The organism is Parashewanella sp. 2210YD4-3 (genome assembly GCF_056591735.1).
This window is the reverse complement of sequence record NZ_JBWQOG010000005.1, coordinates 115,343-173,013: the sequence shown is the minus strand read 5'-3', so window position 1 is coordinate 173,013 and position 57,671 is coordinate 115,343. Positions and strand designations below refer to the sequence as shown.

54 protein-coding genes and 1 pseudogene (2 of these 55 running past the window's edge) are annotated in these 57,671 nt (G+C 39.6%); 35 read left to right on the top strand and 20 right to left on the bottom strand.

The features are described 5' to 3' along the window. A protein-coding gene (locus AC1EU0_RS09680; RefSeq protein ID WP_480302190.1) for an SGNH/GDSL hydrolase family protein crosses the window boundary here: on the top strand, positions 1-1,064 show its 3' portion. The gene continues 178 nt to the left of window position 1, outside the view; only the last 1,064 of its 1,242 coding nucleotides appear in the window; its start codon lies off the left edge, out of view; the stop codon is at positions 1,062-1,064. A 159-nt stretch (positions 1,065-1,223) separates the two neighbouring features. Here the strand turns inward: AC1EU0_RS09680 and AC1EU0_RS09675 are convergent, their stop codons facing one another. From AC1EU0_RS09675 to AC1EU0_RS09665, 3 genes are all read right to left on the bottom strand, one after another. Further along, positions 1,224-2,174, bottom strand: coding sequence for a hypothetical protein (locus AC1EU0_RS09675; protein WP_480302189.1), 951 nt, complete (start codon positions 2,172-2,174; stop codon positions 1,224-1,226). Between the two features lie 89 nt (positions 2,175-2,263). Beyond that, complete coding sequence (locus AC1EU0_RS09670; RefSeq protein WP_480302188.1) at positions 2,264-2,812, bottom strand: DUF1415 domain-containing protein; 549 nt, start codon at positions 2,810-2,812, stop codon at positions 2,264-2,266. After that, positions 2,809-3,672: a DUF2797 domain-containing protein gene (locus AC1EU0_RS09665; protein ID WP_480302187.1), complete on the bottom strand. Its 864-nt coding sequence runs from the start codon at positions 3,670-3,672 to the stop codon at positions 2,809-2,811. Before AC1EU0_RS09665 ends, AC1EU0_RS09670 begins: the two co-directional genes overlap by 4 nt. Before the next feature lie 123 nt (positions 3,673-3,795). On the opposite strand from AC1EU0_RS09665, the gene AC1EU0_RS09660 reads away from it, so the two are divergent. From AC1EU0_RS09660 to phoU, 7 genes are all read left to right on the top strand, one after another. Further along, entirely contained in the window at positions 3,796-4,683 is an 888-nt protein-coding gene (locus AC1EU0_RS09660; RefSeq protein WP_480302186.1) for a DMT family transporter, read from the top strand. Continuing rightward, positions 4,676-5,269, top strand: coding sequence for an HAD-IB family hydrolase (locus AC1EU0_RS09655; protein ID WP_480302185.1), 594 nt, complete (start codon positions 4,676-4,678; stop codon positions 5,267-5,269). Before AC1EU0_RS09660 ends, AC1EU0_RS09655 begins: the two co-directional genes overlap by 8 nt. After that, on the top strand, positions 5,269-5,868 hold the full coding sequence (locus AC1EU0_RS09650; RefSeq protein ID WP_480302184.1) for a LysE family translocator: 600 nt from the start codon (positions 5,269-5,271) through the stop codon (positions 5,866-5,868). Before AC1EU0_RS09655 ends, AC1EU0_RS09650 begins: the two co-directional genes overlap by 1 nt. A 241-nt stretch (positions 5,869-6,109) precedes the next feature. Beyond that, a complete protein-coding gene (locus tag AC1EU0_RS09645; protein ID WP_480302183.1) occupies positions 6,110-8,362 on the top strand; it encodes an ABC transporter permease subunit in 2,253 nt (750 codons plus the stop codon). A gap of 68 nt (positions 8,363-8,430) precedes the next feature. Further along, positions 8,431-10,083, top strand: a complete 1,653-nt coding sequence (pstA, locus tag AC1EU0_RS09640) for a phosphate ABC transporter permease PstA (RefSeq protein ID WP_480302182.1) — start codon at positions 8,431-8,433, stop codon at positions 10,081-10,083. Positions 10,084-10,242: 159 nt separating this feature from the next. Next, positions 10,243-11,067 carry a phosphate ABC transporter ATP-binding protein PstB gene (gene pstB, locus AC1EU0_RS09635; RefSeq protein ID WP_480302181.1) on the top strand — a complete coding sequence of 275 codons (825 nt, stop codon included), beginning with the start codon at positions 10,243-10,245 and terminating at the stop codon, positions 11,065-11,067. 30 nt (positions 11,068-11,097) lie between these two features. Continuing rightward, entirely contained in the window at positions 11,098-11,808 is a 711-nt protein-coding gene (phoU, locus tag AC1EU0_RS09630; protein ID WP_480302180.1) for a phosphate signaling complex protein PhoU, read from the top strand. A gap of 43 nt (positions 11,809-11,851) precedes the next feature. Here phoU and AC1EU0_RS09625 read toward each other — a convergent pair whose 3' ends face one another. From AC1EU0_RS09625 to AC1EU0_RS09615, 3 genes are all read right to left on the bottom strand, one after another. Next, on the bottom strand, positions 11,852-12,091 hold the full coding sequence (locus AC1EU0_RS09625; protein ID WP_480302179.1) for a hypothetical protein: 240 nt from the start codon (positions 12,089-12,091) through the stop codon (positions 11,852-11,854). A 116-nt stretch (positions 12,092-12,207) separates the two neighbouring features. Further along, positions 12,208-13,476 carry an IS4 family transposase gene (locus tag AC1EU0_RS09620; RefSeq protein WP_480302178.1) on the bottom strand — a complete coding sequence of 423 codons (1,269 nt, stop codon included), beginning with the start codon at positions 13,474-13,476 and terminating at the stop codon, positions 12,208-12,210. 42 nt (positions 13,477-13,518) lie between these two features. After that, complete coding sequence (locus AC1EU0_RS09615) at positions 13,519-13,980, bottom strand: hypothetical protein (RefSeq protein WP_480302177.1); 462 nt, start codon at positions 13,978-13,980, stop codon at positions 13,519-13,521. Between the two features lie 220 nt (positions 13,981-14,200). On the opposite strand from AC1EU0_RS09615, the gene ydiJ reads away from it, so the two are divergent. The 4 genes from ydiJ (at position 14,201) to AC1EU0_RS09595 (ending at position 19,650) form a co-directional block, all read left to right on the top strand. Next, complete coding sequence (ydiJ, locus tag AC1EU0_RS09610; protein WP_480302176.1) at positions 14,201-17,206, top strand: D-2-hydroxyglutarate dehydrogenase YdiJ; 3,006 nt, start codon at positions 14,201-14,203, stop codon at positions 17,204-17,206. A 4-nt stretch (positions 17,207-17,210) separates the two neighbouring features. Beyond that, complete coding sequence (locus AC1EU0_RS09605; protein WP_480302175.1) at positions 17,211-17,642, top strand: DUF1285 domain-containing protein; 432 nt, start codon at positions 17,211-17,213, stop codon at positions 17,640-17,642. A 65-nt stretch (positions 17,643-17,707) separates the two neighbouring features. Continuing rightward, the gene (locus AC1EU0_RS09600; RefSeq protein ID WP_480302174.1) at positions 17,708-18,124 is read left to right on the top strand and encodes a MarR family winged helix-turn-helix transcriptional regulator; all 417 of its coding nucleotides are present in this window, start codon (positions 17,708-17,710) and stop codon (positions 18,122-18,124) included. 137 nt (positions 18,125-18,261) lie between these two features. Next, a complete protein-coding gene (locus AC1EU0_RS09595) occupies positions 18,262-19,650 on the top strand; it encodes a tryptophanase (protein ID WP_480302173.1) in 1,389 nt (462 codons plus the stop codon). Here the strand turns inward: AC1EU0_RS09595 and AC1EU0_RS09590 are convergent. Beyond that, the gene (locus AC1EU0_RS09590; protein WP_480302172.1) at positions 19,640-19,981 is read right to left on the bottom strand and encodes a hypothetical protein; all 342 of its coding nucleotides are present in this window, start codon (positions 19,979-19,981) and stop codon (positions 19,640-19,642) included. The two genes, AC1EU0_RS09595 and AC1EU0_RS09590, sit on opposite strands and share 11 nt — an antisense overlap. A 368-nt stretch (positions 19,982-20,349) precedes the next feature. Then, positions 20,350-21,387: a Glu/Leu/Phe/Val dehydrogenase dimerization domain-containing protein gene (locus tag AC1EU0_RS09585; RefSeq protein WP_480302171.1), complete on the bottom strand. Its 1,038-nt coding sequence runs from the start codon at positions 21,385-21,387 to the stop codon at positions 20,350-20,352. A 262-nt stretch (positions 21,388-21,649) separates the two neighbouring features. Between AC1EU0_RS09585 and AC1EU0_RS09580 the strand changes: the two genes are divergently transcribed. Next, positions 21,650-22,144 carry a DUF4826 family protein gene (locus AC1EU0_RS09580; RefSeq protein WP_480302170.1) on the top strand — a complete coding sequence of 165 codons (495 nt, stop codon included), beginning with the start codon at positions 21,650-21,652 and terminating at the stop codon, positions 22,142-22,144. Positions 22,145-22,190: 46 nt separating this feature from the next. Here the strand turns inward: AC1EU0_RS09580 and AC1EU0_RS09575 are convergent, their stop codons facing one another. Beyond that, positions 22,191-23,318, bottom strand: a complete 1,128-nt coding sequence (locus tag AC1EU0_RS09575) for a JmjC domain-containing protein (protein WP_480302169.1) — start codon at positions 23,316-23,318, stop codon at positions 22,191-22,193. 179 nt (positions 23,319-23,497) lie between these two features. Here AC1EU0_RS09575 and AC1EU0_RS09570 point away from each other — a divergent pair, with 179 nt between their 5' ends. The 3 genes from AC1EU0_RS09570 (at position 23,498) to AC1EU0_RS09560 (ending at position 26,298) form a co-directional block, all read left to right on the top strand. After that, positions 23,498-23,833, top strand: coding sequence for a hypothetical protein (locus AC1EU0_RS09570; RefSeq protein ID WP_480302168.1), 336 nt, complete (start codon positions 23,498-23,500; stop codon positions 23,831-23,833). A 108-nt stretch (positions 23,834-23,941) separates the two neighbouring features. Next, positions 23,942-25,678, top strand: a complete 1,737-nt coding sequence (locus tag AC1EU0_RS09565; protein WP_480302167.1) for a hypothetical protein — start codon at positions 23,942-23,944, stop codon at positions 25,676-25,678. Between the two features lie 83 nt (positions 25,679-25,761). Next, positions 25,762-26,298 (top strand): hypothetical protein, encoded by a 537-nt coding sequence (locus AC1EU0_RS09560; protein ID WP_480302166.1) that lies wholly within the window; start codon positions 25,762-25,764, stop codon positions 26,296-26,298. A gap of 10 nt (positions 26,299-26,308) precedes the next feature. Here the strand turns inward: AC1EU0_RS09560 and purB are convergent, their stop codons facing one another. From purB to AC1EU0_RS09535, 5 genes are all read right to left on the bottom strand, one after another. After that, complete coding sequence (purB, locus tag AC1EU0_RS09555) at positions 26,309-27,676, bottom strand: adenylosuccinate lyase (RefSeq protein WP_480302165.1); 1,368 nt, start codon at positions 27,674-27,676, stop codon at positions 26,309-26,311. Between the two features lie 102 nt (positions 27,677-27,778). After that, complete coding sequence (gene hflD, locus AC1EU0_RS09550; RefSeq protein ID WP_480302164.1) at positions 27,779-28,393, bottom strand: high frequency lysogenization protein HflD; 615 nt, start codon at positions 28,391-28,393, stop codon at positions 27,779-27,781. 3 nt (positions 28,394-28,396) lie between these two features. Beyond that, positions 28,397-29,512 carry a tRNA 2-thiouridine(34) synthase MnmA gene (gene mnmA, locus AC1EU0_RS09545; RefSeq protein WP_480302163.1) on the bottom strand — a complete coding sequence of 372 codons (1,116 nt, stop codon included), beginning with the start codon at positions 29,510-29,512 and terminating at the stop codon, positions 28,397-28,399. A gap of 93 nt (positions 29,513-29,605) precedes the next feature. Beyond that, positions 29,606-30,076 (bottom strand): NUDIX hydrolase, encoded by a 471-nt coding sequence (locus AC1EU0_RS09540; protein ID WP_480302162.1) that lies wholly within the window; start codon positions 30,074-30,076, stop codon positions 29,606-29,608. Between the two features lie 15 nt (positions 30,077-30,091). Next, positions 30,092-30,754 carry an rRNA large subunit pseudouridine synthase E gene (locus tag AC1EU0_RS09535; RefSeq protein ID WP_480302161.1) on the bottom strand — a complete coding sequence of 221 codons (663 nt, stop codon included), beginning with the start codon at positions 30,752-30,754 and terminating at the stop codon, positions 30,092-30,094. 174 nt (positions 30,755-30,928) lie between these two features. Here AC1EU0_RS09535 and AC1EU0_RS09530 point away from each other — a divergent pair, with 174 nt between their 5' ends. Further along, positions 30,929-33,151: an NADP-dependent isocitrate dehydrogenase gene (locus AC1EU0_RS09530; protein WP_480302160.1), complete on the top strand. Its 2,223-nt coding sequence runs from the start codon at positions 30,929-30,931 to the stop codon at positions 33,149-33,151. A gap of 112 nt (positions 33,152-33,263) precedes the next feature. Here AC1EU0_RS09530 and cspD read toward each other — a convergent pair whose 3' ends face one another. After that, on the bottom strand, positions 33,264-33,470 hold the full coding sequence (cspD, locus tag AC1EU0_RS09525) for a cold shock domain-containing protein CspD (RefSeq protein WP_121838606.1): 207 nt from the start codon (positions 33,468-33,470) through the stop codon (positions 33,264-33,266). Between the two features lie 198 nt (positions 33,471-33,668). On the opposite strand from cspD, the gene clpS reads away from it, so the two are divergent. Both clpS and clpA read left to right on the top strand, forming a co-directional pair. After that, a complete protein-coding gene (gene clpS, locus AC1EU0_RS09520; protein WP_121838607.1) occupies positions 33,669-33,977 on the top strand; it encodes an ATP-dependent Clp protease adapter ClpS in 309 nt (102 codons plus the stop codon). 45 nt (positions 33,978-34,022) lie between these two features. Beyond that, a complete protein-coding gene (gene clpA, locus AC1EU0_RS09515; protein ID WP_480302159.1) occupies positions 34,023-36,284 on the top strand; it encodes an ATP-dependent Clp protease ATP-binding subunit ClpA in 2,262 nt (753 codons plus the stop codon). Positions 36,285-36,359: 75 nt separating this feature from the next. On the opposite strand, the gene infA is transcribed toward clpA, so the two are convergent. From infA to aat, 3 genes are all read right to left on the bottom strand, one after another. Continuing rightward, positions 36,360-36,578, bottom strand: a complete 219-nt coding sequence (infA, locus tag AC1EU0_RS09510) for a translation initiation factor IF-1 (protein WP_006081934.1) — start codon at positions 36,576-36,578, stop codon at positions 36,360-36,362. A gap of 104 nt (positions 36,579-36,682) precedes the next feature. Beyond that, positions 36,683-37,414, bottom strand: coding sequence for an arginyltransferase (locus tag AC1EU0_RS09505; protein ID WP_480302158.1), 732 nt, complete (start codon positions 37,412-37,414; stop codon positions 36,683-36,685). Between the two features lie 3 nt (positions 37,415-37,417). Next, positions 37,418-38,122, bottom strand: a complete 705-nt coding sequence (gene aat / locus AC1EU0_RS09500) for a leucyl/phenylalanyl-tRNA--protein transferase (RefSeq protein ID WP_480302157.1) — start codon at positions 38,120-38,122, stop codon at positions 37,418-37,420. A gap of 52 nt (positions 38,123-38,174) precedes the next feature. Between aat and AC1EU0_RS09495 the strand changes: the two genes are divergently transcribed. Continuing rightward, positions 38,175-38,642, top strand: a complete 468-nt coding sequence (locus AC1EU0_RS09495; protein ID WP_480302156.1) for an outer membrane lipoprotein — start codon at positions 38,175-38,177, stop codon at positions 38,640-38,642. 277 nt (positions 38,643-38,919) lie between these two features. Here AC1EU0_RS09495 and AC1EU0_RS09490 read toward each other — a convergent pair whose 3' ends face one another. Continuing rightward, on the bottom strand, positions 38,920-39,282 hold the full coding sequence (locus tag AC1EU0_RS09490; protein ID WP_480302155.1) for a hypothetical protein: 363 nt from the start codon (positions 39,280-39,282) through the stop codon (positions 38,920-38,922). Positions 39,283-39,453: 171 nt separating this feature from the next. Here AC1EU0_RS09490 and AC1EU0_RS09485 point away from each other — a divergent pair, with 171 nt between their 5' ends. Together AC1EU0_RS09485 and AC1EU0_RS09480 are read left to right on the top strand one after the other, a co-directional pair. Further along, on the top strand, positions 39,454-40,206 hold the full coding sequence (locus tag AC1EU0_RS09485) for a Nif3-like dinuclear metal center hexameric protein (protein WP_480302317.1): 753 nt from the start codon (positions 39,454-39,456) through the stop codon (positions 40,204-40,206). 107 nt (positions 40,207-40,313) lie between these two features. After that, the gene (locus tag AC1EU0_RS09480; RefSeq protein ID WP_480302154.1) at positions 40,314-41,414 is read left to right on the top strand and encodes an opioid growth factor receptor-related protein; all 1,101 of its coding nucleotides are present in this window, start codon (positions 40,314-40,316) and stop codon (positions 41,412-41,414) included. A gap of 29 nt (positions 41,415-41,443) precedes the next feature. On the opposite strand, the gene metG is transcribed toward AC1EU0_RS09480, so the two are convergent. Then, a complete protein-coding gene (gene metG, locus AC1EU0_RS09475; protein WP_480302153.1) occupies positions 41,444-43,480 on the bottom strand; it encodes a methionine--tRNA ligase in 2,037 nt (678 codons plus the stop codon). Positions 43,481-44,026: 546 nt separating this feature from the next. On the opposite strand from metG, the pseudogene apbC reads away from it, so the two are divergent. The 13 genes and pseudogenes from apbC to AC1EU0_RS09410 all read left to right on the top strand — a co-directional run. Then, positions 44,027-44,821, top strand: a pseudogene (gene apbC / locus AC1EU0_RS09470) (iron-sulfur cluster carrier protein ApbC); the annotation flags it as partial. Between the two features lie 9 nt (positions 44,822-44,830). Beyond that, positions 44,831-45,472 (top strand): uridine kinase, encoded by a 642-nt coding sequence (gene udk, locus AC1EU0_RS09465; RefSeq protein ID WP_480302152.1) that lies wholly within the window; start codon positions 44,831-44,833, stop codon positions 45,470-45,472. 66 nt (positions 45,473-45,538) lie between these two features. Next, positions 45,539-46,120, top strand: coding sequence for a dCTP deaminase (dcd, locus tag AC1EU0_RS09460; RefSeq protein WP_480302151.1), 582 nt, complete (start codon positions 45,539-45,541; stop codon positions 46,118-46,120). Positions 46,121-46,122: 2 nt separating this feature from the next. Next, on the top strand, positions 46,123-46,971 hold the full coding sequence (pabC, locus tag AC1EU0_RS09455; RefSeq protein WP_480302150.1) for an aminodeoxychorismate lyase: 849 nt from the start codon (positions 46,123-46,125) through the stop codon (positions 46,969-46,971). Beyond that, entirely contained in the window at positions 46,968-47,966 is a 999-nt protein-coding gene (gene mltG / locus AC1EU0_RS09450; RefSeq protein WP_480302149.1) for an endolytic transglycosylase MltG, read from the top strand. Before pabC ends, mltG begins: the two co-directional genes overlap by 4 nt. Beyond that, positions 47,963-48,598 carry a dTMP kinase gene (tmk, locus tag AC1EU0_RS09445; RefSeq protein WP_480302148.1) on the top strand — a complete coding sequence of 212 codons (636 nt, stop codon included), beginning with the start codon at positions 47,963-47,965 and terminating at the stop codon, positions 48,596-48,598. The genes mltG and tmk overlap by 4 nt, the downstream gene beginning before the upstream one ends. Next, positions 48,586-49,512 carry a DNA polymerase III subunit delta' gene (gene holB / locus AC1EU0_RS09440; RefSeq protein WP_480302147.1) on the top strand — a complete coding sequence of 309 codons (927 nt, stop codon included), beginning with the start codon at positions 48,586-48,588 and terminating at the stop codon, positions 49,510-49,512. Before tmk ends, holB begins: the two co-directional genes overlap by 13 nt. Before the next feature lie 29 nt (positions 49,513-49,541). Then, positions 49,542-50,447: a class I SAM-dependent methyltransferase gene (locus AC1EU0_RS09435; RefSeq protein WP_480302146.1), complete on the top strand. Its 906-nt coding sequence runs from the start codon at positions 49,542-49,544 to the stop codon at positions 50,445-50,447. Between the two features lie 709 nt (positions 50,448-51,156). Then, the gene (locus tag AC1EU0_RS09430) at positions 51,157-52,584 is read left to right on the top strand and encodes a tetratricopeptide repeat protein (protein ID WP_480302145.1); all 1,428 of its coding nucleotides are present in this window, start codon (positions 51,157-51,159) and stop codon (positions 52,582-52,584) included. Continuing rightward, positions 52,581-54,743 carry a type I secretion system permease/ATPase gene (locus AC1EU0_RS09425; RefSeq protein WP_480302144.1) on the top strand — a complete coding sequence of 721 codons (2,163 nt, stop codon included), beginning with the start codon at positions 52,581-52,583 and terminating at the stop codon, positions 54,741-54,743. The genes AC1EU0_RS09430 and AC1EU0_RS09425 overlap by 4 nt, the downstream gene beginning before the upstream one ends. After that, complete coding sequence (locus AC1EU0_RS09420; RefSeq protein WP_480302143.1) at positions 54,743-56,182, top strand: HlyD family type I secretion periplasmic adaptor subunit; 1,440 nt, start codon at positions 54,743-54,745, stop codon at positions 56,180-56,182. Before AC1EU0_RS09425 ends, AC1EU0_RS09420 begins: the two co-directional genes overlap by 1 nt. Next, positions 56,183-57,166, top strand: a complete 984-nt coding sequence (locus tag AC1EU0_RS09415; RefSeq protein ID WP_480302142.1) for an AraC family transcriptional regulator — start codon at positions 56,183-56,185, stop codon at positions 57,164-57,166. It begins immediately after the preceding gene. A 115-nt stretch (positions 57,167-57,281) separates the two neighbouring features. Continuing rightward, positions 57,282-57,671, top strand: partial view of a hypothetical protein gene (locus tag AC1EU0_RS09410; protein WP_480302141.1) — the start only. It continues 7,518 nt past the right edge of the window; the window shows 390 of its 7,908 coding nt (coding positions 1-390); it begins with the start codon at positions 57,282-57,284; the stop codon falls past the right edge of the window.

Here is a 57,671-nt window from a genome sequence, read left to right as displayed (position 1 = left end):
ATGGAGAAACTGGAGATGCAGGGATAGATCATATTCAACCTTGGGTTAGAGCTTGGCTGTCAGATCGTATTCCGGGTTATGGTTGGTTCTGTAGCTGGAAGCTTATTCCTTGTCGCACTGTTGAACGAGGGATTTTAAGTGCGGCAATCAGTATTTTAACCGTTTCTAAAGCTGTGCCTGTTCTTCCTGCTAAGCATTATGACAATGGCCGATGGAGTAATGGCCTAGTTTGGCCGGAATACTTGTCAAAACGAATGGGAATACCTACGAGTAACAAGCAAAGATATATCAATGTTTCTCATGCCGGTGGTTGGACGCTATGTCTAACAGATAAAATTATCGGTATTGGGGATTTATTCGGCGATTTAACCAAAGTTGCCAAGGACATGATCAATGGCAGTCTGATTCCACCCTGCTTAGATCTACTTGCTAAGGGAGTGCATTATAAATATGGAGATTACAGGCCAAATGACTTGGCGGTAGTGTTCTTTGGAGGGAATGATTATCTTAATCTTTATCAAGATCCACAACGTGTTGTAAATGTTCAGGCTGAGGTTATTGAACAAGAAATTGCACATGGTGCTAGAAATGTTGCATGGTTGAATATGCCAGATATTTCCTTAACACCTCGCTACAAAACAGGCGGTGCTAAAGATAAAGCTGCAGAAACAAAGCGCTTGATTGATTTAAATAACCAACTTCAGGAAGACAAATATAGAGAGTTAAAAAGGAAGTATGAAAATAAAGGCGTCAAGCTTGTCTTAGTGGATGCTAACGCCATTTTTAAGGGCATTATGGATAATGCTAGCAGCTATGGCTTTAAGGATATTCGTGATCCTTGCTCAAGGATCCCGACACCAGGAATTGATGATACTAATTTAGAAGAAACCAACCCGAGTTTGCGTGCCGCAAATGAAATGGCAACACCTAACGGGCAGATATGCCAACACCCTGAGCAATATATGTTCTGGGATAGTGTGCATCCAACCACAATAACTCACAAAATTATTGCTGACAAAGCTTGTGATATTTTGAAGGAAAATGGGTTTTATTGTAATGGTTGAGTGATCATTAATATTTTTAAGTGGCACTTTAAAATCAGGTGCCGCTTTTAATTGTCTGCTTTATGTCCTTCTAGTCTTTAGTTTCATGCCTCAAATATGTATACGCTGAGAAGTATTGAAGTGCTTCGTCTTGAAGTAACATTAATATACGTATGAAACTTAGGATGGGAAAGTAACTCTGATATCTTCACTATTAGGGGCAACTTGATAAGTGATTTTTACTTCATCTCTTGGAATATCAACCCAGCCTGAGCCAATTTTTAATCCTCTCTGAGGTTTGTTTTTTGTCATTAGTTGTGGGGTTGATGTCAAATAGCATTGATATCCAGTTACTGTAATTTCTCTGTAGCCATGACTTGTCAACTGCTTTGCCACTTCAAGTGCAAACGGTTTACAAAATGGTGTGACAAAAAATTTTCTCCAACGCCAATGACGGCTGCTGTCTCTTGAATACTCAAGTTCAGAAGTCTCCAAGGTGTTTGGAGTGCAATAATCAGCTGAGCCATCGCTTGTTATGTGCCAATTGTTTACTTTCGTTAATCCATGGCAGTCTAATTGAGCAACTAATCTATCTGGTGTGATAAAGGATGAATCATTATATCCACCAACCCATCGTTGCCCAGCGCTACCATTCACCGCTGCAATATAGAGAGTTGAGATATTTTGTAAGTTATCTTCTACTTGTTTTAGGGGGTAGAAAGGGGAGTGCCGGATAATAAAATCAGCAGCATAATCAAAAGCTTCTGTTCTCTGATTATTCTGACTTAAATCAAATTGCTTGTGATTTATTGCTACTAATTGTTGCTCAGGATCAAATTTAGTTTCCCATGAATTCTTAAATCTCTGTATTTGAACATCATCGTCAAACAATACTGGAATTAGAGGTTCATTGTTTAAAAATCGTGAAAGTTGTTCGTTAATAATAGGTACATGATGGATATAACAATCTTGACTTAGAATGCCTGGCATTATCAATACGTCATATTTTTTCTGACTGGTTGATTCTAAAAAATGCTCCTTAAGAGTGGCCGCAGGTATAGCGGCCGAATCACTAAAGTTTAGTGTCAGTTTATTTCCATCAAAAGAACAATGCTGAATAGCTGTTGACACGGAATCAGGCCTTAACTTTTGCTACAAAACTAATCGGAATATAGCAATAATTAGCTGTTTTTCTTCTGACTTCGAGTCATAAGTGCTAACTATATTTTGCAAGATTTTAGTAGCTGAACAAAAAAGTCAGTCCCTTTGCGTTCAGCAAAAGCCATATTTCGCTCAGGAATTGACTCAGGCTCGTTATAATTCTCTAGCGCCTTTTCAATACTCGCTTCTCTGATTATGTGCAATGTCGGATAAGGTGAACGATTCGTGAAGTTAGTTGGCGAATCGAAATCTTCACCTTCAAAGCAATACTCAGGATGAAAGCTCGCTATTTGGTAAGTTCCTTCATAACCTAAATCTTCAATTAAATCTTCGGTTAAGTAAACGGCTTCAAGATAACGATTAAAATCACCAAAACCATTGGCTAAAATCACCAAGCTTGTTTCCGCTTCAGGGTGTTTATCAAGATATTGATACTCTTCAACGAGTTTATCAGCCAGTTTTGCAATTTTAGTTTCATCAATGACTAAATAACGAATCGTGTCGCGCTCAACTTCTTGACGAGCAAAAGGGCAGATATTGAATTTCATGATCACCCGTTTGACCCAATTGTCAGTGTGAGCGATTAATTCTTTATGAAAGTCGATCATACTAAACTCAATTGCTCAGATTCAGATTGTTGCTCAGAAGCCGCAACAGAAACTTCAACCTCGTAAGACGTGAACTTTCTGATATTGATGACTCCAGTATTGAATATCAAATATTGCCCTTTGATGCCGTTTAATGTGCCTGAAACTTCTGGGGTTTTATCAAAGTTATGAGATTTTACTTTAGTGGGAAACTCTGTAACTGGGAAATGAATGGGTTGCGTATTTTCATTTAAGCGCTCAATTTCATATTCGCCATTTTCCATACAAAGTTCATGTAATCGGTTTTCGATTTGTGGGATCAATTCGTCTGCACGGACATTCAAGTCTTGATCTTCAGCATTACCTTTTAGCATGGCTTGCCAATGAGTTTTATCGTTCACTAGTTTGGCTAATTCAACTTCAATTAAGCCAGAAAGTTGTCGAGTCGACACTTTGAAAATAGGTAAGCCTTGGGTGGCACCTTGGTCAATCCAGCGAGTTGGAATTTGGCTATGACGTGTAATGCCTACTTTTAGCCCTGACGTATTAGAAAGGTATACATAGTGCGGTACGAAACAGTGAGTTTGTGCCCAATCAGGTTCGCGACAGGTGCCCTGATCAAAATGACAGGTTTCAGGTTTCATGATACATAAGTCGCAACTGGCGAGTTTTTGAGTACAAACAAAGCAGTGACCTTGGGAATAACTTTTTTTAGTTCGCTTACCACAATTACTACAAAGAATTTTTCCTGTGTGGGTAAGTGTCAGTTTTTGTCCAATCACTGGATTCAAGTGGAGTTGGTTATCTCCAACTCTTAGATGATATTGAACGGTATTCTCTTCATTTAGAGATACCGCCATTTTTGATAAGGTTCCAAACATTGCTTTTTGCTCTTATAGATATTTTAAGAGGATTATATCAGAGGCTTGAATCAATACAGCTTGTAAATTGTATACAATTGGGTAACATTTCTGCTTTCCGAATTTCTTTATAGGTATATCTGGGTGGCTAATCTTCTTTTATTACTTACGGCAGCCTTATGGGGCTTTGGTTTCATTGCTCAAGTTTTAGGCATGGAACACTTAGAGCCTTTTGCATTTAATGGCTATCGATTTATGGTTGGGGCATTGAGCCTGTTACCTTTAATTTATTATTTTCATAAAAAGAAAAAATTGGATGTAGGTGACAAAAAGTCCTTATTCCTTGGTGCCAGCTTAATGGGGCTGTTACTGTTTGCTGGTGCATCACTGCAACAAGTTGGATTGCTTTATACTACAGCAGCTAATGCTGGATTTATCACAGGGCTTTATATTGTAATTGTGCCGATTCTAGGGTTGGCGCTTAAACATAAGACTGGACTCAATACTTGGTTAGGGTGTGGAATAGCACTAATAGGGTTGTACTTTTTAAGTGTGAAAGAGGGGCTCAGTATTGGCTATGGTGATACTCTACAGCTGGTGGGAGCCTTTTTTTGGGCACTGCATATTCTCGTGATTGATCACTTTACCAAGAAAAATTCGGCCTTAGCGTTATCAGTTATACAGTTTTCGATTTGTGGAGTACTTAGTCTGTTAGTTTCTTTGTTTATTGAAACGACAAGTGTTGAAAATATAATTTCAGCATCAGGTGCATTACTTTATGGTGGTTTAGTCTCAGTCGGGATTGCTTATACCCTACAAATTGTTGCTCAAAAGAAAGCGCATCCAGCGCATGCTTCAATTATTTTAAGTTTAGAAGCAGTTTTCGCCGCTTTAGGTGGAATGTGGCTATTAGATCAAATGCTGACTGAGAAAGAATTATTTGGTTGTGGCTTGATGTTGGCGGGAATGATCATTTCTCAAGTATCAATTCGAAGTTTATTGCAGCCTAGGGTTCAAAAAAATCATGCCTAATATAGCGTTATTTGACTTTGATGGCACCATTACCGATAAAGATATGTTTTCTCCATTTTTAACCTTTGCTGCAAGCAAAAAGAGGAAAATTATCGGTAATATTGTCATCTTACCTTTCTATTTACTCTATAAAGCAGGAATAATACCGACTTATATAATGCGTCCTATCGCGAGTTTTGTTGCTTTTAGCTATAGAAATCAGCATGAGCTAGAACACTTTGGTGTTGATTATGCCAAGCAGGTAATTCCTGACTGTGTGATGAAACGAGCAAAGGAACAACTGGATTGGCATAAAGCAAATGGCGATGTCATTGTGGTGGTTTCAGCCTCATTGGACCTCTATCTAAAGCCTTGGTGTAAAGCGAATGGATTTCAACTACTTTGCAGTGAGCTGAGCATGAATAATAATCAGTGTTCTGGCCTCTACATAAATGGTGATTGTAGTGGAAATCAAAAGGCAATCAGAGTGAATCAAGCGTTTAAGCTAGCTGATTTTGATCGTATTTATGCCTATGGTGATACACAAGAGGATAGAGAGTTGTTAAGTTTGGCTGACGAAGCTTATTTGAACTGGAAGAAGCTGTAATGGAACATTTGTTGGCCATTATTTTGTTTGCTGTTTCAACGTCGGTAACACCGGGGCCTAATAACTTAATGATCATGACCTCAGCCATGAATTATGGAATTAAACGCAGCTTACCGCATTTCTTGGGTATTTGTGTTGGCTTTCCTATCATGGTTATTGGAGTAGGGTTAGGGTTTGATGCACTGTTTAAACTCTTTCCAATACTGCATGATATTATTAAAATTTTAGGTATTCTGTATTTACTTTATCTTGCTTGGAAAATTGCCAACACACCAACGAGCAAGTTAGAAGTTGAGTCAGCAAAACCACTTTCTTTTATTCAAGCGGCAATATTTCAATGGCTTAATCCTAAAGCATTGATCATGGCTACAGGCGCTATAGCCACTTATAGTAGTGTATCGACGAATTTATTGCTCCAAGTTTGCATCATTGCACTAGTCTTTTTCGCATCTGCGTTCCCTTGCGTTGGAGTGTGGTTAGTAGCTGGTGCAAAACTAAAGCGGTTTTTAACGAATGAAAAACAACAAAAACGATTTAATCAAAGCATGGCTGTCTTACTAGTCATTTCTATCATCCCCGTATTTTTTGAATATTTGTAGCTGAAAAATAATTTTTATTTATGTGTGAATTGAAAATGTACAATATTGTTCCTATACGCATTTATTGAATATTCTCTAGTTCAGATGCTAGTTACTCTCAATACATCACAATAAATACAATGGATACAGTACGTTTGTAATATATCTGTCATCTTTAAGTCATAAAATTCCCACGGTGAAAAAAGGACAAGTGAATTCGAGATTTTCTCGGTTCACTCAGAAATAAAAATAGAGGTTCTTAATGGAAAGTCAGGTCACTCCACCTGATTCTAATTCGCTGTTATTACACGGCGGTACGAGTCGACGAACAATCAAAGATAAAGCAACAAAAATCGGTGTATCTATTGGCGGTACCATGGTTTTTGTTGCTCTGTTACTTATCTTTTTCTATCTGCTGTATGTGATCAAACCTGTGTTTGATAGCGCTACCATGACTCAAGTGAATACCATCGATGAAATAAGTGATAAAGGCACAAGTTTGATGGTGGGTAGCGATGAGCAAAATGAAGTCGTTTATCGTGTTACCCAAGCTGGTGACGTGCAGTTTTATGATGCAGCTTCTGGCAAGCAAGTTTTAGATTTTAAGCCAAGCTTACCAGCCGGAGTATCGGTAGTAAGTAGTAGTCGCTCAATGCCTGATCAACAAATGTTTGCTTTAGGCTTAAGCAACGGTGAAGCGTTATTACTTTCCATTAAATTTGGCGTTTCATACCCAAATAATGTTCGCACTATTACACCTGAAGTTTCTTATCCAGCTGGCGAAGCGCCACTTGTAGTGAGTGAGTCCGGTGAACCAATTGAGCATATTGCGTTTGCTTATAACTCAAGCAAAATTTCAATTTTATTTCAAAATGCAGAAAAGCAGTTTGTTTTGAAACGCTTCGAAGGTGAAGAAAACATGATCACCGAAGAAGTGGAGTGGGTTGCAGAAGAAGCAAAATTAGAAGATACACCAAGACATATCTCTAAAGCACTCATTACACCTTATCAACGTCAGCTAATGTTGATGTCTGACGATAAGGTGTTTATTTACAATATTCGCTACATGGACGAAACCAGTTTATTTCAAGTTATCAACTTAGAACGAGCTAATAACCATGTTACCGATATTCAACTTTTATCTGGTGCAAGTTCAATCATGGTGTCGTATGACTCTGGTGATGTTGAACAGTATTTTCAAGTTGCGAGTGAAAAAGGGCGTTTATATCAGCGCATCCGCAGCTTCGATAACATTCCACCAGTATCGAGTATGACGACTGAATTTTTCCGTAAAAGCTTTGTCGTTGGCAGCCCTGATGGAAACTTAACGCTTTTGTATACCACCAGTCACCGTGAATTACTGAGCGAATCATTCAATATTGGTAAAACTCAAACTATGGGTTTCAACCCTCGCTCAGACGGTTTAGTTGTAGAAGCAGGTGGTAAGTTACATGTATTCAAAGTGAATAACCCTCATCCAGAAGTGTCTTGGAGCGCACTGTGGGACAAAGTCTGGTACGAAGGTTATCCTGAACCAAAATTTGTTTGGCAATCAACGTCTGGATCAGATGATTTTGAAGCTAAATTAAGTTTGATGCCTCTTGCTTTTGGAACCATGAAAGCGGCGTTCTATGCCATGTTGTTTGCAGTACCAATTGCGATTGCGGGTGCTATTTATACTGCCTATTTCATGTCTTCAAAAATTCGTGGAGTGGTGAAACCAACCATTGAGATTATGGAAGCACTACCAACGGTAATTCTTGGTTTCTTAGCGGGTCTTTGGTTAGCACCTTTGTTTGAAGAAAACCTACCGGGGATTGTCATATTACTGGTGTTGCTCCCAACCTCAGTGCTGGTATCTGCATTTGGTTGGAGCAAATTACCACAAAAATGGAAAAACCGTTTACCAGAAACCTATCAAGAATTAATGCTCATCCCTGTGATCTGTTTTGTAGGTTGGTTCTCATTTGCGATCAGTCCATCAATTGAGATTGCACTTTTTGGTGGTGACATGCGTTCATACATCACTAATGATTTAGGCATTCCTTTCGACCAACGTAATGCCATGGTTGTCGGTATCGCAATGGGCTTTGCGGTTATTCCTACTATTTTCTCGATTGCAGAAGATGCGATTTTCTCAGTACCTCGTCACTTATCAAACGGTAGTTTGGCGCTTGGTGCAACCCAATGGCAAACCTTAACGCGTGTTGTATTGCTGACGGCAAGTCCAGGTATCTTCTCAGCAGTAATGATGGGCTTAGGCCGTGCTGTTGGTGAAACCATGATTGTACTTATGGCAACAGGTAATACTGCAATTATGGACTGGAGTGTCTTTGAGGGTATGCGTACTTTGGCTGCCAATATTGCTGTTGAGATGCCTGAGTCGGCGATTGGTAGTTCTCACTATCGAGTGTTGTTCCTCGCTGCATTTGTTCTGTTCGTATTTACTTTCTTCTTCAACACCATTGCAGAAGTCGTTAGACAGCGTTTACGCGATAAATATAGCTCGCTATAAGAATCAAAAGGACAAAATAACAATGCGATTTTATATGAATTTTCGAAAGAGCTTGAGAGGTTCGCGTAATGGGTAAGTGGTTTAAATCTGGCTCTCCTTGGATTTGGATGACTGGTGGAGCCGTCAGCTTAAGCTTGATTGCGGTATTAGGATTATTGCTGATGATCGCATGGCGTGGTCTGAGCTTTTTCTGGGTGGGTGATGTATATCAGTGGGAGCTTAAAGATCAGCACGGCAAAGAATCTACTTTGATTGGTGAGGTTTATGACCGCGAAGACGTCCCAACGGAGCGTTTAGAGTCGGCAGGGCATAAATTCTCTACCCACCCAGGCGAAACGGTAACTCGTTACCTAATCAAAACCGGTAACCGTGAACGTGTTAGTTTAGATTTCCGCTGGGTTTTAGAAACAGACATCATCAGCCGTTCAAAGCCAAAAGATATCGTGGTACTTGAGCGTACTAAAAACGGTAATTTCTATGGTTTTCCTGTTGCTGTTGTTGAAGACGGTAAAGAAATAAAAAACGGTGACTTACGCAGTAAATTAGATCAATTGATTGATCGTGCAGTTGAATTATCCGATGAAGCTCATGCGTTGCAAAAAGGTGAAATTGGTCGCATCAACTATGATCTTGAAAACTTACGTCTCAAAAGCCGTAAGTATGAACTACAAGGGAAGTTAACCGATGCAAGAAAGCAAGAAATTGCGGATGCACGTAAAAAACTTAACTTAGAGTACCAAGAGCTTGAAAAGACCTTTTTCAGCCTTCGCACAAAAGCAAGCAGAGACGCTTTATTAGTGCGTGATATGACTGGTGAAGTGTTACGTTTACCAATGAACACCATTTTAGATGCGACTTACGTCAATGACATGGGCTTCTTTGCCAAGTTGGGTCATTGGTTTGTTGGTGTGGGCAAATTCATTTCAAGTGACCCTCGTGAAGCCAACACTGAAGGTGGTGTATTCCCAGCGATTTTCGGTACCGTATTTATGGTACTGCTAATGGCGGTTATCGTGACACCATTTGGGGTGATCGCTGCAATCTATCTACATGAATATGCGAAAAAAGGGCCAATTACTCGCATGATCCGCATTGCGGTCATTAACTTAGCGGGTGTTCCATCCATTGTTTACGGGGTATTTGGTTTAGGTTTCTTCGTTTACATGGTCGGTGGCTCAATTGACCAACTGTTCTACCCTGAAGCATTACCATCACCGACATTTGGTTCACCGGGTGTGATTTGGTCAGCACTGACCTTAGCTATTTTAACGCTACCAGTCGTGATTGTTTCGACTGAAGAAGGATTAAGCCGAATTCCTAGCTCTGTTCGCCAAGGCAGTTTAGCGCTTGGTGCCACCAAAGCAGAAACTCTGTGGCGCATTGTTATCCCTATGGCAAGCCCTGCGATTATGACAGGTCTTATTTTAGCGGTAGCTCGTGCAGCAGGTGAAGTTGCACCACTGATGCTAGTTGGGGTGGTAAAATTAGCACCAACGTTACCTCTTGATATGAACTTCCCGTTTGTTCACTTAGATCGCAAATTCATGCACCTAGGTTTCCATATTTATGATGTTGGTTTCCAAAGCCCGAACGTTGAAGCAGCACGACCTTTGGTATACGCAACGTCATTTTTGCTTGTAAGCGTTATCGTTGCTCTTAACTTAACGGCGATTAGTGTTCGTAACCACTTGCGTGAAAAATATCGTTCACTTGAGCACTAAGTAAGCTTCGTCATTGCCGCGAAGCCGGTAATCTAGCGTTTTTTAAGTCGCTGGATGCCAGATAGCAACATTCGGGCATGACGGGAATAAAATTTTACGATGGCTGACAATGATGTCAGCCACGAATAACAGATTTACCTGATGTGATTAGGAAAGAATATGATTTCAATTGACCCAAATAAGACCAAAACGGATGCAGACAAATTAGATTTAGCTAACTTACCTGACTCTGAAACTGCGCTTGAAATTCGTGGTTTGAATTTGAGTTATGGTGACAAGCAGGCTCTATTTGATATCGGTATGAAAATCCCGAAAAAACAAGTGACCGCTTTCATTGGACCAAGTGGTTGCGGTAAATCCACTTTGTTACGTTGTATTAATCGCATGAACGATTTAGTTGATTCTTGTAATATTGATGGTGAAATACTATTGCACGGTCAAAATATTTACGACAAAGCGGTTGATGTGGCAGCGTTACGTCGAAATGTTGGTATGGTATTCCAGCGTCCAAACCCATTCCCTAAGTCGATTTATGAAAACGTAGTTTACGGCTTACGTCTGCAAGGTGAAAATAATCGCCGTGTGCTTGATGAAGCCTGTGAGCGTTCATTACGTGGTGCTGCAATTTGGGATGAAGTGAAAGATCGCCTACATGATAACGCTTTTGGTCTATCGGGTGGTCAGCAACAACGTTTGGTTATTGCACGAGCGATCGCGATTGAGCCTGAAGTTTTACTGCTTGATGAGCCAACATCGGCACTTGATCCAATTTCCACATTGACTATTGAAGAACTGATCACTGAGCTAAAATCTAAGTATACGGTAGTGATTGTAACCCATAACATGCAACAGGCGGCGCGTGTATCAGACCAAACCGCATTTATGTACATGGGTGAACTGATTGAGTATGCTGATACCAATACTATATTTACTACGCCACAAAAGAAGAAAACCGAAGACTACATTACTGGTCGCTACGGTTAATACTGGATACGGATAAAAGAGAGATTCAAAATGGAAAACATTAGCTTAAACAAGCATATATCTGGTCAGTTCAATGCTGAACTAGGTGATATCCGTAACCGCGTATTAGCCATGGGAGGTTTAGTAGAACGTCAGCTAGAACAAGCGCTTGATGCACTAGCAACACTCGATGCAGAGCTTGCCTCTAAAGTCATCGAAGGTGACCATAAAGTCAACGGCATGGAAGTGTCTATTGATGAAGAATGCACTCGCATCATCGCAAAACGTCAGCCAGCGGCTAGTGACTTGCGTTTGATTATTGCAATTTCAAAAACCATTGCCGATCTTGAACGTATCGGTGATGCAACCGTTCGTATTGCAAAAGCGGCACTAGAAAAGCGTAAAAAGAACCAACAACCATTACTAGTAAGCATTGAAAGCATGGGGCGTCATGCCACTCATACGCTTCATCAAACTCTAGACGCGTTAGCCCGTATGGATGCCGATGCGGCATTTGAAATTCATAAATCAGATGCCAAGTTAGATAAAGAATACGAAGGTATTATCCGTCAATTAATGACTTATATGATGGAAGACCCTCGCTCAATCCCAGGTGTTCTTGACGTTTTATGGGCAGCTCGTGCAGTAGAGCGTGTTGGTGACCGTTGTAAGAATATCTGTGAATACATTATTTACTACGTGAAAGGTAAGGATGTTCGCCATACTTCATATGAAGATATGGAGAAAGATTTACAAGAGTAAGTTTTTCCAAAAGATATAATTAAAGCCCTGCATTAGTAGGGCTTTAATACTTTGAGCTAGTTCCTATGCAAAGCTCTGTTCGTTTTGGCGTTTGCAATTCTATTTGCTTTTTCAGTTCCTCTTTTATTTTTTTTACAGATTCTTGGCTTTTATTCAGCTTTTTTATTAACTCTTTATTCTCTTGTGATTTCAATTTATTCTTAAAACGCTCAGCCTCAAGTTCTAGTTTTAAACTTGCTAATTCTCTTGCCATTTTTTGACGTTGCGTTCGCTCAAATTCCACAGTATCTTCAAGTTGACTATTTCGTTGCTCTAGTAACTCTCTGTTTCTAAAGAGCAAAGATATGGCTTTGCTGTCTTTTTCGATTAGTTCCTTATGTGCTGTTCATAGACTGAACCTTAAGAATTAAAGTGGGCGTAAATATTGTCTAACTTACTATAACCTTTAGACTTTTTCTGCTGGCTGGTAACGGCATTATTCTGGAGATAAATATACGCCCACTCAACTCGTTCTTTTAGTGCAATATACTCCCTGTCTGCGACCGCTTGAAGTATTGGAATAAACCAAACATCTACGTTCATTGAGGCTTTGAACATTGAGATGGCATTTACCGCTTGAGTGGCTATTGCTCTTTTTATAATAAGCGTGAGTAAACTCGCCCAAATCAACCCTTCTACTATTGGCTTTTTCTGAGTATTAAACTTCCTCAGGTTATTGTGAGATTTCAGCTCCTTAAACAGCAGCTCAACTTGCCAACGTACACGGTAAAGCATGGTAACTTCATCTGCGCTAAATTCGGAGCGAGGCAAGTTCGTTAACCAAAGTACAAATTTTTGCTCTGATGCGACCCATCGTCGGATTAGGCGACATTTGTATTTACCCCACTCAACATCGAAATCCATAACTTTCTGGCTATTTTGTTTTTGCGAAACGTCCTTAAGCTTCTTACCTATAGGGCGCTTTAGCTCTTTACCATTGCCGTTGTAAGCTTTGGTAATCGTTGGGTTTAAACTACTTTTCCCTTTTACAATAAAGCTCGCATCATTTGTATCTAGTTCTGCAAAGTAAGGTGTATTCACATAACCAGAGTCAGCGAGAAATAAACAACTTCTTAGGGTGGATGCTGCTGGTAAGTAATCGTGTTCTGAAACTGAGTCAGCATCAATATCCATGTGAATTATTTTGCGTTCAAACAATGACAAACTGACGTGACACTCAATAGCCGCTGGCGCATGTTTGGTAAAACGTCCTTTAAAATCCGTAGCTAATTCCGGGTGAACTGTGAGCGATGAACCATCATGCAAAATAACCTGTTTAAATTGCTTTAGCCTCTCAGGAATTTCTTGTTCTTGTGGCAATAAAGTTGCCAAAGCTTGTTTTGTTATTTGCTTGATAAACTTTGGAAACTCTTTCTTAGCTAACTGATTATGAAACGGTTTATAGGCAACAAATTCATCTTCAGATAGTCTCATACCATTAAACTGTCTAACGATTTCATTAATCGAAGCAATGTTACTCTTGCTCAAAGCTGCGACGAGGCTGGTAACAAACTCAAGTGGCTTTATAGCTCGAATCCGTTTCATAAAACCTGTACTTTTCGCTTGAGCATCTAGGTTTGATGAAATAAAGAGTTTGGTAATTTGTTGCTTTACTGAAATAATACTCATCGGCTTCTGAGTAATCTGTTTGTTTTTGGCGAAATGATTTGATCACGAATGAAGCCTTTTTTCTATCTTTTTTATCATCTTATGCTTAAGATCCTGTCTATGATGTGCTGTTAGATGTTTAGCTTTAAAGTCAGGCAGACTAATTTTCATTAACTGCTGTAATTGAGTTTTGAAAGTCATCGCCGCTGAAGGCTTGATTTTAGTTAAAACTCTTTCTATTGAGACAAAGCTAGCTCCTCTTAAGTCGAGGTATTCAGCAATAATTTGCTTCATCATTTCTATGTTTGAGTTGCTGTGTACTTCACCTGGAGATAGCAAAATGTCTACTTTAGGTACTAATTCTGATGAAAATACCCTGTATTGATCGCTAAACTCTTGAAATAGCAGCTCCCAGTGCTTAGGGTTTTCTCTTAGAAAGTGCAGTCTAGTATCAATTTCGCCTGTTTCGCATTGTGCAGATAATAACTCTACTGTAACTTGATTTGAGGATGATGATACGGCCATATTAGCCCATAGAAGCTTTCGTTCATTCTGTGGTGTAAAAGTAATTTATCAAAACTTACGCCACTTGTTTTTGTTCATAAATCAAAATTAATGCATTTCTGCAACCATTACTAAGTAAAACATGACGGTTAAGGCAAACAAGGTTTCCATCTTTATAGCCTGATTTTCTATAACAATATCAGGTATAATTCAGAGATAACCAAGATTAAAAGTTTGAGCCATGTTACCCCAGCTTAGCCATAACCAAACGATTGAACCTGTTTACCTTTCTTATCTCGATGCACTTGAGCGCAGTATCTTTTCTGGTGATATTGATAAAAGGTATAACACTCGTGTTGTCCAAGCGACGGACAATTCTGTTTATCAATTTATTCCTCAAGCTGTCATTTACCCCAAAAATCAGCATGATGTTCAAGTTGCACTCAAATTAGCTAACGATGAACAATACAAACAAGTAACGTTTAGCCCTAGAGGTGGAGGTACAGGTACCAATGGGCAGTCGTTAACCCACGGTATTATTATTGATCTATCACGTTATTTTAATAAGGTACTAGAAGTTAATGCTGAAGAAGGTTGGGTAAAAGTACAAACAGGCGTGGTGAAAGATGCTTTAAATGATGCATTGCGTCCTCATGGTTTCTTTTTTAGTCCAGACTTATCAACGTCTAATCGAGCTACAATCGGTGGCATGATTAATACTGATGCATCAGGTGCAGGCTCTTTAGTATACGGAAAAACCTCTGATCACGTTTTAGGCTTATCCAGCGTATTACTTGATGGTAGCGTATTAAAAACGTCTCCAATCGATGTGAATCAAGTAGAAGAACAGCCTAGCTTTATTGCTAATATCGCTAAATTGTGTCAATACAATCGTGCATTGATCCTAGAGCGATTTCCAGATTTAAACCGTTTTCTTACTGGTTACGATTTAAAGCATATTTGGAATGACGATTTTACTCAGTTTGACTTATCTCGCATTCTGACGGGGTCTGAAGGCACTCTGTCAATCATCACTGAAGCCAAGCTCAACATTACGCCACTGCCGAAAAAACGTTTGATGGTAAACATCAAGTATGATTCTTTTGAATCGGCATTGCGTCATGCACCTGATCTAGTAAAAGCTCATGCGACGGTAGTAGAAACCATTGATTCTAAAGTGCTGAACTTAGCTAAAGAAGATATCATTTGGCATTCGGTTTCAGATTTAATTGCTGATGTACCGAATAAAGAAATTGATGGCTTGAACATGGTTGAATTTGCCGGTGAGCCAGAAGAAGTGATGCAAAGGTTGGAGCATTTAAAAGTTCGATTAGATGCTCAAATAGCCGAACAGCAAGCTGGGGTGTTGGATTATCAGTTTACAGATGATGTTGGCAGTATTAGTAAAATCTATGCCATGCGTAAAAAAGCAGTTGGCTTATTAGGTGCGACAAAAGGTAAGCGTAAACCGTTAGCATTTGCCGAAGATACGGCTGTTCCGCCTGAAAACCTTGCTGACTTTATTATGGAGTTTCGAGCGTTACTAGATAGTCATAAATTAAATTACGGTATGTTTGGTCATGTAGATGCTGGTGTACTTCACGTTCGTCCTGCGTTAGATATGTGTGATCGGAATGACGAAAAGCTTTTGAAAGTGGTTTCAGATGAAGTGGCAGCCCTAACCATGAAATATGGTGGTTTGATGTGGGGCGAGCACGGAAAAGGAGTTCGAGGAGAATACGCGCCGGCTGTGTTCGGTGAAGAGCTCTATAAAATTCAGTGTCAAATTAAACAAGCCTTTGATCCAGATAATCGTTTAAATCCGGGTAAATTATTTTCTCCTGATGCTTCTGAATTGAAATATAACGTTGATAGTGAAAAGCGTGGGACATTCGATAGACAAATCCCTGTTAATGTCAGAGAAGCTTTTCCTGATGTCATGAACTGTAATGGCAACGGCCTTTGCTTTAATTACAGTCCTCAATCGCCTATGTGCCCATCATTCAAAGCCACTGGTGATAGAATTCATTCACCGAAGGGTAGAACTGGTGTAATGCGTGAATGGTTGAGACTGTTATCTAAGAATGGGGTTGATGTAAATCAGCTTGCAGCTGAAAAGTCTCAAGGTGTGGTTTCACGAACGTTAAATACCCTTAAATCAAAAAGCCAGTACGATTTTTCGCAAGAGGTGATGGAGTCGCTACAAGGTTGTTTGGCTTGTAAAGCGTGTTCAAGTCAATGCCCTGTAAAAGTGGATGTACCCAAGTTCCGAGCTCAGTTTTTCGATATTTATTACAAACGCTATCTTCGTCCTGCAACTGATTATTTGGTAGCAGGAATAGAGCAAAGTTTACCCATGATGGCAAAAGTGCCAAGGCTAATGAATGTATTGTCACAAAACAGCTTTAGCCAGTGGGTTATGAAAAAGACCTTAGGTTACGTAGATGCGCCAGCTCTTTCAGTACCAACGCTAGATACACATCTTAAGCACCATGACGCAACTTGTTACGATCTGGCCAAGTTGCAAGCCATTCCAGAGTTTGAACGTGCAAACTATGTGTTAATTGTTCAAGACCCTTTTAACAGCTTTTATGATGCTCAGTTAGTGGTTAAGCTGATTAAGTTGATTGAACAACTAGGGTTACGCCCAGTGTTATTGCCGTATAAACCTAACGGCAAGCCCATTCATATCAAAGGCTTCCTGCAACGTTTTGCCGCGGTTGCCCAAGACAGTGCAGACTTTTTAACTCAAGTCGCAAAGCTCAAGATGCCAATGATTGGCTTAGATCCAGCTTTGGTGCTTTGTTACCGAGACGAGTACCGAGAAATTCTCGGTGAAAATTGCGGTGAGTTTGATGTATTGTTAGTGAACGAGTGGCTTTCAACTTTGAGTATTGATGGCATAAAAACAACTTCATCACAACAATTTACTCTGATGAACCATTGTACCGAAGCGACAGCCAGACCAAACTCGGGTAACGAGTGGAAGCAAATATTCAATAAGTTTGGATTAGAGCTTGAAGTAAAAAACTTAGGCTGTTGTGGTATGGCTGGAACTTATGGCCATGAGCAAAAAAATCTACAGAGAAGTAAAAAGCTTTATGACTTGTCATGGAAAGATGTGATTGAGGTTCAGCAACCACAGCAGGTATTGGTGACAGGTTTTTCTTGCCGTAGCCAAGTTAAGCGTTTTGCAGGCTTTAGAAGTCAACATCCAATCGAAGTTTTGCTTGAACAACTAGAGTGAAATTATGAATAAAGACAATACCGCTGAAGCGGCGCTTCGTAAGATGTCGTCACAAGTTGAGCTTTGTAGTGAAGAAGTGTTATTTAACATTGACTCTCAAGGTCAATGGTTTTATCAAAATTCTCCGCTCCCGCCTAAGTTTTCTCGCTTGTTCAGCGGTATTTTAAAGCATATTGATCATGAGTATTTTCTTATGACTCCTGTAGAAAAAGTTCGTGTGGAAGTGGCTACTGAACCATTCAAACTAGTAGATTATCAATTGGGTAGCGACGGCTCTGTGAACGTGACAACCTCAATTGGAACTGAACTTCACATAGAAAGCGTTAAAATGTTCAACATTTTAGACGATAAAATTACTTGTGAATTACCCAATGGACTCAATGCAAGCTTAAACAGAGCTTGCTACTACCGATATATTGAAGAATTTTTAGCCTAAAAGGATTAACAAACTTAAAATAATTCAGTAGAGTGGTCTTATCGTTGGTGGTAAGGATACTGAATATGCAAAGACAACAAAGTCTGGGTTATTTAATCTCTCACTTTAATGTTGAGCTTCAAAGACAGATGGATATGAAGCTTAAACGCTATCAACTCGATCTAAAATACTGGCCAGTATTATTTGCATTATGGGAAAAAGAAGGAATTACTCAAACTGAGTTATCCCATCGCTGTGATGTGGCTAATTACACCATGACACGTTTTTTGGATGTCTTGCAAGAGCTAGGATATATTTACCGCCACCAAGAACAAGATAATCGCCGCGCTTTTCATGTTTTCTTAACTGATGATGCCAAAGCACTTAAACAGGATGTATGTACCGAACTTGAGCGTATGTATGATGAAATGCTTTCTGGTTTGAGTTCTGTTGAACGGGAATCATTTTATCAAATCCTTAGAAAAGTAAATCGTTTGGAGTAGTTTTCTTATGAAAGTAGTTCCAATGTCTAATTCAAGTCTTAAATGGTTCGTCATTGATCATCAATTATCTCAAAACTCCCTATTATTTTAGTCTCGCTCCAATTGAACCTTAATTTTTAATCAATTGGAGAATAACAATGAAACGTATACCTGAACCATTTCGTATCAAGATGGTTGAACCTATCCGCGTGACAGATTTTCATGACCGTAAACAAGCCTTAATAGAGGCGGGTTACAACCCTTTTTTATTGCGTAGTGACGATGTCTACATCGACTTATTAACCGACTCTGGTACTGGCGCTATGAGTGATCGCCAATGGGCTGGTTTGATGGTGGGCGATGAGTCTTATGCTGGAAGCCGTAATTTTTTTCACCTAGAAAAAAGTGCTCAAGACATGTTTGGTTATCAATATGTGATGCCCGTTCATCAGGGGCGAGGAGCAGAGCAAGTATTGTTTCCTTGTTTAGTAGATAAATGTGGAAGTGAGAAGCCAGTTTTCATTTCGAACTATCATTTTGATACTACTGCTGCCCATGTCGAAATTAGCGGTGCTAAAGCGATCAATACTCTCACTAAAAGTGCACTGGATACTGAGACTTTTCATCCGTGGAAGGGGGATTTTAATCTCGAAGCATTGAAGCATCAGATTGAAGTCCATGGTGGTGAAAATGTAGCAGGTATTATTATTACCGTTACTTGTAACAGTTCAGGTGGTCAGCCTGTATCCATGGCGAATATTAAAGCAGTGAGTTCCATCGCCAAAAAGCACAATATTCCCGTAGTGATTGATTCGGCTCGCTATGCTGAAAATGCTTATTTTATTCAACAAAGAGAAGATGGTTACAATGACAAATCGATTAAAGCCATAGTGGCAGAGATGTTTAGCTATGGCGATATGATGACGCTCTCAGCCAAAAAAGATCCGACGGTAAACATAGGTGGTTTGTTGTGTATTAAAAACGATAAAGCGCTGTTTCAAGCTTGCCAAGGGCGTTGTGTACCCATGGAGGGCTTTGTCACTTATGGTGGGCTTGCAGGCCGTGATATGGAAGCATTGGCCATCGGTATTGAAGATAGTTGTAATCAAGATATGCTCAACTATAGAATTGGACAAGTTGCCTATCTCGGTGAACGTCTGCGTGAAGCTGGTGTACCCATTCAATATCCAACAGGTGGACATGCAGTATTTGTTGATGCTGGAAGAATGTTGCCGCATATTCCTGAAGAGCAGTTTCCTGCCCATGCGTTAGCTTGTGAATTATATTTAGAATCCGGTGTTCGCGGCGTGGAAATTGGTTCGCTTTTGCTTGGTCGAGATCCGGAAACTGGTGAACAGAAACCTTCTCCCTTCGAGCTATTACGGCTCACCATTCCGAGACGAACCTATACCAATGATCATATGGATTATATTGCTGATGCCATTATTGAAGTATATAAACGTCGCGATAAGGTCAAAGGCTTAGAGTTTGAATATGAGCCGAGTATCCTGCGGCATTTTACGGCTAAGTTAAAAATTAAAGAGTAAATGCTAAAACTGCGAATATGCCAGTGAGAAGCAAGCCAAGTTGCAATCGCCTATGATTGTTTTTCAGGTTAGCTTTGGTTTGCTTCAGACTGGTAAGGTGTTGTTCATTTTTGTAGATTCGACAAACTAAACGTTCAGATATTGGATCTACAAACATTTGAAATCGGCAGTTTTTACCGCTGGAAAGCTTGAATTGATGATTAGAGCTGTTGTTAATATTAATCTTTTTAGCGACTTGCTTGCCATTGACGATCAACCGTTCCATTCCAAACCAATTACTGGCTTGTAACTCTACGTTGTCTTGCTCTACTTGATATTGAAACCGTACCATAATTCAATTCTGCTGTATGAATGTTCATGTTAAAGATCCAATACAGGCCGTTCTGAGCAGAACATATTTGAATCATGTTGGTATTAATTCAAGCAAAGAAAAGAAAAATTTCCAGTTAAAACAAATAAAAAAGGGAGCAAATAGCTCCCTTAGGTTTTTAGCAGTTTTTATTTAACCTCAGCTCTGTATAACGAAATCATCACCATTATGATTTACAATATAAACCTTAAATTTTTATCTACAGTGCTGCTAATTTTGTGTAGTTCAAGGCAGAACAGTTCGTAATAGCCGGTCTATTACGGGCTGTTCTAACACAGAAATTCGCATAAGTAGCTGTGCTGTAGAGGTTGGCTTATGCAGAGCTGAGGTTATTTAGCGGTGCCTTCAATGATGGCACGAGCCATTTCGTCTGCTACTACATTAGTCGTTCGGTTTTCTGCGTCCGCACGTTTGAAAATAGTAAGCAGTGTATCGTAGATTTTTTCTACTTTTGCAGTTGATGCAGTCGCATTATAATCATTTTCGAAAGATACGTTAATGATACCGCCAGCATTGATAACGTAATCCGGAGCATAAAGAATGTTAAGTTCTTTAAGTTTGTCGCCATGACGCAATTCTGCTAATTGGTTATTAGCACAACCAGCAACAATGCTTGCTTTTAATTGTGGAATAGTTTCATCGTTAATGGTTGCACCAAGCGCACAAGGAGCATAAACATCTACGTCTAAGCCATAGATATCATCTGGATCAACGATAGTAGCACCAAAATCAGTGGCAACCTTATTTAGGTTATCTTGGTTGATATCAGTAACAAATAACTCTGCGCCTTCTTCATGTAAGCGCTGGCATAAGTAATACCCTACATGACCAACACCTTGTACTGAAATTTTAATACCTTTCAGTGAATCTATACCTCGTTGGTGCTTAACGGCGGCTTTAATACCTAAGTATGTGCCAAGCGCAGTAAATGGAGATGGATCGCCACTTTTACCCTCTAAGCCAGCAACAAAAGGCGTTTCTTGGTGTGCGATCATAATGTCAGCTGTTCCTACGCCAACATCTTCAGCTGAGTAGTAGTTTCCACCTAACTTGTGAACGGCACGACCAAATGCGCGGAATAAAGCTTCGCGGTCTTTGATATTTTTAGGATCTGCAATGATTACGGATTTACCGCCACCCATGCTTAGACCAGCTAGTGCATTTTTATACGTCATACCACGTGACAAGCGGAGCACATCATTTAATGCTTCTTTGTCTGAGTCATAATTCCACATACGGCAGCCACCGAATGCAGGACCTAGATTTGTGTTATGTACAGCGATAATCGCTTTTAAACCTGTCTCTTCATCATGACAATGTACAATTTGCTCGTGATTGTCGAAAGACACGCTATCAAAAACTGCCACTATTTCTGTTCTCCATAGAATCTTAGGGTCAGTTGACCCTGGTCTCAATTAAAAATCTTATTTATGAGACCTTGTTATATTTGTTGCGAAACATTAGCATTTAGCGATACTCTGAACAAAATCCCGAATGTAAATATTTTGAGGACTGTGGCAATTTTGCTTTCCACTTTGTTGAGAAATGCTACAGAGTTATCAAAAAACAAACAATGAGATGCTGATAAAGCGTGCGTTGCAAGGACAATAATTATAAAAGGTAGTAAAAATGACGGAACAAGTTATTGATAAAAAAGAAGATATGAACGTTGGTATGAAGGCCAGCATGACTCAGCCAGCTCAACCTACTCAAGAACAAATTGAACAAGCTCAAAGTCAGTGGGTAAGAGAGCAATTCCAAAAAGCTAACCGCTTTATGGCTGAAAAGGGAATTATCCCTCATAAGGTTCATGATAAAGAGAGCCGTTATTTAGTTCCGTTTATTGCTCTTTGGAAAATGGAAACCAAGCAACCTACTAAAAAAACATACTGGGTGCTATCTGGTGACCTGCCGTCAGATATTGTTGAAGTTAGTGTAGCTAAAACAGCGCGTGAAGCGGTTCGTCATTTTTCAATGACATGGCATATGAAAGCTGAAAACTTGGTTCGCACAGGTATCACTCGCGATCCTACTCAAGCAAAGTATGCAAATTTATTAGTTTCTAGAGCGGAAGAGTTGTACAAAATGCAAGCTGACGACAAGCTTTGGCAAGAAGAAGCATAAATTAGTGATATGAGGGCAATTAAGATATTGCCCTCATTTTTTGAAACTATTCAGTTAGGTATACATAACCCATCTTTAGAATATCTACAAAAAAACTCTGGAGATCTTCATGGGCGATATTCATCATTAGCCAATCATTGTCATAAACTAAATTTTCACTTAAATAACCTAACTCAGATTCATCTAAGGTGCTCAAGTGATAACTTTCACCATCGATAAACAGACGTTTATCACTATCGTTTTCTAGGCGTAAAACTTTTAATCCACCAATTCGCTGAATTACAGCTCCTGCTTCTATAGCATTTTTTAATGCAGCGATATCAACGTTTTCATCAGGACATACATCTAAATCAAAACGATTGCGACTTAACAATTGCCCTAAAATAGGCTGATAGGTGTTTGGTTGCGAGCAAAGGTCGCTTATTAAGCTCATTAATTTTTTCTGGTGAGCTTCATCAACATTTCCAGCTACGCAAGTTTCTTGTTCAGAGGTAAAGCGTTGGTGACCAGAATTGTTATCTATTAAAAAATCCGCTACTTCAGATATTAGCTCTTGTTGACTTGGAGCGCGGAAGCCAAGGGAATAGCTCATAGCATTAGTTAGTGTTTGCCCGCAGTGAGGGAAACCAGGTGGGATGTATAAAATGTCTCCTTTGTTGAGGGTGACTTCAATGATGGGGTCAAAATCATCAACGAGAGGGGTATTTTTATCACCATTGCGTTGTTGATGGTTGCCTTTATCACCCACTTTCCATGCACGTTGGCCTTCGCCTTGTAATATGAAGACATCATAATTATCAATGTGGGGACCAACTCCACCATTTGGGGTAGCGAATGAAACCATTACGTCATCAAAGCGCCAATCAGGTATAAAACGAAACGCATCTACTAATGGCTCAATTTCTGGATACCAGTGGTTAACTGCTTGAACTAATAACTGCCATTTTTCACTGCCAAATTGCTCATAGTCTTCAAAAGGGCCCTGAATGATCTGCCAATCTTCATCAGTAGTCACAACTACTCTAGAACTAATTTCTTCTTCACAGGCGAGCCCAGCTAGTTCATCAGCTGTAATTGGATCTTCAAAATCCTTAATTGCATTGCGAATAACAATTGGCTGTTGTTGCCACTGTTGTTTTAAAAAAGATTGAATGTCGAAGTTTAAGCTGATCATGAAAGCTCTTTTGACTCAGGTTGAAAAATGAGAATTCTAGGAGTCAAATCAGGGATTGTCTATGTTTTACATGATTTTTGGTGAAATAGATGATCTAAAATAAATATCGATTAAATTCAGCAGGAGTTTAGGTAAGAAGTAATAGATTGGATTTATAATTTTCTTGCGGTGTAAATTTTATGAGTTGCAGTGAGATTAGTGTTCAATGGGATACTTTTTCTTATTATGAAACACAAGGCAGTATCTCTGCCATGAATGAATGGGTTAAGAATAACTTTAAAAGGCTTTCAAAAAACCAAGAAGTAATTCTTTCTGTATTTGTATTGAATAGTGCAGACGAAGCATCACTTGAGCATGTGTTTAAAGTTAGCAAAGTTGAAGTAGAAAAAGCTCGTTGTTTCTATCGGGATAACTCACTACCACGACCTAAATGGACAAAAAATAAATTTTCTAATGCGATGGAGCGCTTAGTTGATAAAAGGTTTCTTAAAATTATGGAGACAGGAAGTCGATAATTAAAGCCTAAACTGTTGAAATATTAAAAAAGATAATAGTCGATTTATTGTCATTTTTTAATTGATTATGTAATTTGTTTCTTTGTCATTCAGTAATAATGAATAGTTATGAGTTTACTTTGTTCTTGTGTTAAAAGCAGTAGCGATAAAATACCGGAGTACACAACACCCATTAAAGAACTTGAAATTGGGAAACCTTTCAGTTTCAAAGGTAAGTATTATATTGTTAACTTTGAACATAATAAATGGCAGGTATACCGAACCAGATATGGCGAATACGTTAAGCAAACATCGGTATGTTTAAGGTCCTCTTATTTTCACCTACGAGAAAAAATAACTCATGGAAAAGTGAAGCGTTATTTTATCAGATCACTATCGACCTCTACTGAGTTTAATGCCCAAGATCTTAAACAAAATGGTAGAGGGTTCGGTCGGCTAAACCAAATATTATTCAAATATTCTAAGTTAACAAGTAAGTATGAAATTGGTGAGGAGCCAGAACCTGTTGAGGGGGTAGTAATGCTCTCTTACCAACATTGTCACAATACTTGGACACAACCACTGAATTTATCTCACTATGACTATGATGAAACTCAATACGGTCTCGATATTCCACTATTAGTCTTCCAACAAGAAAGAGTGAGTACTTCTCAAAAGTTTTCTTTAACAACTAGTGATAAAGAAAGAAACTATTGCCCTGAGAGCACTGACCGCGGTGACTCACCAAGACTGATGACTGTTGCTAAAACTCTTCCCTGCGATGTTGAACACTTGAAAGAGTTAGAATTAGAAGATTTTCAAGTTAGTGATAATGACTTAATGGATTGGACAATAACCGATGACCGCGATGACGATCTAAGTTCGATGATGACAGCTGAAATTCCGCCTATTAAAGGTGATTGCTTTGGCGAATTAGAATTAGAATATATGTTTTTAACTCAAGCAGCTCATGAAGCTTTATTGCGCTGCGATAAAGATAAATATTTTCAGAGCATATTGAAAAGAGTTGGGAGAGAACAAAGCTTTATGGGAGTAAATTGCTTTATGGGAGCAAATTCTCATTATTACTTAGAGCAATCAGAAAGGCTTCAATGTAAAAATGTAGACTCAAAGGGTTATCTGCAACACATAAGGTCAACAAATGAAATGGTCAGTGGCGAAGTTACCGTCGCATATAGTTGTTTGTCTTTCCTTTTTCATTTAGGTGTACAAGGGCACATCCCTAAAAAAGATATGTACGCTCAGATTGACTCAGCACTAGCTTGCATTTCACTTCATCGTCCGCATATCTTCATTGCTTTATGCCTTGAACAGTTAAAATGCAATGCTCGTTATTTCGAAGACGACTCTGTTACACAGCGCCATTTATCTAATGCATACTCGGTACTTTCCAAAAAGTTGTCTTTAAAAATTGATGAGTGCTCAATCGTAATGCCTAAGATGAGTTCAACGGAAAAGTGTTCAATAACAAAGAAGCCTTTACAAGGTGAAGAGTTTCTTTTTGTCAGTACTGAAAGCTGGACTTTAGATGAGGCTAAAAATAAAACGCTATCGTCAGAGGAAAGATATCGATTACGTATGGAGCAACAGAACGCAGAGCTTGTTGTAGAATTAGATGTAAGGGAACTTGAACAAGAGGATAAACTTAACAGACAACATCTAAGAACAATAGCAGAAGTAAATAAACAACTTGAAAAACACTATTTTAGGGGGAATTATAAACCAGTGTGGCGCCCAGTTTTAAAGAGCGCATTGTTAGAAAGGATAAAAAATCACAACCTAGAGCACCCATTTAGACCTCAGCGGGTGTTGAATGTAACTGATTTAGCCTCTAAGCCTGCATAACTCTGATTTCATTCAGGCAAAATCCAGAAAGAGCCTTATAAACTCTACTATAGGAAATTACAATTAACAGAGTTAAGTTACTTATGGCTATAAAAGAAGCGCAGCCTTGTTTAACATGGAATTTTAATGAATATTTGCAGCCTGATGCCGTAACGACCACTTGGTTGAGAGAAAAAAATAAGATACTTAAATCTCTGGGCAAATCTACGACTCTATCAATTTTAATTGAAGATGCTGGTATGCCGTTACTAAATAGATTTAAAATTAAAAGAGGTCATTCAGGTGAGCTTAAATGTTTTCATGAAAAAGTTGAAGGAATAGGGGAGGCGTGGGCGCTAACAGAGCAGTCTAGTGAACTTTTAAAATTAATAAAAGAATATCAATTTGAATTTGGCGTTACTGCAGCACCTCAAGCCTTGCGAAGGCAAGCTTCTAGCACAGTGTCTTTTGTTTTATCTGAATATGGTTCAAGTTGCAACTTGTCAGAAACAGATGGCAGTGAGACTTCACTTGACAATAGAGCTGGAAAATTAGGAGAACAAATGGCGATAATAGACATTGAAGATATTGGTAATAGTGACAAAGGGCTTGTCATGCGCTTTAAACCAGACAAGCCCTAGTTTGTATAGGTTACAGTTCGTCAACAAATGCTTCTGCACGACCAATATAGTTAGCAGGAGTCATTTTTTTTAGGTCAACTTTTACATCCTCTGGTAGTTCTAAGCCATCGATAAAGGTAGAGAGTTGCTCAGCATCAATTCGCTTACCACGAGTCAATTCTTTCAACTTCTCATAAGGCTTCTCAATTCCATAACGGCGCATAACGGTTTGTACTGGCTCTGCTAGTACTTCCCAGTTTTGATCTAGCTCGTTGCGGGTATTGCCTTCGTTAACTTGTAACTTGCTGATACCTTTTAACGTTGCTTGATAAGCAATTACTGAGTGAGCCATACCAACACCGAGATTCCGCAATACAGTAGAGTCCGTTAAGTCACGCTGCCAGCGAGAAACGGGTAGTTTGCTGGCTAAATGCTGCATTAATGCATTAGCAATACCTAAGTTACCTTCAGAGTTTTCAAAGTCGATTGGGTTAACTTTGTGAGGCATGGTTGAAGAGCCAATTTCACCTGCAATGGTTTTTTGCTTGAAGTGACCAAGGGCTATATAACCCCAAATATCACGGTCGAAATCAATTAACACAGTGTTGAAACGAGCAACGGCATCAAAGATTTCAGCAATGTAGTCATGTGGTTCAATCTGGGTTGTGTAAGCATTCCAAGTTAAGCCAAGGCTTGTTACAAACGTTTCAGAAAGCTCATGCCAGTTTACTTCAGGGTAAGCCGAGATGTGAGCATTGTAGTTACCTACTGCACCATTAATTTTACCCATTAACTCAACGGCTTCGATTTGCTTTAATTGACGCTCAAGACGAACAGCAACGTTAGCCATTTCCTTACCAAGGGTAGAAGGTGAAGCTGGTTGACCGTGAGTGCGAGACATTAAAGGAACGCTACGGAATTCTTTAGCTAGGGCTTTAACTGCATCAATCACTTTGTTGCAATATGGCTTCATTACAAGCTCACGTGCTTCTTTTAGCATCAAACCATGAGACAAGTTATTGATGTCTTCTGAAGTACAAGCAAAGTGCACAAACTCATTGATGGCCTCTAACTCAGCATTGCCCGCCATTTTTTCTTTGATGAAGTACTCGACCGCTTTAACATCGTGATTAGTAGTACGCTCAATTTCTTTAACGAGCATGGCATCTTGCTCGCTAAAGTTATCTTTAATGCTATCCAATAATGCTAGCGCATCATTGCTAAAAGCAGGTACTTCAGAAATACCGTCACAGCTTGCGAGTAGCTTAAGCCAGTTGATTTCAACTTGAACACGGTATTTGGTAAGACCGAACTCGCTGAAAATCTCTCTTAATTCTGCAGCTTTGCTGCCGTAACGACCGTCTACCGGAGAGATCGCAGTTAGTGCGGAAAGTTCCATCGTAAGCTCCTTAATGAACTTTAAGTTAGTATTTAGTCAAAGCTTTTTCTCACTATGAAACACAGCGGTGCTTTTGTACTAATTACTTTGTAGGGTTGTTGTTTATATATTTTTTAAATTATGCTTGGCGGCATTGATAATTCGTTTTCTAAAGAAAACCAATTCTCTGCGCTTACCACCTAGCTGACGCCATAATACGGCACTTCTAATTGCTGAAAGTAATAATGCACGAACCCGTTCTTGAACAGTCTGTTTTTTCAATATGTTAGGGTTACCCATCACCATAATTTTAGGGCCGAGATCACTGATTAAATCACTGTAGATACTGGCAATGTTACTGATGATTTGAGTATCATTTATATTGAAATGCGCCGTTTGGCGCTTAACCTGAGAGATGCGCTCTGCAAGTATTCCCATTTGGCCTGAGCGTGCTAATTTGCGCTCTAAAGATAGGACGCCAACAAGATAACGAGTAAGCTCCATATCCTTTTTGTCACTTTCTAATTGTGCAATGATGGCCTTAGAGCCATCAATGACAACGCCACGGTCTTGATAAATATCTAGGATATTATCTGGATCGGTAACTAGTAGGGTATTCAAGCTAGCTTCAACGGATTCCGTATTATATTCATCGGTTCTGGCTACTTGTTGTACTTGCTTAAGCGCATAAAGTATTCCTGCAAAAGCGATGGCTTGCTCCGAGCTTTGTTTATCCATGAGCTAGTCCTTTATTAATACATCAATAATGCCGCCACCAAGGCAAACTTCACCGTCATAAAAAACCGCAGATTGTCCGGGAGTCACTGCCGCTACAGGTTCGTCAAACATGACACGAATGGTTTGATCGTCAATATATGAAATATGGCAAGGCACATCTTGTTGGCGATAGCGAGTTTTAACGGTAATTTTACTGCCGTTTTCTGGACCTTTACGATCGACCCAGTGAAGTTGATTTACTTTCATGCCTACAGACATAAGGCGAGGGTGGTTACCACCTTGACCGACAATAAGTACATTGCGTTCAAGATCTTTATCAACTACATACCATGGGTCTTCAGAGCTGTCTTTTAAACCACCAATGCCTAAACCTTTACGTTGGCCTAGAGTGTGATACATCAAACCTTGATGCTCACCAATTACATCACCTTCTGTGGTTTCGATTTTGCCTGGTTTAGCGGGTAAGTAATTGGATAAAAACTCAGTGAATTTACGCTCACCAATAAAGCAAATACCAGTGCTGTCTTTTTTGCTGGCGGTAACTAAGCCTTGCTCTTCGGCAATTCTTCGTACTTCTGGCTTTTCAAGTTCACCAACAGGGAAAAGACTTCTGGCTAATTGATCGTGGCTTAGGGTATATAAGAAATAACTTTGATCTTTATTACCATCTATTCCACGCAGCATTTCTGTATTGCCATCAGTATCACGGCGACGAACATAGTGACCCATAGCAATGTAGTCGGCATCTAATATTTCATCTGCGAAATCAAGGAAGGCTTTAAATTTGATTTCTTTGTTACACATGATGTCTGGGTTAGGGGTTCTTCCTGCTTTATATTCAGCTAAGAAGTATTCGAAAACGTTGTCCCAGTATTCTGCGGCGAAGTTAACAGTATGTAAGGTAATACCCAATTTATCACAGACGGCTTGGGCATCTTTTAAATCTTCTGCAGCGGCGCAGTATTCGTCGTTATCATCTTCTTCCCAGTTCTTCATGAACAGGCCTTCAACCTGATAACCTTGCTGTTTTAATAAGTAAGCTGAAACTGAAGAATCTACACCGCCAGACATGCCAACGATGACTTTTTTACCATTTGAAGAGGGAATTGTAGATGTCATAAATCCTGAAACCGAGTTTGAATCAAATACTACACCGAGAAATTTCGGTGCGTTATTTTATCACGGTATCAGGTGTAGAGCTATGTAAAACCTTTATAAATATTCATCAGATAGAATGCGTAACGTAGCGCTTTTACTGGCGAAATAATCCTCTATCGACTTGAGAATAAGTGGACTTCGAAGTTGCGGCTCTATGGCTTTTATTTGATCATGAGTAAGCCAATGTGCGGCAACGATTTGAGGATCTTGTGGTCGAGTCTGAGGTGGCTCTAATGTGGTGCCATATTGATTAACAATGCAATGAAAGGTAAATCTAAGAAACTGTAAATCAGGATTGGCTTGGTATTGATAAATGCCAGTAATGGACTGGCATTTTACTGCAATTCCTGTTTCTTCAGTGACTTCTCGCTCACAGGCATTGATTATGCTTTCTTGTGGCTCAAGGTGACCGGCTGGTTGATTATAAACGGTTTGACCGTCAATTATCTCTTCTACAATAAGAAACTTGTCCTGCCATACGACAATAGCAGCAACGGTGACATTTGGTTTAAAACGTTCAGCCATAGAAACCCTCATTGTTTAAGTGTTCAGTGAAATTACTCTGTATTCTCCCGGCTGCAACATTGAGCCAGAGAGATCGTCTAAGGAATAACTTCCAATACTATAGCGCAATAATCTTAACGTGGGATGACCGATATGTGCAGTCATACGGCGAACTTGTCGATTTCGACCTTCGTGGATCTGAATTTCAAGCCATTGAGTCGGAATATTCTTCCGCTCTCGAATTGGTGGTACACGTTCCCAGAGACAATCAGGTTCGTCAATTTTTTTCACTTTGGCAGGAAGCGTTGGACCATCTTTTAAGGTGATGCCATTTCTAAGTTTGTCTAAATCGGACTCGCTCGGTTCGCCTTCAACTTGAACCCAGTAGGTTTTAAAAGTCTTCTTTTTAGGCTGAGTGAGTTTCGCTTGTAATTTGCCATCATTGGTAAGTAATAATAAACCTTCACTGTCTCTGTCTAAGCGACCTGCGGCGTATATTTCAGGAATGGAGATAAAATCTTTTAATGTTTTGCGCCCCTCATCATCAGTAAACTGGCAAAGTACGTCAAATGGCTTATTAAATAGCACTAATTTTCTTTCTTCAGGTGGTATTACCTGTTTTTGCTGACGCTGGTTAAAGCGTGCATTTTTGTTGGCGTAATGGGGGCGTTTCGCGGCTGTGGTGCGTTTAGAGGTCACTGTTACAATCAAGCTTGTGAGTTTAACTTGACAGTTTACAAGGGTTTTCTCCTCTTTGGAATTTGATTTATGTGATCGATTCGCTATGATGATTCATCCAAAATTTTAACCTTGCCTTTGTGCATGCCCTTCGTGGAAACCATAGTGTTCTACCCATAATAAGTAGGAAGCAAAATGAAAGACAATTCTCCAACTATTATTTATACCGAAACTGATGAAGCTCCAGCATTGGCGACACACTCTTTATTGCCAATCATTAAGCGTTTCACTCAAGCAGCGGGTGTAAATGTTGAAACTCGTGATATTTCTTTATCTGGTCGTGTGATCGCTAACTTTCCTGAGTACCTAAAACCGGAGCAACGCATTAGTGATGCTTTGGCTGAGTTAGGTCAAATGGCAAAAACACCAGAAGCAAACATCATTAAGCTTCCAAACATCAGTGCGTCTATTCCTCAGTTAAAAGCGTGTATTGCTGAATTACAAGCTCAGGGGTATGAGTTACCAAATTATCCTGATGAGCCAAAAACTGATGAAGAAAAGTCAGTAAAAGCAGTATATGACAAAATTAAAGGTAGCGCGGTAAACCCTGTATTACGTGAAGGTAACTCAGATCGTCGTGCGCCTAAATCAGTTAAAAACTACGCACAAAAGAACCCACATTCAATGGGTGCATGGGCGAATGATTCTAAGTCACATGTAGCCCATATGGCAGACGGCGATTATGTCAGCTCTGAGCAATCAGTGACTATCGCTGATGAAACTTCAGTGGATATCGTCCTTACTCAAGCTGATGGTAGCAAAACCACATTGAAATCCGGCATTGCTTTACAAGCAGGTGAAGTGATTGATTCTGCGGTTATGAGCCAAAAAGCTTTAGTTGAATTTTTTGAAGCTGAAATTGAAAAAGCTAAGCAAGAAGACGTTCTTTTATCTCTGCATTTAAAAGCAACCATGATGAAAGTATCTGATCCAATCATGTTTGGTCACTGTGTTAAAGCTTTCTATAAGCCTGTATTTGATAAATACGCTGCTGAGTTTGAAGAGTTAGGTGTAGATGCAAACAACGGCTTTGGTGATGTTGTAGCAAAAATCCAAAACTTACCAGAAGCAAAACGTGCAGAAATCGAAGCTGAAATTGAAGCTGTATATGCTGCACGTCCTCCATTAGCAATGGTTGACTCTGACCGTGGTATTACCAACCTGCACGTGCCAAGCGACATCATTATCGATGCTTCTATGCCTGCGGCAATCCGTAGCTCAGGTCAAATGTGGGGACCTGACGGTAAGCAAAAAGATACCAAGTACATGATCCCAGATCGCAGTTACGCAAGCGTTTATGCTGAAACTGTGAACTTCTGTAAAGAACATGGTGCATTTGATCCAAGTACAATGGGTAGTGTGCCTAATGTTGGTTTGATGGCTCAGAAAGCTGAAGAATACGGTAGCCACGATAAAACGTTTGAAATGTCAGCAGCTGGTGTAGTAACGGTTGTTGATGCTCAGGGTAATACCTTAATGACACAAGATGTTGCCCAAGGTGATCTTTTCCGTATGTGTCAGGTTAAAGACGCACCAATTCGTGACTGGGTGAAGCTTGCCGTTAATCGTGCTCGTTTATCAAATACTCCAGCGGTATTCTGGTTGAATGAAGAGCGAGCTCACGATGCTCAGCTGATTGCTAAAGTAAATGAATATCTGAAAGATCACGACACTTCAGGTTTAGAAATTTATATCATGTCACCACAAGAAGCGACTCGTTTTTCTTTAACTCGTATTAAGGAAGGTAAAGATACTATTTCTGTAACTGGTAACGTATTGCGTGATTACTTAACGGACTTGTTCCCAATCCTAGAGCTTGGCACTAGTGCGAAAATGCTTTCTATCGTACCTTTGATGAATGGTGGTGGCTTATTTGAAACAGGTGCTGGTGGAAGTGCGCCTAAGCACGTTCAGCAAGTTCAAAAAGAAAACCACTTGCGTTGGGATTCATTAGGTGAATTCTTAGCTTTAGGTGCTTCTTTAGAGCACTTAAGCCAAAACACTGGCAATACTAAAGCTATGATTCTTTCAAAAGCACTTGATGAAGCTATTGGCCAGTTCTTAGATAACAATAAGTCGCCTTCACGCCGTGTTGGTGAGCTGGATAACCGTGGTAGCCACTTTTATTTGGCTATGTACTGGGCTAATGCAATGAAAGCACAAACTGAAGATGCGACTCTTGCTGAGCAGTTTACTGCAATTTCAGAAAAACTTTCAGCTAATGAAGATAAGATTGTTGCCGAGTTAAATGAAGCTCAAGGCCCAGCAGTAGATTTAGGTGGTTACTATCGCCCAGATGTTGTTAGGACTGAATCAGCAATGCGTCCAAGTGAAACTCTAAACGCTATTTTGGCTTAATTATATCGAATGTGGTTGAAAATTAATTTTCAGCCACAATAAATTTATGTAGACAAATAAAAAGGCAGGTACAAACCTGCCTTTTTTTACTGGTTAAATGCCCAATTTTTTATTATTTTACTGGCGTAATTGCAGATGCGTGCATGCCTTTGGGGCCTTCTTCCACTTGATACTCTACTGGTTGTCCAGCTTTTAGGGTACGATACCCATCCATATCAATAATTGAATAATGTGCAAAAATGTCTTCGCCACCTTCATCAGGACAAATAAACCCGAATCCTTTAGCATTGTTGAACCACTTCACAGTTCCGCTTGCCATACTTCCACTTCCTTCTGTTGTCAACTTCCCGTTAAGATAGTAAAACTAAATAGCGGGGCAATATTCACCGCTTGGCAACCAGAATGTAATTATGAAAAGAAGATGTCAAGACAAATTTAACAAAAAAATAACAATGATGTGTTTTTTTTACAAAGGCTGTAGAATTTATAAGTAATTTGAAAGAGGTATGACCAGATAATGAGTAATGTAGGAAGTATTGAAGAACTAGAGGAAAGTCTTGAGACGGAACTACGTCCACCATCAATGTATCAAGTGGTGTTAAATAACGATGACTATACCCCTATGGATTTTGTTGTAGATGTATTACAGCTTTTTTTTGATAAAAATACCGAACAAGCAACGGAAATAATGCTAGCTATTCATCACAAGGGAAAGGGAATTTGTGGTGTTTATACATTTGACGTTGCTGAGACAAAAGTCATGCAAGTAAATCAGTTTTCACGAGAAAATGAACATCCCTTGCTTTGTACGCTAGAGAAAATATGAAAATAGATTACTCTAAGAGTAAGGGAATTTATTTTGGGGGCGCCTATGCTGAATAAAGATCTTGAAGTCACATTAAATGTGGCATTCCAACAAGCCAAAGAATCACGGCATGAATACATGACTGTTGAGCATTTATTGCTGGCGTTGCTGGACAATCCTTCCGCTCGTGAAGCATTAGTTTCATGTGGTGCTGATATTGAACGGCTTAGAAGTGAAGTGGAACGTTTCATCAATCAAACAACGCCGTTACTAACAGAACCCGAAATAGACAAAGAAACTCAGCCAACACTTGGTTTTCAACGTGTATTACAGCGTGCAGTATTCCACGTTCAATCTTCTGGTCGAAACGAAGTGACTGGTGCGAATGTTCTGGTAGCCATTTTTAGTGAACAAGAGTCACAAGCTGTTTATTTACTGCGTCGCTGTGACATCACTCGTTTGGATGTCGTCAATTTTATTTCTCATGGTGTGAGTAAATCAGATTCAGAAGATGGTTCAATTAGCTTTGAACCAACTGAAAACGAGACCGAGTCAGAAGAAGATACCAGTAAACTTGCGCAATTTACCACCAACCTTAATAAACAAGCTGAGCAGGGGATTATTGATCCTTTAATTGGTAGGAACTTAGAAATTGAGCGGACGATTCAAACATTATGTCGCCGCAGGAAAAATAATCCGTTATTAGTGGGCGAAGCCGGTGTTGGTAAAACAGCCATAGCCGAAGGACTAGCATATCTAATTCATTCGGATTCGGTGCCAGAAGTTATTAAGGGCGCCACAGTATACTCACTTGATTTAGGTGCATTGCTTGCGGGTACGAAATACCGCGGCGACTTTGAAAAGCGTTTTAAAGGCTTACTGAAAGAGTTAGCTGAAGATGAACATGCCATATTGTTTATCGATGAAATCCATACCATTATTGGCGCAGGTGCGGCTTCAGGCGGGGTTATGGACGCATCTAACCTTTTAAAACCGTTACTTTCTAGCGGAAATCTCCGCTGTATGGGATCTACGACTTTCCAAGAATTCCAAAATATTTTTGATAAAGATAAAGCCTTGGCTCGTCGATTCCAAAAAATTGATATCAGTGAACCTAGTGTTGCTGAGACTACTTTGATTTTGAAAGGCTTGAAACTTAAGTACGAAGAACATCATGCCGTTCGATATACTCAGTCAGCACTAAGTGCTGCTGCTCGATTATCAGCTAAGCATATTAACGACAGGCATTTACCAGATAAAGCTATTGATGTCATTGATGAGGCTGGTGCTCGCATGGCCATGCAGCCACAAAGCAAGCGTAAAAAAACCATCAGTGAAAGTGAAATCGAGGAAATTATCGCTAAAATTGCTCGAATTCCTGAAAAAACGGTTACGGCCTCTGACAAAGATTTACTCAAGAATCTTGAACGTAACTTGAAAATGGTGGTGTTTGGCCAAGATAAGGCTGTCGAATCACTATCATCAGCCATACGTCTATCTCGTAGTGGTTTATCGAATGAAACAAAACCTGTAGGCAGCTTCTTATTAGCGGGACCTACTGGTGTGGGTAAAACAGAAGTAACCAATCAATTGGCCTCGTGCTTAGGTATGAAGTTGGTTCGGTTTGATATGTCTGAATATATGGAAGCCCATGCTGTAGCACGTCTCATTGGTGCTCCTCCTGGTTATGTGGGTTATGAACAAGGTGGATTACTAACAGACGCGGTGATCAAACAACCCCATTGTGTAGTACTACTTGATGAGATTGAGAAAGCTCACCCCGATGTTTATAACTTGCTGTTGCAAGTGATGGATCATGGAACATTGACCGATAACAATGGTCGTAAAGCCGATTTTAGGAATGTCACTTTGGTGATGACGACTAACGCCGGTGTCCAAGAAACTCAAAAACAATCAATTGGTTTCCAACAGCAAGATCACAGTGCTGATGCTATGGCTGAAATTAATCGAGTGTTCTCACCAGAGTTTAGAAATCGCTTAGATTCAATAATATGGTTTAACCATTTAGATATGACAATTATTGCTAAAGTAGTTGATAAATTCTTAGTTGAGTTACAAGCTCAATTGGATGAAAAGTCAGTAACAATGATTGTTAGCGATGAAGCGAGAACTTTATTGGCTGAAAAAGGTTACGATAAAGCAATGGGTGCAAGGCCAATGGGACGTGTGGTTACAGAGTTGATCAAACGACCATTATCAGATGAAATCTTGTTTGGTGAGCTTGAGTCAGGCGGTACAGCATTTGTAGATGCCAAAGATGGTGAAATAGTTGTGACAGCTAAAAGTAAAGAAAGGCTTTTAAATTAAGCACCAGTCTAATACATAAAAACCCGGCTTGGCCGGGTTTTTTTATACTAGAAATTAGTATCTAGAGAAGTCTAATTAGCGTGCGCGGAATACGATACGGCCTTTAGTTAAGTCGTAAGGAGTCAATTGCACGGTAACTTTGTCTCCAGTAAGAATGCGGATGTAGTTCTTGCGCATTTTTCCAGAAATGTGTGCAATCACAACGTGACCGTTTTCAAGTTCTACACGAAACATTGTGTTTGGCAAGGTCTCAAGGATTGTGCCTTGCATTTCAATGTTGTCTTCTTTCGCCATTAATTAAGTATCCCATTAGCCTTCAAATATAAAATCGGGCGTATCATGCCCCAATTTCTGATGTAAGTAAAGAGGTGGTGAGTAAAACATGAACTCTAACCTGTTTAACTACTAGAGAGTTCCTCTTGAATCAGCCAACCAGCATCAGTCAATAATTGATAAGGCTGATATTTTGTTTTGTAGTTCATTTTTCGGCAGTCATTAATTTGGTAACCAAGATAAACATAGTCTCTGTTTAATTGTTTAGCTAACTCGATAGTGAGCACAATCATATAACTACCCAATGAGTACTTATGGTAATCAGGATCAAAAAAGCTGTAAATCGCACTTACACTCTTATCCAAAAGGTCAATAACAGCGACTCCAATCAACCTTTGGTTGTCGTAAACTTCAATATAATTATCAGGAAGCCAATCACATAATAAAAATTGCTCAAATTGTTCAGAAGAAGCAGGATACATAGAGCCATCTCTATGGCGTTCATTTATGTATTTTTCGTATAGAGGGTAATAGTTGGGTTTTACTTCAGTTGAATGATGCCATGAAAACTTTTGATTTTGTTTGGAGGTTCTTTTTTGACGTCGAGAAGGTTTAAAGTCAGCGGCTGGAATTCGTATCGACTGACAAGCAGAGCAATTTGGGCAATGAGGTTTATAAATCGCATTACCACTGCGACGGAAACCAAGCCCTAACATACGCTCATATAAACCAGGTTCGACAACAGTATCTGTTAAAGTGAGTAATTGTTCTTTTTGGTTTTCAAGGTAGCTGCAGGGAAAGGTTTGAGTTAATCCTAAATATATGGCGTTTTCTTTTGGTGGTGTTTCTTCACTCATGCATTACTCCCTCCATACCGCAGGTTGCCAACAATTTGCAGTGGTGTTTTGATCTCTTAATACTGATAATAGCTGGGTAAAGTCTTTTCGTGATATTTCTTTAGCTCCCATACTGAGCAAGTGTGGATTCATTAGCTGTGTGTCCAACAACTCGTAACCAGAATCTTGCAAGTGTTTATCTAAAGCTATCATAGCTATTTTTGAAGCATTAGTTTTGGTGTGAAACATTGATTCTCCACAAAAAACTCTACCCATTTCGATACCGTACAAACCACCTATAAGAATTTCATCTTCCCAAACCTCGATTGAGTGCGCATGACCTAAGCGATGAAGTTGGATGTAGGCTTGTTCAATAGTTTTTGTTATCCAAGTGCCTTGCTCATTAGCTCTAAGTTTAGCGCATTGATGGATTACTTGGTCAAAAGCATGATTGATGGTAATTTTCCAATTATGCTTTCGGTTAAATTTGGCTAAACTTCTGCTTATATGGATCTGACTGGGAATAATGATGGCTCTTGGATCGGGTGACCACCATAGAATTGGGTCGTCATCGTTAAACCAAGGGAAAATACCATTATAATAAGCTTTAAGCAGGCGCTTGGGACTTAAATCTCCTCCAACAGCAAGTAAGCCATTTGGCTCTTCAAGAGCGCAATTGACTGGTGGGAAGTTATCAGTTTCATCAGATAAAAAAGTTAATGATTGCAAAGTCGTATGTAATTAGAGTCAACGATATTTATAACTTAACGGAATTCACCTTATGTTAAAACCCATAAACTATTTTCTCTTTACGTTATTAATACTGGCTAGCCATGCTTTTGCCGGCCCGTATGACAGAAACACTGCTCAGCCCGTTGAAAAAGTGGTCTACGGTGGTGTTATTTCAGTTAGAAACATCACAAAGCAGGAATTGATTGAAGACAAGAATCAAGGCTGGAGAACTTTTGGTGGCGCATTGCTTGGAGGCGTCTTAGGCAATCAATTTGGCAAAGGTTCAGGTCGTGATGTAGCAACGGCGTTAGGAGCAATTATTGGTGGCAGCATGGCTCGTAATCATCGCCAACCTGAATACCGAACATATCAACTTGTTGAATTAATGATTAAACAGGATGATGAGCAGACTGTCAGAGTGATTCAAGATCTTGATCCTGGAATGTTATTTCATCCTAAAGATAGAGTGAGAGTTATTTATTTAAAAGGGTTTGTGAGAGTAGATATCGCTATGTGATCTAAGTTAACCTGAGTTCTGCATAAGCAATCGACTACAGACAGCTACTTATGCGTATTTCTGCGTTAGAACAGTCCGAAATAGGCTGGCTATTACGAACTGTCCCGCCTTGAACTACACAAAATTAGCCGCACAGTAGATTGAATTTATATTTTATCTCTAAAAACAAAACAGTACTGATTTCTTTTTACAGAGCTCAGGTAAAGTTATCAAAAACAAGTAATAAAAAACCTCCTAATTTGGAGGTTTTTTATTTAAGAGGTTCGATTAAACTGAATTAGAACCCTCTTGGAAGTGTTACTGTACCGCGTAAAGACAGCAAATAGTCTAACCAATATTCTTTAGGTAATTTACCTTCAACAGCTTTGGTGTCTTTTTTTGCAGATTTTTTGGCTGGAGCCTTTTTTTCTGCTTTTGGCTTAGCTGTTTTTTCTGACTTTTCTGTTTTTGCGGCTTCAGCTGGTTTAGCTTCAGAGTTAAACGAGGCAAGCATAGCTTCAAGTTCACTGAATCTTAACGACTTCCCACCATCAATTTTATACCAGCTTCCTTTCTGTTCTATGGTTACATCACGGCCTTCGCGTTGTTTAATCGCTGCCGTAAGTGCTGAGATAGTTTCTTCTTTGCTTAGTGTCGCCATGGGTTATAACCTATTTGTTGATAAACTGTTATAAAACAATTGGGTGATTTTAGCGTTTATTGATGGAAAAAGTCCAATTTCCCGTTCTGATCGATGATTTTGGACTCAATTTGGCAGTATTTGCGTGCTACTATTTCAAAATATCTCAGCGAATGGATAAAGAATAGAATGATCACTCGTGAAAAATTAATTAATTATTTGGATAGTTATTTACAAGCTTTTAAGTTCAAAGACTATGCACCTAATGGACTTCAAGTTGAGGGAAAAGATAATATCTCAACCATTATTACTGGTGTTACCGCAAGCCAAGCATTAGTCGATGCTGCAATTGATAAACAAGCAGATGCCGTATTAGTTCACCATGGTTACTTTTGGAAAGGGGAGCCTCAAGTAATCACTGGTATTAAACATAAACGAATAAAAGCATTGCTTGAACACGATATCAACTTGATAGGTTACCACCTTCCGTTAGATGCTCACTCCGAAGTTGGTAACAATGTTCAACTAGGAAAAAAGCTTGGGCTGGAAGACATCGAAATCGTTGAATCTGTATCACAAGATTTACTGTGGAAAGGGAAGCTAAGTGAGCCAACACCTGTTAATGACTTTCAGGCAAAACTCGCTAAGACATTAAACAGAGAACCCCTTCATATTGGTGAGAAAAATCAAAACATTCAATCCATTGCTTGGTGTACAGGAGGGGCGCAAGATTATATTGATGTCGCGGCTCAGTTAGGTGTTGATGCCTATATAAGCGGAGAAGTTTCTGAGCGGACTTTCCATAGCGCTGTTGAGCAAAATATTCATTACTTTTCAGCGGGTCATCACGCTACTGAGCGATTCGGCATTCAAGCTCTTGGAGAGCACTTAGCTAATCAATTTGGTCTATTTCATCAATTTGTTGATATTCCGAACCCTGTTTAAGATACACATGCTACCAGCTGGTTAGAAAGTTAAATTTTGTTCATTATTAACAACCGAAAAACCATTCTTGGTAAATTATCCTGAATTTAATCGATTTCGGATGAGTTATGAGCGGCTTTATAGTCCATTTGGAGAGCACCAACTCTTGTTTAGCATTAACAAGGAGCGTTTCTGAGTCTGAAATTCTTACGGTGAAACAAGATCACACAGAATCTTCCCTTGAGATAACATTGGATAAAGGAGAAAAGCTTAAAGATTGGTTTTGTGGTACATGCAAAGGTCAAGCAATCCAAGCGATCTACGATGTGACTCATGCTAAAACAGCCCAGCCAGCAATATACGCTATGGCTAGATTAATGCGTTATGTTGGGGCTGATTTTCAAAACAATTTTAAGATAACGCTTGCAAACGAAGATCACTACCAATTTACGGTTATTGTTGATGATAGCCAAATGGAGCTAAACAAACATTTACCATGGCACTCTGTAGAGCAGAATGGATATGATGAAACTGCGAGTGTGCCATCACCCGATGATGAATCAAGTCGTCTTCTTGCACCTTCTCAGACTAGAGTAGAAAAGCACTTAAGGCCTAAAATAAGCTCAATAAAGAGTCGCTCAGTTGTAGATGAACTGGAAATGACTAAGCATTGGCTGTTGTGTTTAAAGGATCAAAGCCGTATCGCTCTAGGTATTCGTTATTCGTTTGAGCAAATTAAGGTTATGACTAACGAAGAGCTAGAACAGAATAAAATTTATATGTATGCACTATTCCCTTGTAGCGAAGCTCGTGAAAGTTATTCTTTAGCAGCATTACTCACTATGCCTATGGCAGTTGAAATCCAAGAAAGCCAAACTTTACAAAAGCGTGTTGCCGAGCGGCTAGATTTCATGTTGACGCATTGGGGATTACAACGATATGGAAACGCTATTTATATAGCCAACGATACAATGGCTCAATTTACATGGAAAAAGCCTAAATACGACCACAATATGCCTAGAATAACCTTGGTACTTCAGTTTTTGAAACAAGTAGGTTTTGAAGATTGTGCGAATAATTTCTATCGTTTACTCATTGACAGCTTGCCTATAAACCAAGCAGAGGGAAAGGCTCGTAGCAAATTGCAGGAGGTTAAAGATAATTGGGGGCAGAAACTACTGGCGAAAAACGCAGGTTTTAAGCAGTTAAATTTTTCAGAAAGGGCTTAGTCAATCAAGCCCTTTATCTTGATAGTAAATTATTTTACTCTCATACCTGGTTGTGCGCCCTCATGTGGTTCTAAAATCCAAAGATCCTTCCCACCTGGGCCAGCAGCTAATACCATGCCTTCAGAAATACCAAATTTCATCTTGCGTGGAGCAAGGTTAGCGACCATAACGGTAAGCTTACCTTCTAAGTCTTCAGGATTGTAAGCCGACTTAATACCTGCTAATACTTGTTTAGTCTCGCCGCCTAAGTCCAATTGGAACTTAAGCAGCTTATCAGCACCTTCAACATGTTCAGCTTTTACGATTTTCGCAATACGAAGATCTAACTTAGCAAAATCATTGAACTCAATCGTGTCTGATATTGGGTCATCAGCAAGAGGACCTGTTACTTCTGGTTCAGCTGGAGCAGCCGTAGCTTCTAAATGTTCTTTAGAGGCTTCCACCATTGTATTGACTTTATCCATTTCGATACGTTGCATCATAGGTTTAAAAGCATTGATTTCATGGTTAGCAAAATCAGCATCTAGGCTATCCCAAGTTAGCTCCACATTCATGAATGCTTCAACATCTTGTGACAGACGTGGAAGAACAGGCTTCAAATAAGTCACCAGAATTCGGAATAGGTTTAGTGCGGTACTACAAACTTGGTGAGCTAGAGGAAGTTTGTCTTCGTCTTTAACCAATTTCCAAGGTTCCATTTCAGCAACGTAAGCATTAGCAATGTCAGCCAGTGCCATGATTTCACGCATGCCTTTACCAAGCTCACGCGCTTCATAGCATTCAGCAATCGCATCTTTTTTAGCAATGAATTGCTCGATAAGTGCTTTATCTTCGATATCCGCTAACTTGCCATTAAAACGTTTCTTGATAAAACCAGCGGTGCGAGAAGCTAGGTTAACTAACTTACCCACTAAGTCAGAATTCACACGTTGGGCAAAATCTTCTAGGTTTAAATCTAAATCATCGATACGGCTATTTAGCTTGGCTGCATAGTAGTAACGTAGGTACTCAGGGTCTAAATGCTCAAGATAAGTACGAGCTTTAATAAAGGTCCCTTTAGATTTGGACATCTTGGCACCATTAACGGTAACAAAGCCATGTACATAAACGTTATTTGGCTGACGGTATCCAGAACCTTTAAGCATTGCTGGCCAGAATAAGCTATGGAAATACATGATGTCTTTACCGATGAAGTGATACACTTCGGCATTAGAGTCTTGCTTCCAGAACTCGTTGAAATCTAAGTCGCCACGCTTGTCACAAAGGTTTTTAAATGAACCCATGTAACCGATAGGCGCGTCTAGCCAAACGTAGAAATACTTACCTTCAGCACCAGGTATTTCGAAACCGAAGTAAGGTGCATCACGAGTGATATCCCATTGTTGCAAGCCTTGATCAAACCACTCATTGAGTTTGTTTGCCATTTCTTGCTGTAGAGAACCCGAGTGAGTCCACTCTTTCAGCATATCTTCAAATGCGGGTAAATCGAAGAAAAAGTGCTCAGTATCTTTCATTACTGGTGTAGCACCAGAAACCGCGGATTTAGGATTGATTAGATCGGTTGGGCTGTAGGTTGCGCTACAGACGTCACAGTTATCACCGTATTGTTCTTCAGCTTTACACTTAGGGCAAGTGCCTTTAACAAAGCGGTCAGGTAAGAACATGGATTTCTCAGGATCGAATAGCTGAGAAATGGTACGAGTTTTAATGTAACCGTTTTCTTTTAACTTAAGATATATCTCACTCGCCAGAGCTTTGTTTTCTTCACTGTGAGTGGTGTGGTAGTTGTCAAAAGCGATTCTAAAATCGGCAAAATCTTCCTCATGTTCTTTTTGAACAGCAGCAATCATTTCTTCTGGCTTAATACCCATTTGTTGGGCTTTAAGCATGATTGGCGTGCCGTGGGCATCGTCAGCACACACAAAGTGACATTCATGGCCACGAAGTTTTTGATAACGTGTCCAAATATCGGTTTTAATGAAACCAAGCATGTGCCCTAAATGGATAGAACCATTGGCATAAGGAAGTGCATAAGTCGCTAAGATTTTGCGTTTAGTGTCAGCCATTTTCTTCTTTCGTATAAATATTTCTTACAATTGCTGGCATCTTAACTGATGTGCTTGAATTTTTCATTAATGAAAGTGGATTAGGCGCTGATTTGTTACCTTGATAAATATACATTCAGAGGCCGTTCCCAATTAGATTTTTGATTTGCTGCAGTTAATTTTTTAGGTTAAACAAGGCGGAAAATGTGAAATGTAGTCATTCTACATGAGCATTTTTCAACGAAGTTTAAGCAAAAAAGGAACGCAGCCCTTTGGGTTACGCCTAAAATTGGCAAACTCTTCGTTACTCAGATTTTGTTTAGTTCACTAAACTTCAATCTTCGTGCCTTGAGTTTGCCGATTTCAGGCAGTAACAAATCAAAAAATCTTTAATTGGAAACGGCCTCTAGAAAAACAAGACAATTTATTGATGTGTTCGCTCTAAAAATAATCTCTTAGCAAGACGAATATCACGTTTATCTGGTAAACTTGGGCAAATTTTTTTGCGAGTTGCACTTACGCTCTATGAACTCATCAAATCAGGCTTCTTCTCCTTTATTGCAGTCGGTTAAACATGTCATTGCCATTGCATCAGGTAAAGGTGGTGTGGGTAAATCAACCACAACGGTAAATCTTGCCTTAGCCATGGCGAAAGCTGGTGCCAAAGTTGGTATTTTAGATGCGGATATTTATGGTCCATCCATTCCTTTAATGCTAGGAATTGAAGATTTTAAACCTGATGCTGTTGGTGATAAGAAAATGACAGCCGCATCCGTTCATGGCATTGCCGCTCAGTCTATCGGTTTTTTGATAAACAGCGAGGATGCTGCTATTTGGCGGGGGCCGATGGCAGCAGGGGCATTAACCCAGTTAATGAATGAAACGGCGTGGCCTGAACTGGATTATTTGTTTGTAGATATGCCTCCGGGAACGGGAGATATACAGTTAACGCTTTCTCAAAAAGTGCCGTTAACGGGTGCTGTTATTGTTACGACTCCTCAAGATGTAGCCTTATCTGATGCTCGCAAGGGTATTCAAATGTTCCAAAAGGTGAATGTGCCTATCTTAGGGGTTGTAGAGAATATGAGTTTTCATATATGTAGCCAATGCAATCATCAAGAACATATTTTTGGTGAACAAGGTGGTAAGCGAACCGCAGAGCAATATCAAGTTCCATTTTTGGGAGCATTGCCGTTACAACTAAGTATACGCGAAGCCATGGATATGGGTAAACCAACCTTGGTTTCACAACCAGATTCAACCGTTAGTGATTTATATATTCAGATTGCTAACCAAATAATAAAGCAAGTTGCAACGCAGCAACAATCCAGTGTCTCTATTAGTATTTCAGATGATGAGTAAGGTATAAGTATGAATTCTCAGCAGTGTGTGATCATCGCTATCGCAGGAGCTTCAGCCTCAGGAAAGAGTTTAATTGCAAGGACGATTTTTGATGAACTTAGACGTGATCTAGGAACCGATCAAATTGCGGTAATTAACGAAGATGCCTTCTATCATGACCAAAGCCACATGACCATGGAGGAAAGAGTTAAAACTAACTATGACCACCCTCAATCTATGGATCATGCTTTGCTTAGAGAGCACCTTTTAGAGCTAAAAGCAGGAAAAGATATTGAAATTCCACAGTACTGCTATGTTACTCATACTCGAAAGCCTGATGAAACTATCCATATCACTCCTAAGAAAGTGATCATTCTAGAAGGTATTTTGTTACTAACTGACCCTAAGTTGCGTGAGCTTTTTGATGCAAGCGTGTTTATGGATACTCCACTAGATATTTGTTTCTTACGTCGTTTGCAACGTGATGTAGAAGAGCGCGGACGCACCATGGAGTCTGTTATTTCACAATATAAAAAGACTGTTCGACCTATGTTTATGCAGTTTATTGAACCATCTAAGCAATATGCTGATATTATTGTTCCAAGAGGCGGAAAAAACCGTATTGCAACAGATATTTTAAAGGCCAGAATCCAGCATTTATTGGCAAAGTAACACATTAGCTCAAGCCATCGTGATAGCAGTGGGACACTTTATTTAGCACAAGGAATTTAATTAAAAATGCGTTTAACTGATATTGAAATCGAAAAAGCCTTAGATAACCAAGAAATTATTATTACTCCAAGACCTGAGCCAGAAGCAATTTCTGGAGTCAGTATGGATGTTCGTCTGGGTAATCAGTTTCGTGTTTTTAAAGATCATACAGCGCCATTTATCGACCTAAGTGGCCCTAGTGCTGATATGCAAGAAGCTCTAGATAGAGTAATGAGCGAGCAAATAGATATTCCTGATGGGGAAGCATTCTTTCTTCACCCTGGAGAGTTAGCGCTCGCTGTTACTTATGAAAGTGTGACTTTACCCGCTGATATTGTTGGTTGGTTAGACGGACGTTCATCATTAGCTCGACTTGGTTTAATGGTGCACGTTACCGCTCATCGAATTGATCCCGGTTGGCAAGGTAAGATTGTTCTAGAGTTCTATAACAGCGGAAAATTGCCTCTGGCTTTAAGACCAAATATGACTATTGGTGCTTTAAACTTTGAGCGACTATCCACACCAGTGGCTAGGCCATACAACAAGCGCAAAAGTGCTAAATATAAAGATCAACAAGAGGCTGTAGCCAGTCGTATTAGTCAGGATTGATAATGCAAAAAGTGTGGATTAATGGTCAGAGCCATTCTGACTCGCAGGGAAAGCATTGCAATGCCTTTGACCGAGGACTAACCTACGGCGATGGTATGTTTGCAACTATGCGTGTAGATGCACAAGGAAAGATCCAATTTTTTGATACTCATATTGAGCGGCTTACACAAGCCGCTTTTCGCTTAAACTTCACGGTCGAAAATCATCATTGGAAACCAAGTGCAGACTTGATAAGTTTGCTAAAACAAATTGCTGCTGAACATCCATCTCATGGAATAAAGATTCTCATTAGTCGTGGTGAGGGTGGAAGAGGCTATCAAGCTCCTGAAGCAACAAAAGTAACAGAGCTTATATCCACTTTCTTGATACCAGAACATTATTCAAAGTGGCAACAACAAGGTATAAAGCTTTGCAGTTCTGAAATCAGATTGGCTAAGCAACCTTTATTAGCAGGCATAAAACACCTAAATCGATTAGAGCAAGTGTTAATTAAATCTCAATGGTTGTCTGATGAGTTTCAAGACTGGTTAGTCATGGATTATGACGAGCATATTGTTGAGTCATCTATGGCAAATGTCTTTTTCTTTGACGGTGACAAATGGCTGACTCCTGACTTATCACAAAGTGGGGTTTCAGGCGTGATGCGCGCGCAAGTTATTCAGCAACTACTTGAACTTGGCTTTAATGTAGAAGTTACAAAAATTCCAAAACAGCAATTATCAGAATTCCAACACGCTTTTATCTGTAATAGTTTATTTGGTGTGGTGGATCTCGTTCAAATAGATGAACAACTATATTCAATCAACCCTGTTACGGCCGAAATAAGAACGCGGTTAGGAGTTTGGTTATGAAATGGTTGAAAGTAGTACTCTTATTGATGCTTGCAACAGCTGCAGGCAGTTTATTCATAATTAAGCATCAAGTTGATACGTACATGGAATCACCCATGAGTGTATCTAAAGCTAGGGAGTTATGGGTTGAGTCGGGAGCTTCCTTGAATGGCACCTTACATAAACTAAGCAGGCAAGGTGATCTAAAAGATATTTGGAAGTTTAAGCTTTTCCTAAAGATTAATCCTCAACTACAGCGGGTTCAAAAAGGGGTTTATCAACTGACCCCACGAGATACTCCATTATCTTTAATTGAAAAATTAAGCACAGGGCAAGTAAAACAATATCGTGTCACCTTGCTAGAAGGCCATACGATTAAAGAGTGGCTACAGTTACTAAAACGACAACCAAGACTTGTAGTTGATGATGATGTTTTTATGCAAGTTTTAGCGTTAAATGGAGACAATGCGGATAAGCCAGAAGGTAAGTTCTTTCCAGATACTTATCAATATACTTCTGCAACCAAGTTGGTAGACATTCTCAATCAAAGCTACAAAAAAATGCAGTTTGAGTTAGAAAGGATTTGGAAAAACCGTGCAACCAACGTTGAAGTTAAGTCACCATATGAATTACTAATACTCGCATCTATCATAGAAAAAGAAACAGCGAAAGCTAGTGAGCGTGACATTATTTCTGCTGTATTTAATAACCGATTAAGAAAAAGAATGCGCTTACAAACTGACCCTACTGTAATTTACGGTATGGGTGATAAGTTTAATGGCAACATTACGCGTAAAGATTTAAGAAAAAAGACACCATATAATACATATAGGATTAACGGATTACCTCCAACGCCTATTGCTGCACCAAGCCTAGCTTCGATTCAGGCGGCTGCACATCCTGCTGATGTAAATTACTTATATTTTGTTTCGAGAAACGACGGGAGTCATATCTTCTCGAAAACATTAAAACAGCATAATAGAGCTGTTAACCAGTATCAGAGAAATAAAAAATGACAGAAGAACAAGGCAAATTTATTGTAATTGAAGGCCTTGAAGGTGCAGGAAAGTCTAGCGCCATCAATCTAGTTCGCGATTATATTGAAAAGCATACAGGCCAAACGATAGTTTGCACTAGGGAGCCGGGTGGTACGCCACTGGCTGAAAAAATGAGAGACCTTGTAAAAGTAGCTGATGATAGTGATCCTTTATGTGATGAGTCCGAATGTTTATTAATTTACGCCGCTAGAGCTCAGTTAGTCGCTAATGTGATCAAACCAGCTCTATCTGATGGAAAATGGGTGGTTGGCGATAGGCATAATCTGTCTTCTTTGGCCTATCAAGGCGGCGGTCGTGGTTTATCGAGCTTGGTTAATTCATTAAGTGAAATTACTTTACAAGGGTTTAAACCCGATCTGACTTTATATTTAGATATTGATCCAAAGCTTGGATTATCGAGAGCGGCTAATCGAGGCGCATTAGATAGAATAGAACAACAGAAAATTGATTTTTTTCAGCGAGCAAGAGAAAGGTATCTACAAGAAGCGGCGAAAGATGAGTCAATCTATGTGATTGATGCAAGCCAAAAAATTACCGAAGTTCACAAAGACATTATTAGCGCACTACAGGCGATGCCATGGTTAAACTAACTCAACTTACTTGGCTGGACGATGCAAGGCAGGTATTTTATCGCCAGCTCAACAGCGATAGCGTACCTCACGCTCAATTGCTTGGTATCGAATCTGGCTATGGGGCTGAGTTACTGTTGTCACATCTTTCACAAACAGCATTATGTGAAAAACCAACCTCGAATGGTGGGTGTGGTTTCTGTCGACCTTGTCATTTAGTTGAGGCAGGAAACCATCCTGATTTACACATTATCAAACCTGATGGCAGCCAAATTAAGGTGGACCAAATAAGGCAGCTTTGTCAGAAGCTAGCAACAACAGCTCAACAAAATGGAAGAAGAGTTGCTGTTATTCAGCATAGCGAAAAGATGAACCAAGCTGCAGCTAATGCTCTACTTAAAACTTTAGAAGAACCCGGAGATGATACTTTAATATTGTTGCAAACCGACTCACCAAGTTTATTAATGCCAACCATCTCCAGTCGTTGTCAAAAAATGGCCATTAAGAAACCAAGTAAAAAGCAAATACTTGACTGGCTGAGTAAGCACTCTGATATCAAAGGAGATGCGACTTGGTGTATTCCTTTGGTTGGTGGGCCATTAGAATTATTAACGGCATTTGAATCTGGCCATTATCAGGCATTGTTGAATTATCGAAATGCATGGTCAGAAAGTTTAACATTAGGTCATTTGAGTCAGGCTTTTATAGCGACTAATGAGCAAGATATCGTTGATGCCTTAGATGTCCTTTATTTGGTGCTTAGACAATTCATTTTGCAAGGGAAGTTTAGTGATGCTTTGTTACAATCAAGCGTCATTGCTTTGTCTGCTGAAGTGATGCAAGTTCGGCAAAAGCTTACTATGATGAGTAACATCAATGCCTCAGCGTTATGTCAACAATTCCTAATCAAATATCGCCATTTAGTTAACTCTTAATTACTTATTATTTTTGGATTACTCAGTCGATGCAGTCTTTTCTAGAGTTCATTAAACAGCTTGAGATCCCTCAAGATACACAAAGATTATTTCATGGTCGAGGAGGAAAGTACCCTCAATCAGAACATTTGTGTTTGGATTGGTTCGAACCTGTTTTGTTAATGACGAGCTTTAAACCTATAGAGGTTAGTGAGCTTGAGCAAATAGTGAATGCCATCAAGCAAAGGTGGCAGCAGCTAGCTGAAGAAACACCCTTAAATTTGGTTTATCAGTTTCGTTCTGGTTTAGGCACTGAGACGCAGCTGATAAGTGGTGAAGTTCCCGAATCTCATGTTGTCACCGAAAACGGTAATAGGTTTAACGTTCATCTATTAAAAGGGCAGAATCACGGTCTTTTTCTGGATATGAGAAATGGTCGACAGTGGGTACAGCAAAATGCCCAAGGTAAAAAAGTACTTAATTTATTTGCTTATACCTGTGGTTTTTCAGTTGCAGCGTTAGCTGGTGGTGCCCAGTCAGTGGTTAATATTGATATGAGTAAAGGTGCGCTTTCAATTGGTAAGCGTAATCATAACTTCAATGACTTTGTGGGAAATGCGAGCTTTTACGGTCATGATATTTTTAAGTCTTGGGGTAAGCTAAAAAAGCATGGACCGTACGATCTAATTATTGCTGATCCGCCAAGTAATCAAAAAGGCTCGTTTGTTGCTACTAAAGACTATATTCGACTACTACGTCGATTACCTGAACTCATGTCAGAGCAATGCGAACTATTGTTGTGTTTAAATGCTCCAGAGTTATCACCAGACTTTTTAAAGCAACAAGTCGAAGAGTCTATCAGTGATTTAATCTTTGTTGAACGTGTTGCAAATCCTGCCGTTTATGAAGATATTGATGAAGAAAAATCGTTAAAGGTATTCCATTACAAAAAATAAAACTGAAAGTCTTTCAACTTTTTTTGATAAATAAGTGTTGTTTGATACACGAAACACACAATGCGCTTACAAAACTGAAAGTTATCTGTAATTTTTGTTTTGGTGTTGCTATAATCCGTAACAACAAAAGCATAAAGATAATCTTTGTACCTAAATATCTTCGGAGCAGCAAATGGCAAACTATGAAAATCATGAAGCTTATTACCAAATCAAAGATGAAGTAATCAGCACGTTACCTCTAGATGAGTCACTTGTTCAAACAGAAGAGCAAGATTAATAACAATAATTCAATAAAAAAGCCCGCATCTCGCGGGTTTTTTTATGTCTGGATAAAACAGTTCTTTACGGCTCATAATTTAGTTGAGCGACTGAAAATCTTTTCTGTTGGCATAGGTATGCAGGCTTAGGCCACATTTTAATCCTTGTTTTTATAAAATTCAGAAAATATATCGTCGTATTTCACTTAAGAGCATTGTGCAAATAACAACAAGGCTTTTGATTTATAGTAATAAAACACCTGAGTAAAAGCACTATTATTTAGAGTAAAAAAACTAATACAATCAATTGGTAGTCAACCTTTCGTTAAATAAGAAAGATCACCATGATGTGCGTCACAGTACGCGTATTCCAGCTTAAAACTTATTGTTCCATGCTGAAAAGCTTTGTAGCTTTATTTGGTGTGCGTCACAACTTTTAGGCTTATAAACCAATGAACTCTCAATTCGCTAATAGTGACGTTTTATTCACTCAAGCAATAACCTTCCATCAACAAGGAAGGTTTGATAAAGCACAGTCTTGTTATCAGCAAGTATTGTTAAAAAATCCAGAGCACCTTTCTTCTTGGATAAATTTGGGAGTGTTAAACCGGAAAAATAAGTGCTATTCAACATCTTTGTTGTGCTATCAACGTGCTTTGGCATTGAAAGCTGATGATGCTGGAATACTCAGTAATATGGCAAATGTCTTAAAGGACAGTGATAGGCTTGAAGAAGCCATTCATTACGCGCAAAAAGCTGTGGATATGGATCCTGAAAATGTGACCTTTAGACATAATTTAGCGATTGTATTGAGAGAAAATAAGCAATTTGAACTGTCGTTACAGGAGTTGAATAGATGTCTTTCTATACAACCTGATAACCCTAATCTGCAATGGGATCGGTCTTTAGTACTATTGATGATGCAAAGATTTAGTGAGGGTTTTCCTGCTTTTGAAGCAAGGTGGAAAACTGGAGACTTGCCATCTCCGAATGTCCCTAATCATTGTAAGCGCTGGGAAGGGCAATCATTCAAGGGACAAAAGCTTTTACTTCTGACAGAACAAGGCTTTGGTGACACAATATTTTGTGTTCGGTACATCCATTTAGTCTGTCAGTTAGGTGGTGAGGTCATACTTGAGTGTAAGTCTCCCTTAAAGCGACTTTTTTCAACTTTGCCTGTAACTTTACTTTCTGTTGAAGCAGCAAGCGATGATATCGACTGGTATTGTCCAATGATGAGTTTACCGGGTTTATTTGTAAATCAAGAACCTGAACCGCCACAGTTACATGTTCCTAGATTAGTTAAAGAACATATCTCTAACAGGCTGGCGCTGGATAGAAAACATCTAAAGGTCGGGATTATTTGGTCGGGAAGTGTCACTTATGGTGATAACGATAAGCGCTCAACATCACTTTCTAGCTTATTACCTCTATTTGAATCTTTACCTGAAGTTAGATTTTACAGCCTTCAAAAGGGGCCAAAAGAATCAGATCTCAAAGATTTAGGTATACAGGCACTTTTACCTGATTTTGGCAGTGAGTTAGATGATTTTGCTGAAACTGCCGCAGTACTTAAACAGCTAGACTTGTTAGTAATGACTGATAGTGCTTGTGCTCATCTAGCGGGTTCTATTAATACTCCAGTAATTAATTTACTTCAGTACAAACCGGGTTGGATCTATTTCCCCGAAACTTATACAAGCCGTTGGTATCCATCGATGCGAATTTTACGACAGCAATCACCCGGCGATTGGCAGCCTGTTTTGGAGCAGCTGAACTGTATTCTTTCTGAGCTTGTAAATAAAAAAAGCGATAATTTTCAACACACGGATGTGCTCAATATTCTTGATAAATTTGAAACTAGGAGCACCAGTGCATGAATCAAGACTCCACTCCTGAAATTGAAGAACAAGCAGAAGAGCCTAAAATTCCAACAGGCTTACTTTGTCTGACCATGATGTTGCAATATCTAGAGAAGCCTGCTGATCCACAAACATTACATCATGAGTTTTGTCCCGACGGTGATGACTTAGATATCATTCGTTTGGTTCGGGCTGCGAAGCAACTCAAAATAAAAGCAAGGCAAGTTAAAGTAAAACCAAATCGATTAGAGAAAGCGCCATTTCCTTTTATTGCTCAGGATAACCAAGGGCAGTTTTTCTTAGTCGCAGCTATTCGTGACGGTAAGGCCTTGATTCAAAGCCCTATTAACCAACAGCCAGAGCAACTTGAAATGGAAGAGCTTTGGCAGCGTTGGGACGGTACAGCAGTGTTTATGACTCGTCGAGCAATGCTTGCAGGTAAGTCGAGAAAGTTTGATATTTCTTGGTTTATTCCAGTAGTTGTAAAGTATCGAAAGATGTTCAAAGAAGTCTTAATTGCTTCTTTGTTTATTCAGCTATTTGCCTTGATAACACCATTATTCTTTCAAGTAGTCATGGATAAAGTATTGGTGCATCGAGGTTTAACCACTCTTGATGTCTTAGCCTTCGGCCTGCTTGTGATCACCTTCTTCGAGATAATTCTTGGTGGGTTAAGGACTTATGTATTTTCCCATACAACTAGCAGAGTAGACGTAGAACTTGGCGCAAGGTTGTTTGACCACATGCTGCGTCTACCTATCGCATATTTTAATACTCGACCTGTCGGACAAGTGGTAGCCAGAGTTAGAGAGCTTGAGAATATTCGGTCTTTTTTAACAGGAAATGCACTAACCGTTGTCTTGGATCTACTGTTCACTTTTGTATTCTTTGCAGTAATGTTCTATTACTCACCCATGTTGACATGGATTGTATTAGGCTCAATTCCTATTTATGTCATTATTTCTGTACTGTTAACCCCTGAAATTCGTAAGCGTACTGAAGAGCAATTTCAAAGAGGTGCCATCAATCAGTCTTTTTTAACTGAATCGATTACAGGTATGGAAACGCTCAAATCAATGTCGGTAGAGCCTCAAATGCGCCAACGTTGGGAGGAACAGCTATCAGGTTACGTAAAGGCCAGCTTTCGCAGTGTCATACTGGGTACCTTTGGAGGGCAAGCGGTACAGCTGGTGTCAAAGATTGTCACAGTAGTCTTGTTATGGCAAGGCGCTCAATTGGTGATTAAAGGCGAGCTTAGTGTAGGGCAATTAATTGCGTTTAATATGTTGTCAGGTCAAGTAGCAGCACCGATTTTACGATTGGCGCAATTATGGCAAAATTTTCAACAATTTAGAATTTCACTCGATCGATTAGGTGATGTACTTAATGTACCTCAGGAGCCTCAGCAAAACCTAGACAGACCGAACTTACCTCCGGTAAAAGGTGAAATAAAGTTTTCAGATATTGTTTTCCGATATACGCCTTTAGGTCCTGAAATTTTAAGAGGGGTAAATCTGACCATTCCTGCAGGGCAAATCATTGGCATTGTAGGGCGTTCTGGCTCAGGTAAGTCGACGTTAACCAAACTTATCCAGCGCCTGTATATTCCTGAAGCGGGAAAAGTGTTAGTGGATGGCAACGATTTAGCCTTGTTAGATCCTGCATGGTTGCGGCGCCAAGTCGGGGTCGTTCTTCAGGAGAATATTCTTTTTAATCGTAGCGTAAAAGATAACATTGCTCTTTCAGATCCATCACTTTCAATGGATCAAATTATCTATGCTGCAAAACTGGCAGGTGCACATGAGTTTATTCTTGGCTTGTCTCATGGCTATGACACGGAAATTGGTGAGCGAGGTGCGGGGCTTTCAGGAGGACAGCGACAGCGAATTGCCATTGCAAGAGCACTTATCACCAACCCACGGGTTTTAATTTTCGATGAAGCAACTTCAGCGCTAGATTATGAGTCAGAAAGTGCCATTCAAAAAAATATGCAATCCATTTGTAAAGGGCGCACCGTGATCATCATTGCTCATCGTCTGTCTACTGTGCGAAGTTGCGACAGAATCATAACTATTGAGGAAGGTAAGGTTATCGAGGACGGTTCTCATGAACAGCTGCTTGCTCAAAATGGTCGATATGCCATGTTGTGGGCTGCACAAAGCGGGGAGGCTTCCTAATGTTTGAAGGACTAAAAAAAATTCGTGAGATATGGAGTGCCTCAAAAGTTCAAGAAAAGGAAAACGAAAAACATCATATCGAAAGAAAAGGTGATGAATTAGAGTTTCTGCCTGCTGCAGTTGAAATCCTAGAAACCCCTGCATCACCAGCTGGCCGCACTACGGTGTGGCTGATTATGGCATTTTTCACTATTGCTGTTTTATGGGCGTGGTTTGGCAAAATTGATACTGAAGCCGTAGCAATGGGTAAGCTTATACCTGTTGGACAAGTTAAAGCAATCCAGCCACTTGAAATCGGTAAAGTGGAGGAAATATATGTTGAGGACGGTCAACATGTCACTGCTGGTGAAAGATTAATAAAGCTAGATCCTACAGAATCAGAGGTTGATGTTAAGCAAGTCGAGTATGAACTCAGACAGGCGCAATTGGATGAAGCAAGATTGCAATTGGTTTTGAAAATTATCAGCTCAGGAAAATCAACCGCACCAGACTTGAGGGCGGAACTGCTATCGTTAGACAAGCCTTGGGTACAAGAAATTGACTCACCTCAGTGGGTATTACAACAGCGATTACTCGACAGAGATTTGGATTATTTCTTCAGTACAGATACCACTTATCAAGAAACGGTTAACCAAAGAATAGCGAGTATTGATGCAGTCAAAGCAGAAATCCAGCGTTTAAAAACCTTAGAACCTTTATTTGGTGAACAAGAAAAAGCCATTCGACAACTATTGAAAAAAGGTCACGTCTCAAAGCTCGAATGGTTGAACTTCAAAGAAAAGCAAATCGAAACAACCCAAAGTTTAGTGGTACAAATAAGTCGCCTACAAGAGGCAAAAGCGTCATTACAAGCCTTAAAAACAGAGCGTCAAACCAAAAGCTTTGAATTTAGAAGAGAAAGAGTACAGCAATTGCAACAAGCGCAGCAAAGAGTTCAAACTGGCACTTTGACCTTAATGAAAGCCAAAGAACGTGAACAAAATCGCTACCTTACTTCTCCCGTTAATGGCACGGTTCAGCAACTTCAAGTCCATACTATTGGAGGAGTAGTTCAGCCTGCTCAGGCGTTGATGGTTATTGTGCCTGAAGGTGTCAAACTGGAAGCTGAGGCCATGGTGCTCAATAAAGACATTGGCTTTATTCATCAAGGGCAAACCGTTGAGTTGAAAATCGATAGCTTTCCGTACACCCGCTACGGACTAATTGAAGGAACCGTTCGCTCAATTACATCTGATGCAGTTAATGATGAAAAACAAGGTCCGGTGTACCCGATGCGTGTGACCCTAAAGCAGAAAAAGATTTTAGTTGATAATAAATGGGTGCCTTTACAACCCGGGATGTCTTTAAGTGCTGAAGTGAAAACGGGTAAAAGAAGATTGCTTGAGTTCTTCTTAGCGCCGTTTTTACGTTATCAAGATGAAGCCTTAAAGGAGCGGTAAGTGGGGTACTCATTACCAACCGACGCCCTTGCGCTGAAACGTGTAGCAGAACATTTACAGCTTGATATCCCCTTGCTTGAACAGAAGTCGGGGATTGATTTTCAGTTAATTGAAAAACAAGCATGGATACCTGCTACACGAACCAGAAAGTTATACCTAGCGATTGCCGCACAGTATGCTCGAAGTGATTTTCCGGTTCAAATTGGTTTAAGTTTTTCTCCAGATACTCTTGGACCGTTAGGTATATTGTTCTTGTTGTCGCCGACAGTGGAGCAGGGGTTTAAAGCACTAGAACGCTTTTACCCCCTACAAGACAAGACCTTTATTCCAGTATTAAAAGTTTTAGGTGAAACAACAGCGGTTGAAATTCAGTTCTCCTCTCCAATGACTCGGTATCTACAAGATGCCGTTGCAGTCACGGCCATTTTCCGTTTATTGTCATTATTGCGTTTAAGTTTGGGGAGAGATTACCAGCCGCTTAAAATTTGCTTTAAGCGGGGTTTACCTTTTCTCAATTGTGAAATTACTGACTCACTTCATTGTGAATTTAATGCCTGCAACAATGCCATCTTCATTCCAACTTGTGATATGCAAGCATCGACTCAGATGGCGGGCGAAGCAATTAATCAGCAAATTAGAGAAACCATAAAAGAACACCTTATTGCAGATAAAAATTTTATTATTCCTCTTAAAAAATTAATTAAAGAAAAACTAGAGCAAACGGATTACAGTCTTGAGCTTGCCGCTCAGGGGTTGAACCTTTCTGTTAGGACATTACAACGCCGCCTAAAAGATTTAGGTCTAACTTTTAGTAAATTGGTGCAGTTGGTTCGGCTAGAGTTAGCATTAGAGCTGTTAGAAGATAAGAGTTTAACCTTGAGTATGGTGGCAGAAAAGCTTGGGTATGCCGATGAATCTGTGCTTTCACGTTCATTAATTCACAAATATGGGATTACGCCGTCCAAGTATCGAAATTCGATGTGATCTAGATCAAAAACATCTTCAAATGACACAATAATGGCACGTAGCATCATTAACCCTATTTTTTGTATGAATATACTTCTGACCAACAGAAGTACTCACAAAAATGAGAGATGACATGCCTACAACAACACTCGACCAAGAGATAAATTCACTTGATCAAAAAAGTGAAACTGAATTAAAAAACATAGAGAAAAACTTTAACCAAAACTTGGCAAAAGTAGTAAGGGACATCGTCACTGAAGGTGCTGATTTATCAACTGAAGATTTAATCACTAAAGTCACAGATACTCTTAAGGATGCTGGTGCGGGTGGATTGGCAAATCAATTGAGACAAGCGCTTAATGATGATGAAACCAGACGCTTTACCACTGATGCTGATAATGGCTTATTAAATCCGTTAGACATTGCTAAAGGTAAAACCCCTGAACAGGCCGATTACTTCAAAGACAGCACAGAAGAATTAAGACAACAACTGGCAAAAAACAATAAAACGCCAGAGGAAATT

Coding starts and splice junctions, on each gene's coding strand:
- AC1EU0_RS09670 (WP_480302188.1), bottom strand. CDS start 2,812: ATGATCGACTTTCATAAAGAATTAATCGCTCACACTGACAATTGGGTC.
- ydiJ (WP_480302176.1), top strand. CDS start 14,201: ATGTTACCCCAGCTTAGCCATAACCAAACGATTGAACCTGTTTACCTT.
- purB (WP_480302165.1), bottom strand. CDS start 27,676: ATGGAACTTTCCGCACTAACTGCGATCTCTCCGGTAGACGGTCGTTAC.
- AC1EU0_RS09530 (WP_480302160.1), top strand. CDS start 30,929: ATGAAAGACAATTCTCCAACTATTATTTATACCGAAACTGATGAAGCT.
- AC1EU0_RS09495 (WP_480302156.1), top strand. CDS start 38,175: ATGTTAAAACCCATAAACTATTTTCTCTTTACGTTATTAATACTGGCT.
- pstA (WP_480302182.1), top strand. CDS start 8,431: ATGGGTAAGTGGTTTAAATCTGGCTCTCCTTGGATTTGGATGACTGGT.
- AC1EU0_RS09615 (WP_480302177.1), bottom strand. CDS start 13,980: ATGGCCGTATCATCATCCTCAAATCAAGTTACAGTAGAGTTATTATCT.
- AC1EU0_RS09655 (WP_480302185.1), top strand. CDS start 4,676: ATGCCTAATATAGCGTTATTTGACTTTGATGGCACCATTACCGATAAA.
- AC1EU0_RS09435 (WP_480302146.1), top strand. CDS start 49,542: ATGCAGTCTTTTCTAGAGTTCATTAAACAGCTTGAGATCCCTCAAGAT.
- AC1EU0_RS09600 (WP_480302174.1), top strand. CDS start 17,708: ATGCAAAGACAACAAAGTCTGGGTTATTTAATCTCTCACTTTAATGTT.
- cspD (WP_121838606.1), bottom strand. CDS start 33,470: ATGGCAAGCGGAACTGTGAAGTGGTTCAACAATGCTAAAGGATTCGGG.
- AC1EU0_RS09570 (WP_480302168.1), top strand. CDS start 23,498: ATGAGTTGCAGTGAGATTAGTGTTCAATGGGATACTTTTTCTTATTAT.
- AC1EU0_RS09540 (WP_480302162.1), bottom strand. CDS start 30,076: ATGGCTGAACGTTTTAAACCAAATGTCACCGTTGCTGCTATTGTCGTA.
- AC1EU0_RS09590 (WP_480302172.1), bottom strand. CDS start 19,981: ATGGTACGGTTTCAATATCAAGTAGAGCAAGACAACGTAGAGTTACAA.
- AC1EU0_RS09575 (WP_480302169.1), bottom strand. CDS start 23,318: ATGATCAGCTTAAACTTCGACATTCAATCTTTTTTAAAACAACAGTGG.
- AC1EU0_RS09665 (WP_480302187.1), bottom strand. CDS start 3,672: ATGTTTGGAACCTTATCAAAAATGGCGGTATCTCTAAATGAAGAGAAT.
- pabC (WP_480302150.1), top strand. CDS start 46,123: ATGCAAAAAGTGTGGATTAATGGTCAGAGCCATTCTGACTCGCAGGGA.
- AC1EU0_RS09565 (WP_480302167.1), top strand. CDS start 23,942: ATGAGTTTACTTTGTTCTTGTGTTAAAAGCAGTAGCGATAAAATACCG.
- mnmA (WP_480302163.1), bottom strand. CDS start 29,512: ATGACATCTACAATTCCCTCTTCAAATGGTAAAAAAGTCATCGTTGGC.
- AC1EU0_RS09650 (WP_480302184.1), top strand. CDS start 5,269: ATGGAACATTTGTTGGCCATTATTTTGTTTGCTGTTTCAACGTCGGTA.
- pstB (WP_480302181.1), top strand. CDS start 10,243: ATGATTTCAATTGACCCAAATAAGACCAAAACGGATGCAGACAAATTA.
- AC1EU0_RS09480 (WP_480302154.1), top strand. CDS start 40,314: ATGAGCGGCTTTATAGTCCATTTGGAGAGCACCAACTCTTGTTTAGCA.
- udk (WP_480302152.1), top strand. CDS start 44,831: ATGAATTCTCAGCAGTGTGTGATCATCGCTATCGCAGGAGCTTCAGCC.
- phoU (WP_480302180.1), top strand. CDS start 11,098: ATGGAAAACATTAGCTTAAACAAGCATATATCTGGTCAGTTCAATGCT.
- clpS (WP_121838607.1), top strand. CDS start 33,669: ATGAGTAATGTAGGAAGTATTGAAGAACTAGAGGAAAGTCTTGAGACG.
- AC1EU0_RS09490 (WP_480302155.1), bottom strand. CDS start 39,282: ATGGCGACACTAAGCAAAGAAGAAACTATCTCAGCACTTACGGCAGCG.
- AC1EU0_RS09605 (WP_480302175.1), top strand. CDS start 17,211: ATGAATAAAGACAATACCGCTGAAGCGGCGCTTCGTAAGATGTCGTCA.
- AC1EU0_RS09560 (WP_480302166.1), top strand. CDS start 25,762: ATGGCTATAAAAGAAGCGCAGCCTTGTTTAACATGGAATTTTAATGAA.
- AC1EU0_RS09645 (WP_480302183.1), top strand. CDS start 6,110: ATGGAAAGTCAGGTCACTCCACCTGATTCTAATTCGCTGTTATTACAC.
- dcd (WP_480302151.1), top strand. CDS start 45,539: ATGCGTTTAACTGATATTGAAATCGAAAAAGCCTTAGATAACCAAGAA.
- AC1EU0_RS09580 (WP_480302170.1), top strand. CDS start 21,650: ATGACGGAACAAGTTATTGATAAAAAAGAAGATATGAACGTTGGTATG.
- infA (WP_006081934.1), bottom strand. CDS start 36,578: ATGGCGAAAGAAGACAACATTGAAATGCAAGGCACAATCCTTGAGACC.
- clpA (WP_480302159.1), top strand. CDS start 34,023: ATGCTGAATAAAGATCTTGAAGTCACATTAAATGTGGCATTCCAACAA.
- AC1EU0_RS09420 (WP_480302143.1), top strand. CDS start 54,743: ATGTTTGAAGGACTAAAAAAAATTCGTGAGATATGGAGTGCCTCAAAA.
- AC1EU0_RS09425 (WP_480302144.1), top strand. CDS start 52,581: ATGAATCAAGACTCCACTCCTGAAATTGAAGAACAAGCAGAAGAGCCT.
- AC1EU0_RS09620 (WP_480302178.1), bottom strand. CDS start 13,476: ATGAGTATTATTTCAGTAAAGCAACAAATTACCAAACTCTTTATTTCA.
- hflD (WP_480302164.1), bottom strand. CDS start 28,393: ATGGATAAACAAAGCTCGGAGCAAGCCATCGCTTTTGCAGGAATACTT.
- AC1EU0_RS09430 (WP_480302145.1), top strand. CDS start 51,157: ATGAACTCTCAATTCGCTAATAGTGACGTTTTATTCACTCAAGCAATA.
- AC1EU0_RS09595 (WP_480302173.1), top strand. CDS start 18,262: ATGAAACGTATACCTGAACCATTTCGTATCAAGATGGTTGAACCTATC.
- mltG (WP_480302149.1), top strand. CDS start 46,968: ATGAAATGGTTGAAAGTAGTACTCTTATTGATGCTTGCAACAGCTGCA.
- AC1EU0_RS09505 (WP_480302158.1), bottom strand. CDS start 37,414: ATGAGTGAAGAAACACCACCAAAAGAAAACGCCATATATTTAGGATTA.
- holB (WP_480302147.1), top strand. CDS start 48,586: ATGGTTAAACTAACTCAACTTACTTGGCTGGACGATGCAAGGCAGGTA.
- tmk (WP_480302148.1), top strand. CDS start 47,963: ATGACAGAAGAACAAGGCAAATTTATTGTAATTGAAGGCCTTGAAGGT.
- metG (WP_480302153.1), bottom strand. CDS start 43,480: ATGGCTGACACTAAACGCAAAATCTTAGCGACTTATGCACTTCCTTAT.